The 57,671-nt window shown below is 54.8% G+C and carries 51 protein-coding genes (1 of these 51 running past the window's edge); 23 read left to right on the forward strand and 28 right to left on the reverse strand.

All coding sequences use genetic code 11. The features are described from left to right. Positions 1-204 precede the first annotated feature (204 nt). Positions 205-1,131, forward strand: a complete 927-nt coding sequence (ttcA, locus tag EA20_RS0118010; RefSeq protein ID WP_024968156.1) for a tRNA 2-thiocytidine(32) synthetase TtcA — start codon at positions 205-207, stop codon at positions 1,129-1,131. Between the two features lie 475 nt (positions 1,132-1,606). On the opposite strand, the gene zntB is transcribed toward ttcA, so the two are convergent. From zntB to EA20_RS0118025, 3 genes are all read right to left on the reverse strand, one after another. Then, the gene (gene zntB / locus EA20_RS0118015; protein ID WP_024968157.1) at positions 1,607-2,590 is read right to left on the reverse strand and encodes a zinc transporter ZntB; all 984 of its coding nucleotides are present in this window, start codon (positions 2,588-2,590) and stop codon (positions 1,607-1,609) included. Positions 2,591-2,712: 122 nt separating this feature from the next. Beyond that, positions 2,713-3,051 (reverse strand): hypothetical protein, encoded by a 339-nt coding sequence (locus tag EA20_RS0118020; RefSeq protein ID WP_024968158.1) that lies wholly within the window; start codon positions 3,049-3,051, stop codon positions 2,713-2,715. 199 nt (positions 3,052-3,250) lie between these two features. Then, positions 3,251-4,867 carry an ABC transporter substrate-binding protein gene (locus EA20_RS0118025; protein WP_024968159.1) on the reverse strand — a complete coding sequence of 539 codons (1,617 nt, stop codon included), beginning with the start codon at positions 4,865-4,867 and terminating at the stop codon, positions 3,251-3,253. Between the two features lie 189 nt (positions 4,868-5,056). On the opposite strand from EA20_RS0118025, the gene mpaA reads away from it, so the two are divergent. After that, positions 5,057-5,764: a murein tripeptide amidase MpaA gene (gene mpaA, locus EA20_RS0118030; protein ID WP_024968160.1), complete on the forward strand. Its 708-nt coding sequence runs from the start codon at positions 5,057-5,059 to the stop codon at positions 5,762-5,764. 17 nt (positions 5,765-5,781) lie between these two features. Here mpaA and ycjG read toward each other — a convergent pair whose 3' ends face one another. Continuing rightward, complete coding sequence (gene ycjG, locus EA20_RS0118035; protein ID WP_024968161.1) at positions 5,782-6,762, reverse strand: L-Ala-D/L-Glu epimerase; 981 nt, start codon at positions 6,760-6,762, stop codon at positions 5,782-5,784. A gap of 162 nt (positions 6,763-6,924) precedes the next feature. Between ycjG and tpx the strand changes: the two genes are divergently transcribed. Then, positions 6,925-7,428 carry a thiol peroxidase gene (gene tpx, locus EA20_RS0118040; protein WP_024968162.1) on the forward strand — a complete coding sequence of 168 codons (504 nt, stop codon included), beginning with the start codon at positions 6,925-6,927 and terminating at the stop codon, positions 7,426-7,428. Between the two features lie 64 nt (positions 7,429-7,492). On the opposite strand, the gene tyrR is transcribed toward tpx, so the two are convergent. The 7 genes from tyrR to pspA form a co-directional block, all read right to left on the reverse strand. Beyond that, complete coding sequence (gene tyrR / locus EA20_RS0118045; protein ID WP_024968163.1) at positions 7,493-9,061, reverse strand: transcriptional regulator TyrR; 1,569 nt, start codon at positions 9,059-9,061, stop codon at positions 7,493-7,495. A 93-nt stretch (positions 9,062-9,154) separates the two neighbouring features. Next, complete coding sequence (locus EA20_RS0118050) at positions 9,155-10,213, reverse strand: YcjF family protein (RefSeq protein ID WP_024968164.1); 1,059 nt, start codon at positions 10,211-10,213, stop codon at positions 9,155-9,157. After that, positions 10,210-11,607, reverse strand: a complete 1,398-nt coding sequence (locus tag EA20_RS0118055; protein WP_024968165.1) for a YcjX family protein — start codon at positions 11,605-11,607, stop codon at positions 10,210-10,212. The genes EA20_RS0118050 and EA20_RS0118055 overlap by 4 nt, the downstream gene beginning before the upstream one ends. A gap of 95 nt (positions 11,608-11,702) precedes the next feature. Beyond that, positions 11,703-11,927 (reverse strand): phage shock protein PspD, encoded by a 225-nt coding sequence (pspD, locus tag EA20_RS0118060; protein ID WP_024968166.1) that lies wholly within the window; start codon positions 11,925-11,927, stop codon positions 11,703-11,705. Positions 11,928-11,987: 60 nt separating this feature from the next. Continuing rightward, the gene (pspC, locus tag EA20_RS0118065; RefSeq protein WP_024968167.1) at positions 11,988-12,353 is read right to left on the reverse strand and encodes an envelope stress response membrane protein PspC; all 366 of its coding nucleotides are present in this window, start codon (positions 12,351-12,353) and stop codon (positions 11,988-11,990) included. Further along, a complete protein-coding gene (gene pspB / locus EA20_RS0118070) occupies positions 12,350-12,574 on the reverse strand; it encodes an envelope stress response membrane protein PspB (protein ID WP_024968168.1) in 225 nt (74 codons plus the stop codon). The genes pspC and pspB overlap by 4 nt, the downstream gene beginning before the upstream one ends. Before the next feature lie 65 nt (positions 12,575-12,639). Next, on the reverse strand, positions 12,640-13,308 hold the full coding sequence (gene pspA, locus EA20_RS0118075) for a phage shock protein PspA (protein WP_024968169.1): 669 nt from the start codon (positions 13,306-13,308) through the stop codon (positions 12,640-12,642). 163 nt (positions 13,309-13,471) lie between these two features. Here pspA and pspF point away from each other — a divergent pair, with 163 nt between their 5' ends. The 8 genes from pspF (at position 13,472) to EA20_RS0118120 (ending at position 22,337) form a co-directional block, all read left to right on the forward strand. After that, positions 13,472-14,464, forward strand: a complete 993-nt coding sequence (gene pspF / locus EA20_RS0118080; RefSeq protein ID WP_024968170.1) for a phage shock protein operon transcriptional activator — start codon at positions 13,472-13,474, stop codon at positions 14,462-14,464. A gap of 527 nt (positions 14,465-14,991) precedes the next feature. Continuing rightward, positions 14,992-16,614, forward strand: a complete 1,623-nt coding sequence (gene sapA / locus EA20_RS0118090) for an ABC transporter substrate-binding protein SapA (protein ID WP_024968171.1) — start codon at positions 14,992-14,994, stop codon at positions 16,612-16,614. Between the two features lie 3 nt (positions 16,615-16,617). Further along, positions 16,618-17,583, forward strand: coding sequence for a putrescine export ABC transporter permease SapB (gene sapB, locus EA20_RS0118095; protein ID WP_024968172.1), 966 nt, complete (start codon positions 16,618-16,620; stop codon positions 17,581-17,583). Continuing rightward, the gene (gene sapC, locus EA20_RS0118100) at positions 17,570-18,460 is read left to right on the forward strand and encodes a putrescine export ABC transporter permease SapC (protein WP_024968173.1); all 891 of its coding nucleotides are present in this window, start codon (positions 17,570-17,572) and stop codon (positions 18,458-18,460) included. Before sapB ends, sapC begins: the two co-directional genes overlap by 14 nt. After that, positions 18,460-19,452, forward strand: coding sequence for a putrescine export ABC transporter ATP-binding protein SapD (gene sapD, locus EA20_RS0118105; RefSeq protein WP_024968174.1), 993 nt, complete (start codon positions 18,460-18,462; stop codon positions 19,450-19,452). Before sapC ends, sapD begins: the two co-directional genes overlap by 1 nt. Continuing rightward, positions 19,452-20,258, forward strand: coding sequence for a putrescine export ABC transporter ATP-binding protein SapF (gene sapF / locus EA20_RS0118110; RefSeq protein ID WP_024968175.1), 807 nt, complete (start codon positions 19,452-19,454; stop codon positions 20,256-20,258). The genes sapD and sapF overlap by 1 nt, the downstream gene beginning before the upstream one ends. Positions 20,259-20,281: 23 nt before the next feature. Then, positions 20,282-21,025: a hypothetical protein gene (locus EA20_RS0118115; protein ID WP_024968176.1), complete on the forward strand. Its 744-nt coding sequence runs from the start codon at positions 20,282-20,284 to the stop codon at positions 21,023-21,025. A gap of 154 nt (positions 21,026-21,179) precedes the next feature. After that, positions 21,180-22,337 (forward strand): oxidoreductase, encoded by a 1,158-nt coding sequence (locus EA20_RS0118120; RefSeq protein WP_024968177.1) that lies wholly within the window; start codon positions 21,180-21,182, stop codon positions 22,335-22,337. Positions 22,338-22,402: 65 nt separating this feature from the next. On the opposite strand, the gene EA20_RS0118125 is transcribed toward EA20_RS0118120, so the two are convergent. Next, a complete protein-coding gene (locus EA20_RS0118125) occupies positions 22,403-23,302 on the reverse strand; it encodes a LysR family transcriptional regulator (RefSeq protein WP_024968178.1) in 900 nt (299 codons plus the stop codon). A gap of 89 nt (positions 23,303-23,391) precedes the next feature. Continuing rightward, on the reverse strand, positions 23,392-24,984 hold the full coding sequence (locus tag EA20_RS0118130) for a PTS transporter subunit EIIC (protein ID WP_024968179.1): 1,593 nt from the start codon (positions 24,982-24,984) through the stop codon (positions 23,392-23,394). 239 nt (positions 24,985-25,223) lie between these two features. Here EA20_RS0118130 and EA20_RS0118135 point away from each other — a divergent pair, with 239 nt between their 5' ends. The 5 genes from EA20_RS0118135 to pdeR all read left to right on the forward strand — a co-directional run bounded on the left by EA20_RS0118135 (position 25,224) and on the right by pdeR (position 34,427). Beyond that, positions 25,224-27,530 carry an FdhF/YdeP family oxidoreductase gene (locus EA20_RS0118135; RefSeq protein ID WP_024968180.1) on the forward strand — a complete coding sequence of 769 codons (2,307 nt, stop codon included), beginning with the start codon at positions 25,224-25,226 and terminating at the stop codon, positions 27,528-27,530. 115 nt (positions 27,531-27,645) lie between these two features. After that, on the forward strand, positions 27,646-29,580 hold the full coding sequence (locus EA20_RS0118140; RefSeq protein WP_024968181.1) for an exoribonuclease II: 1,935 nt from the start codon (positions 27,646-27,648) through the stop codon (positions 29,578-29,580). Positions 29,581-29,928: 348 nt separating this feature from the next. After that, the gene (locus EA20_RS0118145; RefSeq protein WP_024968182.1) at positions 29,929-31,995 is read left to right on the forward strand and encodes a carbon starvation CstA family protein; all 2,067 of its coding nucleotides are present in this window, start codon (positions 29,929-29,931) and stop codon (positions 31,993-31,995) included. After that, on the forward strand, positions 31,988-32,281 hold the full coding sequence (locus tag EA20_RS20470) for a YbdD/YjiX family protein (RefSeq protein WP_071995452.1): 294 nt from the start codon (positions 31,988-31,990) through the stop codon (positions 32,279-32,281). The genes EA20_RS0118145 and EA20_RS20470 overlap by 8 nt, the downstream gene beginning before the upstream one ends. A gap of 160 nt (positions 32,282-32,441) precedes the next feature. Then, a complete protein-coding gene (pdeR, locus tag EA20_RS0118155; protein WP_024968183.1) occupies positions 32,442-34,427 on the forward strand; it encodes a cyclic di-GMP phosphodiesterase in 1,986 nt (661 codons plus the stop codon). Here pdeR and EA20_RS0118160 read toward each other — a convergent pair whose 3' ends face one another. Then, the gene (locus tag EA20_RS0118160; protein ID WP_024968184.1) at positions 34,428-35,297 is read right to left on the reverse strand and encodes a crotonase/enoyl-CoA hydratase family protein; all 870 of its coding nucleotides are present in this window, start codon (positions 35,295-35,297) and stop codon (positions 34,428-34,430) included. Positions 35,298-35,496: 199 nt separating this feature from the next. Continuing rightward, positions 35,497-36,195 carry an L-ribulose-5-phosphate 4-epimerase gene (locus EA20_RS0118165; RefSeq protein ID WP_024968185.1) on the reverse strand — a complete coding sequence of 233 codons (699 nt, stop codon included), beginning with the start codon at positions 36,193-36,195 and terminating at the stop codon, positions 35,497-35,499. A 405-nt stretch (positions 36,196-36,600) separates the two neighbouring features. On the opposite strand from EA20_RS0118165, the gene osmB reads away from it, so the two are divergent. Further along, a complete protein-coding gene (gene osmB / locus EA20_RS0118170) occupies positions 36,601-36,819 on the forward strand; it encodes an osmotically-inducible lipoprotein OsmB (protein WP_024968186.1) in 219 nt (72 codons plus the stop codon). 64 nt (positions 36,820-36,883) lie between these two features. Here the strand turns inward: osmB and yciH are convergent, their stop codons facing one another. The 5 genes from yciH to pgpB all read right to left on the reverse strand — a co-directional run bounded on the left by yciH (position 36,884) and on the right by pgpB (position 40,561). Next, positions 36,884-37,210, reverse strand: a complete 327-nt coding sequence (gene yciH, locus EA20_RS0118175) for a stress response translation initiation inhibitor YciH (RefSeq protein ID WP_024968187.1) — start codon at positions 37,208-37,210, stop codon at positions 36,884-36,886. Continuing rightward, positions 37,210-37,926: an orotidine-5'-phosphate decarboxylase gene (gene pyrF / locus EA20_RS0118180; protein WP_024968188.1), complete on the reverse strand. Its 717-nt coding sequence runs from the start codon at positions 37,924-37,926 to the stop codon at positions 37,210-37,212. Before pyrF ends, yciH begins: the two co-directional genes overlap by 1 nt. Positions 37,927-38,172: 246 nt before the next feature. After that, the gene (lapB, locus tag EA20_RS0118185; protein WP_024968189.1) at positions 38,173-39,342 is read right to left on the reverse strand and encodes a lipopolysaccharide assembly protein LapB; all 1,170 of its coding nucleotides are present in this window, start codon (positions 39,340-39,342) and stop codon (positions 38,173-38,175) included. A 6-nt stretch (positions 39,343-39,348) separates the two neighbouring features. Continuing rightward, positions 39,349-39,657 (reverse strand): LapA family protein, encoded by a 309-nt coding sequence (locus EA20_RS0118190; RefSeq protein ID WP_024968190.1) that lies wholly within the window; start codon positions 39,655-39,657, stop codon positions 39,349-39,351. 139 nt (positions 39,658-39,796) lie between these two features. Next, complete coding sequence (pgpB, locus tag EA20_RS0118195) at positions 39,797-40,561, reverse strand: phosphatidylglycerophosphatase B (RefSeq protein WP_024968191.1); 765 nt, start codon at positions 40,559-40,561, stop codon at positions 39,797-39,799. A 230-nt stretch (positions 40,562-40,791) separates the two neighbouring features. Between pgpB and ribA the strand changes: the two genes are divergently transcribed. Beyond that, positions 40,792-41,385 carry a GTP cyclohydrolase II gene (ribA, locus tag EA20_RS0118200; protein WP_024968192.1) on the forward strand — a complete coding sequence of 198 codons (594 nt, stop codon included), beginning with the start codon at positions 40,792-40,794 and terminating at the stop codon, positions 41,383-41,385. Between the two features lie 41 nt (positions 41,386-41,426). On the opposite strand, the gene acnA is transcribed toward ribA, so the two are convergent. From acnA to topA, 4 genes are all read right to left on the reverse strand, one after another. Beyond that, positions 41,427-44,108 carry an aconitate hydratase AcnA gene (gene acnA, locus EA20_RS0118205; RefSeq protein ID WP_024968193.1) on the reverse strand — a complete coding sequence of 894 codons (2,682 nt, stop codon included), beginning with the start codon at positions 44,106-44,108 and terminating at the stop codon, positions 41,427-41,429. A gap of 659 nt (positions 44,109-44,767) precedes the next feature. Further along, the gene (locus tag EA20_RS20475; RefSeq protein ID WP_071995453.1) at positions 44,768-44,926 is read right to left on the reverse strand and encodes a YmiA family putative membrane protein; all 159 of its coding nucleotides are present in this window, start codon (positions 44,924-44,926) and stop codon (positions 44,768-44,770) included. Positions 44,927-45,431: 505 nt separating this feature from the next. Next, positions 45,432-46,406: an HTH-type transcriptional regulator CysB gene (gene cysB / locus EA20_RS0118220; RefSeq protein WP_024968194.1), complete on the reverse strand. Its 975-nt coding sequence runs from the start codon at positions 46,404-46,406 to the stop codon at positions 45,432-45,434. A 192-nt stretch (positions 46,407-46,598) separates the two neighbouring features. After that, complete coding sequence (gene topA / locus EA20_RS0118225) at positions 46,599-49,232, reverse strand: type I DNA topoisomerase (RefSeq protein WP_024968195.1); 2,634 nt, start codon at positions 49,230-49,232, stop codon at positions 46,599-46,601. Between the two features lie 438 nt (positions 49,233-49,670). On the opposite strand from topA, the gene EA20_RS0118230 reads away from it, so the two are divergent. Then, a complete protein-coding gene (locus EA20_RS0118230; protein WP_024968196.1) occupies positions 49,671-49,919 on the forward strand; it encodes a DUF2498 family protein in 249 nt (82 codons plus the stop codon). 74 nt (positions 49,920-49,993) lie between these two features. On the opposite strand, the gene sohB is transcribed toward EA20_RS0118230, so the two are convergent. After that, the gene (gene sohB, locus EA20_RS0118235; RefSeq protein ID WP_024968197.1) at positions 49,994-51,043 is read right to left on the reverse strand and encodes a protease SohB; all 1,050 of its coding nucleotides are present in this window, start codon (positions 51,041-51,043) and stop codon (positions 49,994-49,996) included. A gap of 215 nt (positions 51,044-51,258) precedes the next feature. Between sohB and EA20_RS0118240 the strand changes: the two genes are divergently transcribed. Both EA20_RS0118240 and cobO read left to right on the forward strand, forming a co-directional pair. Beyond that, positions 51,259-52,020 carry a YciK family oxidoreductase gene (locus EA20_RS0118240; protein ID WP_024968198.1) on the forward strand — a complete coding sequence of 254 codons (762 nt, stop codon included), beginning with the start codon at positions 51,259-51,261 and terminating at the stop codon, positions 52,018-52,020. Beyond that, positions 52,020-52,610: a cob(I)yrinic acid a,c-diamide adenosyltransferase gene (cobO, locus tag EA20_RS0118245; protein WP_024968199.1), complete on the forward strand. Its 591-nt coding sequence runs from the start codon at positions 52,020-52,022 to the stop codon at positions 52,608-52,610. The genes EA20_RS0118240 and cobO overlap by 1 nt, the downstream gene beginning before the upstream one ends. Before the next feature lie 66 nt (positions 52,611-52,676). On the opposite strand, the gene rluB is transcribed toward cobO, so the two are convergent. Next, positions 52,677-53,543 (reverse strand): 23S rRNA pseudouridine(2605) synthase RluB, encoded by an 867-nt coding sequence (gene rluB, locus EA20_RS0118250; RefSeq protein ID WP_024968200.1) that lies wholly within the window; start codon positions 53,541-53,543, stop codon positions 52,677-52,679. 1,088 nt (positions 53,544-54,631) lie between these two features. Here rluB and EA20_RS0118255 point away from each other — a divergent pair. Beyond that, a complete protein-coding gene (locus tag EA20_RS0118255) occupies positions 54,632-55,264 on the forward strand; it encodes a trypsin-like peptidase domain-containing protein (RefSeq protein WP_024968201.1) in 633 nt (210 codons plus the stop codon). Positions 55,265-55,359: 95 nt separating this feature from the next. Here EA20_RS0118255 and EA20_RS0118260 read toward each other — a convergent pair whose 3' ends face one another. Both EA20_RS0118260 and EA20_RS0118265 read right to left on the reverse strand, forming a co-directional pair. Continuing rightward, a complete protein-coding gene (locus tag EA20_RS0118260; RefSeq protein WP_024968202.1) occupies positions 55,360-55,980 on the reverse strand; it encodes an L-threonylcarbamoyladenylate synthase in 621 nt (206 codons plus the stop codon). 33 nt (positions 55,981-56,013) lie between these two features. Next, the gene (locus tag EA20_RS0118265) at positions 56,014-56,889 is read right to left on the reverse strand and encodes a PHP domain-containing protein (RefSeq protein ID WP_038381783.1); all 876 of its coding nucleotides are present in this window, start codon (positions 56,887-56,889) and stop codon (positions 56,014-56,016) included. 282 nt (positions 56,890-57,171) lie between these two features. On the opposite strand from EA20_RS0118265, the gene EA20_RS0118270 reads away from it, so the two are divergent. Continuing rightward, on the forward strand, positions 57,172-57,671 hold the 5' portion of the coding sequence (locus tag EA20_RS0118270) for an anthranilate synthase component 1 (protein WP_024968204.1). It continues 1,063 nt past the right edge of the window; 500 of the gene's 1,563 nt are visible here — the first part of the coding sequence; the start codon lies at positions 57,172-57,174; its stop codon lies off the right edge, out of view.

A 57,671-nucleotide genomic window follows, 5' to 3' on the forward strand; every position in this document is an offset into this window, starting at 1 on the left:
CCTCGGCCTTCCCCCGCCGTAATCCGTACCATACACGCCATACTTTTACCGGCTGGCGGAGCCCCACTGCGGTAAAGCTTTACTTATGATCAAACAGACGGGCAAAAGCACGGGCGTAGCAGGATAAACGCCAGTCTGGGCGCGGGCTTTAGCTGCGTTTACCGGCCCTTCTGTTATCCCCTGTCGACTGTGAGCCACACGATAATGCAAGATAAACAACAAGATTCAAAAGCCCGCTACAACCTCAATAAATTGCAGAAGCGACTGCGCCGCAACGTGGGCGAAGCGATCGCAGATTACAATATGATTGAGGAAGGTGACCGTATTATGGTCTGTCTATCCGGCGGTAAAGACAGTTACACCATGCTGGAGATCCTGCGTAATTTGCAGCAGAGTGCGCCGGTCAACTTCTCGCTGGTGGCGGTGAACCTGGATCAGAAGCAGCCGGGCTTTCCGGAACACATCCTGCCTGAGTATCTGCAGGCCCAGGGCGTTGAATACAAGATTGTGGAAGAAAATACCTACGCCATTGTCAAAGATAAAATTCCTGAGGGCAAAACGACCTGCTCACTCTGTTCGCGGCTGCGTCGTGGCATTCTCTACCGTACCGCTACGGAGCTGGGCTGTACCAAGATAGCCCTGGGCCACCATCGTGATGACATCCTGCAAACCCTGTTTCTTAATATGTTCTACGGCGGGAAAATGAAAGGGATGCCACCTAAGCTGATGAGTGATGATGGCAAACATATTGTGATCCGCCCTCTGGCCTACTGCCGTGAAAAAGACATCGAGCGTTTTGCCATCGCGCGGGAATATCCGATTATTCCGTGTAATCTCTGCGGTTCACAGCCCAATCTCCAGCGTCAGGTGATTGCCGATATGTTGCGCGACTGGGACAAGCGTTATCCAGGCCGCATTGAAACCATGTTCAGCGCGATGCAAAACGTGGTGCCTTCGCATCTGGCGGATATTAACCTGTTTGACTTTAAAGGGATTAAACACGGCGCGGACGTGGTGGATGGCGGCGATCTGGCCTTCGATCGCGAAACGTTGCCGCTGCAGCCCGTTGGCTGGCAGCCGGAAGAGGATGAAGACGCCCCAACCCGCCTGGACGTCTTACAGATCCGCTAAGGATATTCAGGCCGGATCAGAAATCCGGCCAACCGGCCTGCCTCATTTTTACATATGAGGCGGTGGGTCAAGGATTGGGTCGGGATCGCCCGGCGGTGGATCCGGCATGGGCTGTGGCGTAGGAATCGGGTCCGGAATCGGTGTCGGGTCGACAGGAACCGGGTCGGATGCACGTGGAGCCTCCATAACGCTTGCTAATAACATCTTCTCCTCCTCGGGATGGGAATGTTATTTAAGCGTAGGCAACTGTCAGGGCGCTGGCAAATGGACAAAAAAAACCGGCCAGAGGCCGGTTCGTATGAATCAAATGTGCTATGCAGTAATTCAAAATAAGGAAGTAAGACAATATGGAGCGCAACGCCCATCGCTTGACGTTGCATTCACCTGCGGAATGAAGTTTGCCTCAGCGCCGTCAGGCTTATATTGATATCGATCAGCTTTATACCGCTTTCTTCCCTCCGGCGCGCCACGCGCGCTACAGCCAGTTGCGTCGCCGTAACCAGCCAGCGACGCCCAGCGCCAGCAGCACGAGTAGCAGACAAAAGGTGGCAAAACCGTAACGCCATTCACCGCCGGGAATGCCGCCCAGATTAACGCCAAACAGCCCGGTCAGAAAAGTAGTTGGCAGAAACAGCATCGCCAGCAGCGACATCGTATAGGTGCGACGATTCATCGCTTCCGCCATTACCGTACTGATTTCGTCCGCCAGTACCGCCGTCCGCGCCACGCTGGCATCCAGATCATCCAGCCCTCGCCCTAAGCGGTCGGCAATATCCTGCATACGGCGGCGGTTATCATCGCTCATCCACGGCAGACGTTCGCTGGCGATGCGGGAAAACACGTCGCGCTGCGGTGCCATATAACGGCGCATCACAATCAGCTGTTTACGGATTAGCGCCAGCTCACCACGCGGCGGGATTTGTTGCTCAACGACCGCATCCTCAAGTCCGATAATTTTATCGTGCAGATCTTCAATAAACTCGCTGGTGTGCTCGTTAAGCGCTTCGCAGACTTCAACCAGCCAGCTTCCTCCATCTACTGGCCCGTTACCATTTTGCAGATCGGTCAGCACCTCATCAATGGCGAAGACTTTTCTCTGTCTGGTAGAAACGATGAGCTTGTCATTGATAAATACCCGGATAACCACCAGCTGATCGGGCCTTGATTCGCTGTTCAGGTTGACGCTGCGCAGTGTAATCATGGAACCATCGCCAAGGCGGCTGAGCCTGGGGCGCATACTATCACCCGCCAGCGCGTCACGCACGGCATCGGGGATCAGCGGTGTGGACATCAGCCAGTCGGCGCTTTCGCGATGGGTATAGTTAAGGTGTAACCAGCAGGGCCGGTCGCATTCCAGCACCTGTTTATCACTGATAGCAATCATCCCGCCCTTTCCATCGAGCTGGCAGGAGATAATGGCATCTGAAATCTGTAATGCTTTACCGGCAATAGCTTCCACGGCTGCTCCGCTTGTCATAGTCGTAAAGGGCTACAGTCTAGCCTGCTGCCGCGCTGATGCAAAACGCCTGAAGGATGAAGCAGAACGCTCAGACAGCGTCACAGGCGAGCATCCTTGCAGACTCAGCCAACTGCAACCGGCGCATTTGCACTGCATTTTTGTTGTGCCAACGCCGAAAGCTGTTCGCTGCGGGCAGCGGCACGCTTACGGGCGAGCCCTTTTGCCACACCATTGCCAATACCGAAGTCACCCATAAAACCCAGCACGGTCAGCCCATCAAATTCGCCAGTTTTGTCGATCTGCGCCGTAATGTCCCGCTGGCTGACAATTGCCTGCTGCACGCCGCGACAGTCAAGCTGGCTGGCCTGCACTTCATCAACCGGCGGAGAGGCAGGATACTGCTTTAGTGCACAGCCTGAGAGCAGCAGGCAGCTCCCGAATAAACAGAGGATTTTGACCATTGGGTTCCAGATGAAGAAGGTGATAATGGCGAATTATTGCGCATTACCTTCAGGGATGATGAAGTAAGCAGAGCACTATTGCGGGGCTTTATCGGCACATAGCGCGGCGGGCCAGCAGGCCCGCCAGGCAGTCGGTCAGTCGGTCAGTCGGTCAGTCGGTCAGTCGGTCAGTCGGTCAGTCGGTCAGTCGGTCAGTCGGTCAGTGTTTAAGAATATACAGCTCGCGGCTGTAGGCCACATCTTCCGGATTAGCGATCGGATACCCTTTCACCCAGGGCTTTATCAGGCGACCATTGGTGTACTGATATATCGGCGCGATCGGCACCTGGTCGGCGATGATCTGCTCGGCGCGATTGTAATCATCATTGCGCGCTTCCGCGCTGGTTTCCCTGGCCGCCTGTTTCAGTACCGCGTCATAATCCGCGTCAGAAAATTTGGCGATATTGCCGCTGTGCGAAGAGGTCAGCAGGCTGAGGAAAGTGGAGGGTTCGTTATAATCCCCCACCCAGGAAGCGCGAATTACATCGAAGTTGCCGCTGTTACGGCTGTCAATGTAGGTTTTCCACTCCTGATTTTGTAGCCGGACATCCACGCCAAGGTTTTTCTTCCACATGGAGGCGACAGCAATCGCGATTTTCTGGTGATTCTCAGACGTGTTGTAGAGCAGCGTCAGCTTAAGCGGATGAGTGGGACCGTAACCCGCCGCCGCCAGCAGCGCCTTCGCCTGCGCATTCATCTCCTGCTGGCTGTGCTGTTGCAGAAAGCCCGGCTTCGGACTGAAGCCCGCGGTGACATCCGGTGTGAAATGCCAGGCTGGTTTTTCACCCGTTCCCAGCACCTTTTCGGCGATAATTTTGCGGTCAATGCTCCATGAAAGCGCCTTGCGCACGCGCACATCTGCCGTTGGTCCTTTGGTGGTGTTGAAAGCGTAATAATAGGTGCCCAGCTGGTCGGGGGTATAGACCTCATCGGGGATCTGTTTTTTCAGCAGAGAATACATGTTTTTGGGAAAGGATTCGGTAATGTCGATATCGTTCGAGCGGTAACGCTTGGTCGCGCTGGACTCTTCATTGATCGGTATAAAGGTGACTTTGGTTAATACCGATTGTGCATCGTTCCAGTAGTGGTCATTTCTTACCAGCACCAGCTTTTCATTCACCACGCGATCCTGCAACTTGTAGGCGCCATTGCCCACCAGATTACCCGGCTTCGTCCAGTCCGCGCCCGCTTTTTCAATCGCCTGCTGTGGAACGGGATAGAGGCTGAAGTTTGCGGTCAGGCTGACAAACCAGGGTACCGGCTTATCGAGCGTGACCTTCAGACGATGCTGATCCAGCGCAACCACGCCCAGCTTCTCAGGTGCCATCTTCCCTTCAGAAATGGCCTTAGCGTTCTCAATACCCGCCAGTTCGGCAAACCAGGCAAAGGTAGAGGCGACGCCGGGATCGACCAGCCTGCGCCAGCTGTAAACAAAATCGTTCGCCGTGACCGGCGTACCGTCCGACCAGCGTGCCTCTTTACGCAGGGTGAAAATCCAGGTCTTATTGTCCGTTGACTGCCATTGCGTTGCCACGCCCGGCACGATATTCCCTTTCGCATCCTGATTTGTCAGTCCTTCAAACAGATCGCGTATTACCTGAATTTCCGGCAGCCCTACCGCTTTGGCCGGATCGAGCGAGGCCGGTTCATCTTTGATATGCCGCACAATTTCCTGCTGCGCGGCCAGCGAAGCGCCGGGCGGAACTTCAGCCGCGAAAAGTAACGGGCTGACCGCCAGCGCAACAGCCGCCAGCGTAAAGTGAACTTTTTTGTTCATCGGGGCACCTTTTAACAATTTCTCAGAGTAATGAAACTGGCTTTGTCAGGCACTTTAGCGCAAATCGCTAAACGGACAACGCCCTATTTTACCGGCGGGATGTCTGCCAGGCAGAAGAGTGACGCGTGCGGCACTTTTGTTCCCTGCGCTTTTGCGCTAGCTTTAGAAAAACACTCCGGAGTCAATGCCATGTCACTGATACATCCGCGCCCGCTGCGCGGCAAGCTGGATGCGGTAAGCGAAATTTACGGCACCACGGTGCTGGGCGCGCCGCTACTGTGGTTTCCAGCGCCAGCGGCGGACGCACAGAGCGGTTTGCTTCTTGCCGGCACGCATGGCGACGAAACTGCCGCCGTGGTGACGCTTTCCTGCGCCATGCGGACCTTACAGGAGAGCCACCGTCGTCATCATGTGGTGCTGGCGGTTAACCCGGACGGCTGCCAGCTGGGACTGCGGGCTAATGCACGAGGGGTTGATCTCAACAGAAATTTTCCCGCCGCAAACTGGCAAAACGGCGAGACTGTATACCGCTGGAACAGCATGGCGGATGCACGCGATGTCAGGCTTTCGACGGGCGAGCGCCCCGCGTCAGAACCGGAAACCCGGGCGCTGTGCGATCTGATCCACCGGTTGTCACCGGCCTGGGTAGTCTCCTTCCACGAGCCGCTGGCCTGTATTGAAGATCCCCACGCCAGCCCGCTGGGCGAGTGGCTGGCCGGTAAAATGGCGCTGCCGCTGGTCACTTCTGTTGGCTATGCCACGCCTGGCTCGTTCGGCAGCTGGTGCGCCGATCTCAGTTTACCGGTCATTACTGCTGAACTGCCTGCCGTTTCCGCCGATGCATCCTCTGAGATGTACCTCGGCGCGATGGTGGATTTACTTACCTGGCAGCCCTGAGGCGGCAGCGTGCCTTATCAGGCTGCACCGCCGGCAAGCATGATGCGCCCACAGCTGAACGGCAGGCCCGGTTCCACGTCTGCCGCAAGCCAGGTCGGCCCGTCGAGATCGACAAAACGGGCCGCATTAACCAGCGGCAGCGCGGCTCCAATCGCTCTTGAGGTACAGAGCATACAGCCGAGCATCACTTCCAGTCCCGCGGCTTTGGCCGCCGTCGCCAGCGCCAGCGCTTCGGTCAGTCCGCCGGTTTTATCCAGTTTGATGTTGATCATTTCATAGCGTCCTGCCAGCATCGGCAGGCTCGCGCGCGTGTGGCAGCTTTCGTCTGCGCAGACGGGCAGCGGATGGATAAAATTTTCCAGCATGGCGTCGTCACCGGCAGGCAGCGGCTGTTCGAGCATCACCACCCCCAGATCGGCCAACAGCTGGCAGCGGGCCGCCAGCCCCTCCGCATGCCAGGACTCATTGGCGTCCACAATCAGCGTTGCTTCCGGCACCGCCGCACGCACCGCGACCAGACGTTCGGTAATCAGCGAATTATCCATTTTGATTTTCAGCAGCCTGGCGCCGTTCTGCCACAGCGCCAGCGCACCGCTCGCCATCATTTCCGGCGAGTCGATGCTGACGGTCTGTGCCATTTCAATCACCGGTGGCATAGGCGTATTGGTCAGCATCCAGAGATTGTCGCCCTGCTTACGGCTCTGTAAGTCCCAGAGTGCAGAATCAATGGCGTTGCGCGCCGCACCTGCCGGTAAACGCTGCTGCAACTGCTCGCGGGTTAACCCCTGCTGGAGCTCATCAAGCAGCGTGGTGATTTGCGCCAGTACAGAAGCTTCACTTTCCCCATAGCGGGGATAAGGTGTGCACTCCCCCACGCCTTTGCATCCTTCTTCCTCCAGTTCCACCACTATCACACCCGCCTCACGGCGAGCGCCACGCGCTATCACAAAGGGGGTGTGGAGCGGCCAGGCTTCCGGATATACCTTCACTGATCTCATCGGCTGTTCCTTTCGGGTGAACGGAGAAAAACGCTTCAGACACCATAGCGATTCCCGACCCGTTTTGGCAACGTGTTAACCCTTGTTACTGATTTTTCTGTTTGTCCTGGCGTGCATGACATACACTCATTGCACTGTTAAACGCGCTAATAAGGAAAGATCATGTCTCAGACCGTTCATTTTCAGGGCAATCCGGTACCCGTTGCTGGCGAGCTTCCACAGGCTGGTCAGCAGGCCAAACCTTTTACGCTGGTGGCGAAAGACCTCACTGAAGTTTCGCTCTCTACCTACGCTGGCAAGCGTAAAATTCTGAACATTTTTCCCAGTGTTGATACCGGCGTCTGCGCCACTTCCGTGCGTAAGTTTAATCAGTTAGCGGGCGAGGCTCAAAACAGCGTCGTACTCTGCATCTCTGCCGATCTGCCCTTTGCCCAGTCGCGCTTTTGCGGCTCCGATGGCCTGAGCAATGTGATCACGCTTTCCACCCTGCGCGGCAGCGATTTCAAACAGGATTATGGCGTGGCGATCGCGGAAGGCCCGCTGAAAGGGCTGGCGGCCCGCGCCGTGGTGGTGCTGGATGAGAATGATAAGGTGCTCTACAGCCAACTGGTGAACGAAATCACCACGGAGCCGGATTATGATGCGGCCTTAGCCGTTCTGAAATAATTCATACAGACAAAAAAGCCAGGTCACAGGACCTGGCTTTTTTATGTAGTGACTACGGCGGAGGTCAGCCCTCTTCCTGGTTTTTCTTCTGGCTCAGGCCATATTCTCGAAGCTTATTGGCAATTGCCGTGTGGGAAACGCCAAGGCGTTTGGCCAGTTTGCGGGTACTGGGATAGGAGAGATAAAGCCGTGTCAGCACGGAACGCTCGAAGCGGCTGGTAATTTCATCCAGTGAGCCTTCGATAGCCTCTTCACCCAGCGGCATTTCCGGGGTGAATTCCGGCAGTATCACATCCTGCGGACGCAGTTCATGCCCTTCCAGCTGCGTCAGCGCACGGTAGAGGGCATTTTTGAGCTGACGAACATTACCCGGCCAGGTGTAACGCATCAGGAAGGCATTAAGCTGCGGTGAAAGCTTCGGCCTCGCCACGCCCAGTTCATCCGCGAAGCGCGCCACAAACATCTCGGTAAGCGGCAGGATATCCTGAGGGCGATCGCGCAGCGGCGGAAGATTCAGCGTCAGCACGTTCAGACGGTAAAAGAGATCTTCACGGAATTCACCGCGATGCACCAGCTCCGTCAGGTTTTTCTGAGTGGCGCAAATCACCCGTACATCAACATGAACTTCATGCTCTTCGCCCACCCGCCTGAAAGTGCCATCGTTGAGGAAGCGCAGCAGCTTGGTCTGCATTCTCGGCGACATTTCACCGATTTCATCAAGCAGTACCGAGCCGCCGTTAGCCTGTTCAAAAAAACCTTTTTTACCTTCCAGCGCGTTGGGATAAGCACCGGCGGCATGACCAAACAACTCACTTTCCGCCACGTCGTCCGGCAGCGAGGCGCAGTTCAGCGCCAGAAAGGGTTTGCTGCCACGCGCACTGCGCAAATGGCAGGCGCGGGCCAGCATATCTTTGCCCGTGCCGGTATCGCCAACGATTAACAATGGCGCATCAAGCATCGCCAGCTTGCGGGCCTGATCGATCACCTGACGCATTTTCGGCGTCACTGCCACAATATGCTGGAATTCGCTGTCATCATTCACCGCCAGATTCTGCAACTGCTGCCCCATCCGCGCGGTCGATTTCAGCATTACCACCGCACCAACCGGGCTTTCCGGCTGCTCAGCATCACCAGAAGCGTATATCGGCGTGGCTTCCATCAGGAAATCCCGGCCCTGGATCACCACGCGCTGCGCCTGAGGCTCTATCCGCTCACTCTCCAGCCAGCGCTGAAAATTAAAGCCCGCGATAAGGGCACCGGCGCCGTAATTCCGCATTTTTTCTTCATTTAGTGAAAAAAGCGTCTGAGCCGCCGGGTTAGCCAGCTCCACCTTACTCTTGAGATCGATTGAAAATACCGGTTCTGGCAGCGCAACCAGCAAAGCGCTCAGCGCTCTGTGCTCACGCTCGGAGGGCAAAAAGGAGACGGTTCTGACATCTGTCACGCTGGGGATACGGCGAATTTCCGCCATCAGCTGGCTGAACTGCTGAAACTCAACCGGAGAAAAATTCAGGTAGATGCGGCCAATAGGGGCAATCTCAATACCGCGAAGATCGATGCTTCGTTCCACCAATAAATCAAGCAGTTCGCGGGTAAGACCGAGTCGGTCCTGGCAGAATACTTCCAGACGCATGCGTGGCAACCTTCTTCAATAACTGGCGTGCGCTGATGATACTCTATCGTTGCGCACGCCAGAAGAGATCCGGAAGGAAAAGTTGACAGTAAGCTACTTATCCGGCGTCACCGGTCCTTTTTGCAGCGCTTCTTTTAGCTGAACTATCAGGTCGCGGCGGAAATCGCCCAGGCGCGGCTTATCCCCTTCCATCCAGGGCAGTGGACGGCAAAGTTCCATCGCTTTGATCCCCAGCCTTGCCGTCAGCAGCCCGGCACCAATTCCCTGTGCCGCGCGGGCGGAAAAGCGGGCGGCCAGATCCTGAGACATCCAGTCCATACCGACTTCCCGGACCAGTTCCGAGGCACCGGCAAAGGCGATGTTCAGCAGCACCAGACGGAACAGGCGAATCCGGCTGAAGTAGCCTAATTCGATGCCGTAGATCGCCGCGATACGGTTAACTAACCGCAGATTGCGCCAGGCGATAAACGCCATATCAACCAGCGCGAGCGGGCTGACCGCGATCATCATCGTCGATTCCGCTGCGCTGCGGCCAATTTCGCGCCTTGCCTGGCGATCTAGCACCGGCTGCACCAATTGTGCATAGAGCGCGACAACTTCGCGGTCGTTGAGCGTTTCATGCAGCGAGGCGTGCCAGCGCTGCAAGGCTGGATGGGCCTGATCCAGTCCGGCCTGGCGGGCTAGCTTTTCACCGAACTCGCGTCCCCTGCCCATACCGTGGCTGCCCAGCAGTTCCCGCGCCACGTCCCGCTCTTCGGCACGTTCACGCAGACGGTAGAGCTTGCGCCATTCACCAATTACCGATCCCACCCCGGCAAAGACAATCAGGCCGCCAGCCACGCAGCCTCCCATGGCGATCCAGTCCTGCTGCAGCCAGGCGTGATGCGCCCACTGGACGCCCTGAGCTACCACGCTCACGCCAAAGACCGCCAGGCCGGCTTTGACCATTTTGCGCCACAGGCTCGGTTTTGGCCGCAGCGCAGCGTCAACCGCCCGCTCGCCGCTCCCTTCCTCTTCGGGCTGGGCGTCAGGCTGCTGAGCGATAAATTGCGCTTCCTGGCGATCGAACGCCCTGGCGGCTTTAAGCACCGGGCCTTTTTCTGCTTCCAGGGGCTGCGCGAAATCAATCCGCGGTTTAATCGGTACGTTCATCGCAGTTTATCTCCCAGTAAAAACTCCAGCGCGGAATCGAGACGAATATGCGGCAGAGGCCGGTCTATGTCCGCATCCTGTGGCCGGAACTGTTCAAAATGAAATCCCTGTTCCTGCCAGAATGCGTGACCAGGCAGACGCGGCGGCACTTCACCGGGATAGACCGTCAGCGGCGCGTTATCCTCCAGCCGGTGGCCGCGCAGCGCCGGGATCTTCTCACCTTTATGATCGACCAATCCGCTCTCCGTTGCCTGTACCGAGGCCAGGCCGATACAGTCCATGGTTATGCCTTCAAAGGCCGCATTCTGCCACGCATCCTGAACCAGTTGCTGCAGCAGCGAGACCAGGTTGGCGTGCTGATCGGCAGTGACGTGATCTGACTTGGTGGCGGCAAACAGCAGCTTATCAATCACCGGTGAAAACAGGCGGCGAAAGAGCGTACGCTGACCGTAGGAGAAACTTTGCATCAGTTGCGTCAGCGCCAGACGCATATCATTAAACGCCTGCGGACCGCTGTTAAGGGGTTGCAGGCAGTCAACCAGAACGATCTGGCGGTCAAAGCGCAGAAAATGATCTTTGTAAAATCCTTTCACCACATGCTGGCAGTAGTAGCGATAGCGCGCCCGTAGCATAGCGATGTTGCTGCCGCTCTCCGCCTGCGCCAGCTTAGCGGCCCCAGCTTCATCAGCCTGCGGCCAGGGGAAAAACTGTAACGCCGGCGCGCCCGCCATATCGCCCGGCAGCACAAAGCGGCCCGGCTGGATAAAATGCAGCCCTTCCTGCTTACATTTCAGCAGGTATTCGGTCCAGGCGTCAGCAATCTCCGCGAGGCGATTTTCGTCTGCGGGCGCCAGAGGATCGAGATTTTCACAGAGCTTACGCCAGCGCGCGGACCAGCTGGCCCGATCGCCTTGCAGCAGGGCGGTCATCTGGCGTGACCAGCTCAGATAGTCCTGGGCCAGCATCGGCAGATCGAGCAGCCATTCGCCGGGATAATCGACGATTTCAAGGTAGAGCGTGGAGGTATCTTTAAAATGACGCAGCAGCGATTCCCGGGATCGGTAGCGCAGCGCCAGGCGCATTTCACTGACGCCTCGCGTCGGCGTCGGCCAGCTGGGTGGCGTTCCGTAAAGCTGGGCCAGCCCTTCATCGTAAGTAAAGCGCTGAATGCCCATATCACGCTGCGGTACGCGCTTCACGCCCAGCAGCCGCTCTTCCCGGACGGCGGAGAACATCGGCAGGCGCGATCCGGAATTGACATGAAGTAACTGATTAACCAGCGAAGTGATAAAAGCCGTTTTTCCGCTCCGGCTCAGTCCGGTAACGGCAAGGCGCAAGTGGCGATCCGCGCCCCGGTTGACCAGCGACAGCAATTCATTCTGGAGTCGTTTCATCTGGGTGTCGGCACCTTTTTCTTATTGTTGGTTTGTTCAATCCTGGTCTGAACAAAGAGTACGCGCTCTCCTTACTGGCGTAAATAACAGAAGTTTCAGGATTTATTCCAGCGCGCGCTGGCACCGCGCACCAGACGGCGCAGCAGTGGCTCCAGCGCCCAGGCCAGTAAAATTTTCAGCGGGCGGCGCGTCACCGATTTAACGGCCCAGCCTGCCACACCAGCGGGACCATAATTCAGCGCGCTGATAAGGATAAATTTGCCGACTTTTTTCGCTGTGGGCGAGGCGCGATGCTGTAAAACAGATTGCCAGTTACGCATAACTCTTCTCCAGCGTCAGATGAGGGCCTGATTGGGCCCACAGGATTAAAGATCGGGTTTTCAGAGCTGGCCGAAACGGCTACGGACGCTGAACGTCTCGGAGGTGACGTAACGCTCCATCTCACGCAGCTGCCGCTCGCCCCCGTTAAGCTCAGCGCTGAGATTATCTAGCAGCTCTCCCGCGGAAGGCAGTTTTTCACCCTGATTCGCCATATCGCGCGGCATTTCATCCAGCACAAAAGCGAGCCCGAAATAGGCGATCAAAGTAAACATAAACAGGCCAAAAAACATCGACAGCACGACGATAACCCGCACCAGACGTACCGGAATCTCGAAATAGTCGGCAATGCCGGCGCAAACGCCCTTAACCTTACCGCGCGAAGGAATGCGCCAGAGCTTTTTGCCTTTTACGATGACGTTGCTCATGGCTGCCTCCAGTTAGGGTGCTCGGCGTTAAGGATCTCTTCCAGCGCCTGAATGCGCTCGCGCATCCGTTTGGCATCAAGCGTCAGCTGCTGAAGGCGCTGAAGTTCACTTTGTGACAGCTCGGTGCTGCTGTTTTGCCGGCTGTAATGCAGCCACAGCCAGATAGGTGCCACGAACAGCACAAATATGGTTAAAGGTATGGCAAGAAATAACGCGCTCATTCTGTCTCCTTGAATCGTTATAACCTGAACTGCAGTAAGGGCACCTGAACGGTGCCGCACGCCTGTTATTCGCTCGGGGTGTTCATTTTGGCTTTTAACGCCGCCAGTTGCTCGTTAATTTCATCATCAACGTTCAGTTCGGCGAACTGCTGATCGAGCGTTTTTTTACGACCAAAGCTCTGACTTTCCGCCTCGGCTTCCATATGATCGATACGACGCTCAAACGATTCAAAACGGGCCATCGCTTCATCAATCTTACCGCTGTCCAGCTGGCGACGAACGTCACGAGAGGAGGAAGCAGCCTGATGACGCAGCGTCAGCGCCTGCTGACGGGCGCGCGTTTCACCCAGTTTGCTTTCAAGCTCGCCGATTTCACCCTTCATTCTGACCAGCGTTTCTTCAACCTGCTCCGCTTCGCGGGTGAGCAAGGTAATCAGATCGGTCAGTTTCTGCTTTTCAATCAGCGCGGCGCGGGCGAGATCGTCTTTATCACGGCGAAGCGCCAGCTCCGCTTTTTCCTGCCACTCGGTCTGCTGGATCTCTGCCTGCTCAATGCGGCGCAGCAGCTGTTTCTTTTCCGCCAGCGCGCGGGCCGAGGTTGAACGGACTTCCACCAGCGTATCTTCCATTTCCTGAATCATCAGGCGGACCAGTTTCTGTGGGTCTTCCGCTTTTTCCAGCAGCGAATTGATGTTGGCATTTACGATGTCAGCAAAACGAGAAAAAATACCCATAATCACAATCCTCATTAATCAGTTTAGATGGCGCGGTGCGCTGTTAATGACTATTCAATTAGCGTGCCAACTTTTATCTTATTGATTTCAGGCGACTCCTGCGCTTTACAGTCTATCTTAAGGGCGGTAATGTGGTCGAAATCACTAACATTTGGTGAAATTCATGGAACAGCGCGATACCCTGCTGGGTGAGTCGAATAACTTTCTGGAAGTGCTGGAGCAGGTTTCACGGTTAGCGCCGCTGAACAAACCGGTACTGGTCACAGGCGAACGCGGCACCGGTAAAGAGTTAATAGCCAGCCGTCTTCATTACCTCTCCGAACGCTGGCAGGGTCCCTTTGTATCGCTTAACTGCGCGGCGCTGAATGAGAACCTGCTCGACTCTGAACTTTTCGGGCATGAGGCTGGCGCCTTTACCGGCGCCCAGAAACGCCACCTGGGCCGCTTTGAGCGCGCCGATGGCGGGACGCTCTTTCTGGATGAATTAGCCACGGCGCCGATGCTGGTGCAGGAAAAACTGCTGCGGGTGATTGAGTATGGGCAGCTGGAGCGCGTGGGCGGCAGTCAGCCTTTACAGGTCAGCGTCAGGCTGGTGTGTGCCACCAATGACGATTTGCCGCTGCTCGCCAACCAGGGGAAGTTCCGGGCGGATCTGCTCGACCGGCTGGCCTTTGACGTGGTACAACTGCCGCCGCTTCGCGAACGCCGTAGCGATATCCTGGTGATGGCCGACCATTTTGCCATCCAGATGTGCCGCGAACTTGGCCGGGCTTTCTTTCCCGGATTCACACCGGCGGCCCGCCAGGTATTGCTGGACTATGGCTGGCCAGGCAATATCCGCGAGCTGAAAAACGTGGTTGAGCGCTCGGTCTATCGTCAGAGCGAGATTGATGAGCCGCTGGATAACGTGATTGTTAATCCGTTTAAGCCGCGACATCTTACAGAGCAACCGGAAGCAGAACTTGAAACGGCAGCGCTTCCCGCCCTGCCGCTGGATTTACGCCGCTGGCAGCATGAGCAGGAGAAAGCGCTGCTGGAAAAGGGGCTTTCTCAGGCGCGCTTTCATCAGCGCCGCGCCGCTGAACTGCTCGGCGTCACCTATCATCAGCTGCGTGCAATGCTGAAAAAACACGGGATCGATCCCGGCAAACTTTGAGACGCCTTTCATGAACCTGAAATTTATCCCGCCCCTTATCATTCTTGTTGCCGCCATCCTGTTTATGGGCTGGTTTCTGGCGAGCGGCGCGTTTGCACCGGGAAGCTAGCGCCGTGGCCAGTCGTGCCAATAAAAGCTGTCACGCTTGCTGGCCCGCTCTGGCTAATAGGGACAAAAAAAAGCCCGCACAGGGCGGGCTAAACATACTGGAAGCAATGTGAGCAATGTCGTGCGCTTTGCCGGCAGAGCCACCGGTAAAGCGCACCTGAATAATAATCATTCTCAATGCAGCTTGTAAAGTAGTTTGTTGAGAATCTTTCTCATTCCCACAGACTTTGCGGGCATATATACCGTGCGCATTTTTGGTGGCATAGCAGGGCTTTTATCCCGCTCCTGCGTCAGCAAAAATTCCTCAAAGCGGGTTTACGCCCTTTTCGCCTGAAAAAACGTCAGTTATCCCCGCAATCTTTGGGCGTTGTTCAAGAGTGCGGTACACTCTGATGATTGCCTGATATTTCAGATGACCTATGCGCATATTAATTTCGACTCTCCTTACTGGCCTGCTGCTGGCGACCTCCTCTGCCTGGGCCGCCGTGCCTGGTGATATCCGGCAGACCGGCTTCGTCTACTGCGTGAACGGAAATATCGCCTCTTTTAATCCCCAGCTCGCCAGCGGAGGATTAATTGTCGATACGCTTGCCGCTCAGCTTTATGACCGGCTGCTCGATGTGGATCCTTATACTTACCGCCTGATACCTCAGCTGGCGAAAAGCTGGGAGGTCCGGGATAACGGGGCCACTTACCGCTTTCATCTTCGCCACGACGTTTCGTTTCAGACGACCGCCTGGTTTACCCCTGGCCGCCAGTTAAACGCCGATGATGTGGTATTCAGCTTCAGGCGCATTTTTGACCGACGCTTCGCCTGGCACGGCGTTAACGGCGGCGATTACCCCTATTTTGACAGCCTGCAGTTTGCCGATGCGGTAAAAAGTATCAAAAAACTGGGCAACTATACGGTTGAGATTCGTCTGCACCGCCCTGATGCGTCGTTCCTGTGGCATATGGCTACCCACTATGCGCCCGTTCTGTCAGCCGAGTATGCCGACCAGCTGACCCGCGCCGATCGGCAGGAACAGATGGATCGCCAGCCGGTGGGCACTGGTCCCTTTATGCTCAGTGAGTATCGTACCGGCCAGTATATCCGCCTGGCACGTAATCCTGACTACTGGAAAGGCCTCCCCAGAATGTCGCAGGTGGTCATCGATATGGGCGCAGGCGGAACCGGACGCCTTTCCAAGCTGTTGACCGGCGAATGTGATGTGCTGGCCTATCCGGCCGCCAGCCAGATTTCGGTCCTGCGTGACGATCCCCGTCTCCGGCTGACGCTCCGCCCCGGCATGAATATCGCCTATCTGGCCTTTAACACGCGCAAAGCTCCGATGGATCGCGTGGAAGTGCGTCAGGCTTTGGCGCTGGCGATCAATAATGAGCGGCTGATGGAATCCATCTATTACGGGACGGCGGAGACCGCCGCCTCGATCCTTCCCAGGGCATCCTGGGCGTATAACAACGAGGCCCGCGTCACTGAATACAATCCACAGAAGTCCCGCGAGCAGCTGAAAGCGCTTGGCGTTGAGAATCTCCACCTTAATTTATGGGTGCCTTCTGCCTCGCAGGCATGGAATCCCAGCCCGCTGAAAACCGCCGAGTTGATTCAGGCCGATCTCGCCCAGGTTGGCGTTTCCGTCACTATTGTCCCGGTCGAAGGACGTTTTCAGGAGGCGCGTCTGATGGAGATGACGCACGATCTGACGCTGACCGGCTGGGCGACCGACAGTAACGATCCGGACAGCTTCTTCCGTCCACTGTTCAGCTGCGCAGCGATCGGCTCACAGACTAACTATGCGCACTGGTGCGACCCTGAATTTGACGAAACGCTGCATAACGCGCTGCTCTCACAGCAGCTGGCTTCCCGGATTGACTATTATGACCGGGCGCAGACGATGCTGGCCGAGGCGCTACCCGTGCTGCCGCTGGCCTCTTCCCTGCGGCTGCAGGCCTATCGCGCTGATATCAGAGGACTGGTCCTCAGCCCCTTCGGTAATGCCTCCTTTGCCGGCGTGCATCGTGTTGATGGCGAGGAGAAGTAAATCATGTTGATCTATACGCTGCGCCGTCTGGTGCTCTGGGTGGTTACCCTTATTATGCTGACGCTGGTCGGTTTCAGCCTGAGCTACTTTACGCCTCACGCGCCGCTGATGGGCGCCTCGTTCGGTGACGCTTTTCTTTTCTGGTATCAGGGGTTGTTCCAGCTCGACTTCGGCGTCTCCAGTACTAACGGCGAGCCGATCAATCAGCAGATACTTGAAGTCTTCCCTGCCACGCTTGAACTCTGCATTCTGGCCTTTACCCTGGCGATGCTGATCGGTATTCCGCTGGGTATCACTGCCGGGGTATTGCGCAACAAGTGGCAGGATAAACTGATCAGCGCGCTGGCTTTAATCGGATTTTCCCTGCCGATCTTCTGGCTGGCGCTGCTGCTGACGCTCTTTTTCTCCCTGACGCTGGGCTGGCTGCCGGTTTCCGGACGCTTTGACCTGCTTTATCCGGTAAAAGATATTACCGGCTTTGCGCTGATTGATGCCTGGCTTAGTCCTTCGCCCTGGCGACATGAAATGATTATCAGCGCCATAAAGCACATGATCCTGCCCGTGCTGGCGCTGGCCGTGGCGCCGACGACGGAAGTGGTCAGGTTGCTACGCCTCAGTACCCGCGAGGTGATGGAGCAGAACTACATCAAAGCGGCCGCCACGCGCGGCCTCTCCCGTTTTACCGTTATTCGCCGCCACGTGCTGCATAACGCGCTGCCGCCGGTCATACCAAGGCTGGGACTTCAGTTTTCAACCATGCTGACGCTGGCGATGATTACCGAAATGGTATTTAACTGGCCCGGACTGGGCCGCTGGCTGGTGGATGCCATCCGCCAGCAGGATTATGCCGCTATCTCAGCTGGCGTGATGGTGGTTGGCAGTCTGGTGATCACCGTCAATGTGCTGGCAGATATTCTGGGCGCGCTCACTACCCCTTTGAAGCATAAGGAATGGTATGCCTTACGATGATATTTACGCCGAGAAGCGCGCCCCCAGTCCACTGCGTTACACCTGGCGGCTGTTTTACCGTGATACGGTGGCGATGGTCGGCTTTTATACCTTTATCGTGCTGCTTCTGCTGTGCATCTTTGGTCAGCTTCTGGCCCCGTACGACCTGGACCAGCAGTTTCTGGGCTATCAGCTTCAGCCGCCTTCCTGGTCGAGGTATGGCGACGTCTCATTCTTTCTCGGTACCGACGATCTTGGCCGGGACGTCCTGAGCCGGTTGTTAAGCGGCGCGGCCCCGACCGTCGGATCGGCAATTCTGGTCACCGTTCTCGCCGCCGTTTGCGCTCTGGTCATCGGCCTGATCGCAGGCTTAACCAGGGGGTTGCGTTCGGCGTTGTTGAACCATCTGCTGGACACGCTGCTCTCTATTCCCTCGCTGCTGCTGGCTATCATCGTCGTGGCGTTTCTTGGGCCTCGTCTGGAGCATGCCCTGCTGGCGGTTTTCCTGGCGATTATTCCGCGACTTGTCCGGGCGATTTATACGGCGGTGCATGACGAGCTGGAAAAAGATTACGTGGTGGCCGCGAGGCTGGATGGCGCGAGCAGTATGAATATTCTGCGTTATGCCGTGCTGCCTAACATTCTGGCGCTGCTGGTGTCTGAATTTACACGGGCGCTGTCGATGGCCATTCTGGATATTGCCGCGCTGGGCTTTCTCGACCTGGGCGCCCAGCTGCCCTCGCCGGAATGGGGCGCGATGCTTGGCGACTCGCTGGAGCTGATTTATGTGGCGCCCTGGACCGTGATGCTGCCCGGCGCGGCGATTATGCTCAGCGTACTGATTGTTAACCTGCTCGGCGACGGTATCCGCCGGGCTATCGTGTCGGGAGTTGAATAATGCCGCTGCTCGATATCCGTAATCTGACCATTGAATTTATGACCGCCGACGGGCCGGTCAAGGCGGTCGATCGGGTCAGTATCACCCTGACCGAAGGGGAAATTCGCGGCCTGGTGGGCGAGTCCGGCTCGGGAAAAAGCCTGATTGCCAAGGCCATCTGCGGCGTCACTAAGGATAACTGGCGGGTTACCGCAGACCGGATGCGGTTCAATGATATCGATCTGCTGCATCTCTCGCCTGCTGAACGCCGTAAAATCGTTGGTCATAATGTCTCCATGATCTTCCAGGAGCCGCAATCCTGTCTGGACCCCTCTGAGAACGTTGGCCGTCAGCTGATGCAGGCAATCCCCCGCTGGACGTGGAAGGGCCGCTGGTATCAGCGCTTCCGCTGGCGTCACCGCCGCGCCATTGAGCTGCTGCACCGCGTGGGGATAAAAGATCATAAAGATATTATGAGCAGCTATCCCTATGAGCTGACTGACGGTGAATGTCAGAAGGTGATGATCGCCATCGCGCTGGCTAACCAGCCGCGCCTGCTGATCGCCGACGAACCGACCAATGCGATGGAGCCAACCACTCAGGCGCAGATTTTCCGCCTGCTGACCCGGCTGAATCAGAACAATAACACCACTATTCTGCTGATCAGCCACGACCTGCAGATGCTCAGCAAGTGGGCCGACCGCATTAATGTTCTCTACTGCGGACAGACCGTGGAAACGGCACGCAGTGAAGATCTGATTGCCACGCCGCATCATCCTTATACGCAGGCCCTAATCCGCGCGATGCCGGATTTTGGGCTGTCGCTGCCGCATAAGAGCCGCCTCAACACCCTGCCCGGCGCGATTCCTTCGCTGGAGCACCTGCCGATCGGTTGCCGCCTTGGCCCACGCTGCCCCTACGCGCAGAAAACCTGTATTCAGACGCCACGCCTTGCCGGACCCCGTTCGCATCTGTTTGCCTGCCATTTCCCGCTTAATATGGAGAAACAGTGATGGTTGAAACGCTGCTGGAAGTGCGCAATCTGAGTAAAACCTTCCGCTACCGCACCGGCCTGTTCCGACGGCAGCATGTTGAGGCGGTCAAGGGCGTCAGCTTTACCCTGCGGGAGCGGCAAACGCTGGCGATTATCGGCGAAAACGGATCGGGTAAATCGACCCTGGCAAAGATGCTCAGCGGTATGATTGAACCGACCGAAGGCGAAATTGTGATTGACGACCATCAGCTGAAGCATGGGGATTACGGCTACCGTAGCCAGCGTATCCGCATGATTTTTCAGGATTCGTCCACATCGCTCAATCCGCGTCAGCGCATCGGTCAGATCCTGGATTTTCCGCTCAGGCTGAATACCGATTTAACCGCCGAAGAGCGGGAAAAACGCATTATTGGTACGCTGCGCCAGGTCGGCTTGCTGCGGGATCATGCCGCTTACTATCCGCATATGCTGGCCCCCGGGCAGAAGCAGCGCGTCGGACTGGCCCGCGCGCTGATCCTTCAGCCCAAGGTCATTGTTGCCGACGAGGCGCTGGCCTCGCTGGATATGTCGATGCGCTCTCAACTGGTCAACCTGATGCTGGAACTTCAGGAGAAGCACGGGATTTCCTACATCTATGTGACGCAGCATCTGGGGATGATGAAACATATCAGCGATCAGGTGCTGGTAATGCATCACGGCGAAGTCGTGGAACGAGGCAGCACCGCAGAAGTGTTGGCCTGTCCGCTGCACGATCTGACCAAAAGACTGATTGCGAGCCATTTTGGTGAGGCGCTGACGGCTGACGCCTGGCGTAAAGATCGTTGATCAACAGACTAAGGAAAACCGGTTTGCGTTTATTTAAACTGAATGTTTACACAGGCTATTTATGGCTGCTTGTTCTCATGCCCGTGTTATTTTTCTTTACCGGCAATATTTACTTTGCCGGCACTGCGCTGATTGTAACCTGCCTGGCCCCTTTTTATTTTATTCTGGCCTGGTTTTCAGTTTCCTCATGGGGGAAATCAATCAGGGCCTCATCAGCGCGATTCTGGATGGTGGGCGTGCTGTTTTCAGTCTTTCTTTTTCTCTTTTTTATTCTTTCACGCCAATGGGCTAACGGCGCAATAAATCAGGTTTTTTCCGTCGATCCTTCACTTCTCCCCCTCACTGCGCAGCTCATTACGCCACTCTATATCCCCTTTAATTTTATTTTTAACGATATTGTCTCTAACGGCATTTTAATCGTCTCTGTCTTGCTGGCCTTAATTATTTCGCCGTTGCTGTTTGTCTGGTTAATAGTTAACGGAGGTGAAGAGTGGAAAAGAACGTTTTTACGCTTTGCTTTACTGCTGCTGGCCACCGTACTGATTAGTTACTCTGCACAAATTTTTCAGCGGGTCGGCATGCTCAAAAATGATTTGATTGTTAACGTTGCGCTCTGGGCTGACTTTAACGACCGAGATTACTGCCGTGACGCCTGGGCTGCCCAACCTCATAAAACCCTGTTTCTTTCCGCTACAAAAGTAATGGTTTTTTTTCCTGACAATCCTGATTCTCTCCGTTTGCAGATTAAGCAGTGCGATTCCAGATAAAATAATTAAGGTAGGCGAGTTATACCGTTCCGCTATTTATTAGCACCGATCATTCTTTGGTTCATCAGCCGCCCTGCGGCAGGATAGTGATGCTCTTCAGGTCCGGTCAGGAGATATCGCCTCGCCGGGCCGGCTAACCTGATAAGGAATGACCATGGAACCGCGCCGTTCTCCCGGCCACAGTCACTGGTATCATGAAACGCTTGCCACCCGCGACTTCCACACGGCGCCGCTCTGTCCTGAGGCGGCGGATGTCGAGGATCGCTTTTTGCTCGGTCTGGCTGCACAGTGCACCGGTGAACTGCAAAGCGTGCTGCGGCAGGCTGGTGCGTCGCTGCTGGCCGCCCGCCGGACCTGTGACCGGCTTTTTCCGGCGGGCCTGGCCACCAGCAGGACGCATACGCTCACGCTATACGACCGCCTCAGCTCGGCGCTTATCGTCGCGCAGGTGACGGGCATCCAGCGTCTCTGCAATCATTACGCCGCCCGCCTTAACCCGCTCTCCGGTCCCGATCCTTCAAGAGAGAGCAACCGGCGGCTGACGCTGATGACGGAGTATTCCCGCCAGCTTGCCAGCCAGCCCGCCGTGATTGACGGTGCGGCACTGCACCGACTGAACGAAGCCGGACTTACCACTGCGGATATCGTTACCCTCACTCAGATCATCGGCTTTGTCAGTTACCAGGCGCGGGTGGTGGCAGGCATTCATGCCCTTCTCGCCCTGCCGGTACGCTGGATCCCCGGCATGCCTCTGCCGCAAGATGCCGAAACGCTCAGGCAAAAGGCGCGCTGGCAGACCAGCCTGAGGCCGGTTGAAAAGCGTGACGCCTGCCCTCATCAGCTTGAGCTGCTGGCGCGCTGTCAGAGACAGCGCTTGCTGAAGGAGAACGGCGGCGTGCTGGCGCATGATGCGCCGGTGCTGGAGTGTCTGAACCTGTTGATCTGCTCGCTGGAGCCGCAGCGGCAATCGCCAGAAAGCGCACTGGCGGGCGCGGTTTGCGCCAGAATTAATGGCAGTTCAGCCTGTTTTTACCGTTACGGTGCGGGAAAGCTGCGCGATGCGCTACAGCAAAACGTTGAACAGGCGATGCTTGTGGCAGCGGTCAGAGAACAGGCGGTGATTAACCTGGCGGCACAGCTTACCCGCTCGCCTGACCGCTTTAGCGCTGCTCATATCCAGCCGCTGAAAGAGGAAGGTCAGGATCTGCACTCCCTCTTCGGGCTGATCCAGTTCACGGCGCTGACTGGCTGGCATAATCGTCTGATGCTGGCGCTTGGCTCGACGGAAACCACAGACGCCCATTCTGACTGAATAAGCGCCGCTTACTGCCCGGCAGTGCGAACGTTCAGGTTAAAACCTCAGACGGCAAAACGAGGCTAACGCTCACTTGCCCAGCGGCGCACCTCATCAAAAAAGTGCTGTGAAAGCGGAGTTGCCCGGCCCGGCTCAGCGATCACCACCGCGGCCTCGCGCGACATGGGGGCGATATCCAGCACGCGGCTTTGCAGTTCGGGCGTCATTTCCGGCAGCAGATGTCCACGTGGAGAGATCAGGCAGCCCAGCCCCACCTGCGTGCTTTGCAGCAGCTGAAAGATGGAAGTCGTCTCTATGATGACCCGCATCCGCAGCGCCGCGTCCCGAAAATGGCCATCCAGATAGCGACGGAAATAGCGGGTCTGATCAGCCAGGCACAGTGGAACCTCTGAAAGGTCGGCCAGCCGAAGCGGCGTGTCGCCGCACAGCTCCGGGAAATAACGCGGATGAAAGACCACCTCAACGCCTTCATCCTGAAGTGGCTCAGCCTGAAAATGCAGCTCGCGCAGCGTGGCGAGTTCGAAAAAGCCGATACCGACATCCACCGTGTGGCTGTTCAGCGCTTCCAGCAGCTGATCGGCGCTAAGGACGGCTACCCGGTAATCGAGCTGCGGATACCGATCGCTGATCTCTTTCAGCATCAGCGGCAGTGAAATACTGCACTGTGGCACCACCCCGATGCGCAGCGTACCGTTGACGCCGTGCTTCAGGGATTCCACTTCCAGCTTCAGCCCCTGGTAAACTGACACGATTTCCCGCGCCCACGAAAGTACCCGCTCGCCCTCCGAGGTAAAGCCATCAAAGTTATTACTGCGGTTGATCAATGAAAGCCCTAACTCACGCTCCAGATTCTTCAGGCGCATCGAGAGCGTGGGCTGGCTGACAAAACTGGCTTCAGCGGCACGGCCAAAATGGCGTTCCCGCTCAAGATTGACGAGATAGGTAAGCTGTTTTATGTCCATTACTGTACGCGTCGCTAAAAAAGTCAGGCAGTGTAGCATGTCCACTGGCCGCCCGGGTGAGCTGTCACCCGAACGGTTATCGGCAGGATTCAGGCAATGCCCAGTGCTGTTTTCACTTCATTGGCGATCTTTTCCACCTGTGGACCATATATAACCTGAACATCGTGATCGCTGACGCGGTTAACGCCGTTCGCCCCGGTTGTCATGAGCGTCTGATCGACCACCTCTTTCATCTCTTTCACCCGCACGCGAAGCCGGGTAAAGCAGCAATCGACGTCCTCTATATTGCCCTGCCCGCCCAGGCCGCTGATGATGACCTGGGTCCGCTGATCCACCGGCACGGTGGTGGCCTCTTTTTCAACCTCTTCCGACTCCCTGCCGGGCGTCTCCACGCGCATCCGGGTAATGACAAAACGGAAGCCGTAGTAATAGACAGGAATATAGATCAGGCCGAGCAGGATACTCCACCACCACTGAGTTTTACTGCCGCCAAGGATGCCGAAAACGATCAGGTCGATAGCGCCACCCTGCACGTTGCCGATCATCAGATGCATAAGCGACATCAGCATAAAAGAGAGGCCGCTCAGCAGCGCGTGGAAGAGGTAGAGCACGGGTGAGACAAAAATAAAGCAGAACTCCAGCGGCTCGGTGATCCCCGTGGTAAAGGAGGTCAGCGCGCCAGCCAGCACCAAAGCCTTAACGCGCTGTTTATGCGCGGGCCTGGCGCAATGATACATCGCCAGCGCCGCTGCGGGCAGGCCAAACATCATCACCGGGATTTTGCCCTGTGCAAGGAACTGGGTGGCATTACGTACGATCTCATCCGGCACCGATCCGGGATGCGTCAGCGCCGTATTAAAAATATTCAGCGCACCGACGATAGTCTGGTTATCCACGGTGGCGATGCCGCCTATTGGCGTAAAGCGGACGGTTTCATTCAGAATATGATGCAGTCCCGTCGGAATAAGTAGCCTTTCGCTGGTCCCGTAAAGGAATGCGCCATACTGCCCGCTTTTGCCAATCAGTTCGCCCACCCACGCAATGCCTGCGCCAATGGTAGGCCAAATCATCGCCAGCAATACACCCACCAGCGGCAGGATCAGCACGGTGATAATAGGCACCAGACGCCTGCCACCGAAAAAGCTAATCGCCGTGGGGAGCTGGGTGGTGTAGAAACGGTTATGGATCGCCACCGTTAGCAGACCGGCAATAACCCCGCCAAGCACGCTCATGTTATAGGTGAAAATCCCCAGCATCTCGATATATTCAGCCGAAGTCATCATGGCTTCCGTCTGGGCCATCCCCTGCGCCTGAAGCGCTTCCGGTGTGGTGGTCGCGGCGGTCAGCCCCTGTGCGCCCAGCGTGGCGCTGACGCCCACATGCATGGCGATAAAACCAATCACTGAGGCAAACGCCGCGGTCGGTTTTTCCGCCTTTGCCAGCCCGATGGCGCTGGCGACGGCAAAAAAGACCGGCAGGTTGGCAAAAAGTGCGCCGGCAACTTTACGAATGAAGCCGATAATCAGTTGCGGCACTTCGAGCCGGGCAAAGGCCTCGCCGGTAATGGCGGGGTTTTGCATGGCAGCCGCCACCCCCAGAAATATCCCGGCGGCGGCAATGACCGAAATCGGCATCATCAGCGCTTTGCCAAAGGCGTGGACTTTGCTGGCAAATTCTTTCATAGGCCCCTCGTTAACAGAACGAAAGCCTAATTATTGGTCAGCACTGCGGGGCAGGATGGTAAAAACCGTTTTATGGGTCAGGTTCTATGAGGGAGATCACGCTTTAGCGATAAACCGCAGCTATCGCACCATTAAACCAATCAATTAGACAATTTTTTTACCTGCTTGCAGACTAATCTCACAAAATAAGAAATGATTTCTTAACAAACCAAAAACATAAATTAAACCTGCGAAGTAATATGAAATTTAAAACTGCAATTAAGCCCTATGAGGCGGCGGCCGGCGGCTGGGGATCGCTTGAAGCGACGACCCGTTTCGTCTTCGACAGCAAACAAGTTCTGAAAAATATGCGCAACCTGATGCGCATGAATAAAGCAAAAGGGTTTGACTGCCCGGGTTGCGCCTGGGGCGATGACAACAAAAGCACCTTCAGTTTCTGTGAGAACGGCGCTAAAGCGGTCACCTGGGAAGCGACCCGCCGCTTCGTCGACGCCAGCTTTTTCGCGCAGCACACCGTTTCAGCCCTCTATCAGCAGAGCGACTATTTCCTTGAATATCAGGGGCGCCTGACCGAGCCGCTACGTTACAACCGCAGCACCGACCGCTATGAGCCAATTAGCTGGGACGACGCTTTCGCGCTGATCGCCCGCCACATTAAGGCGATGGATAATCCCGATCAGATGGAGCTTTATACCTCTGGCCGCGCCAGCAACGAAGCGTCATGGCTTTATCAGCTGTTTGGCCGTATGAACGGCAGCAACAACTTCCCTGACTGCTCCAATATGTGTCATGAAGCGAGCGGCTCTGGCCTTAAGCGCAGTATCGGCGTGGGCAAAGGCACCATTCGCCTTGATGACTTCGATCATGCCGATGCCATTTTCGTTTTCGGCCAGAACCCGGGCACGAATCACCCGCGTATGCTGCACAGCCTGCGCCATGCTGCCGATCACGGCGCAAGAATTGTCACCTTCAATACGCTGCGTGAGCGCGGCCTGGAGCGGTTTGCCGATCCGCAAAAACCGCTGGAAGTGGTCACCAGCAAGGCCGGCACCATCAGCTCAACCTATTATCAGCCGAACCTGGGCGGTGATATGGCGGCCGTGCGCGGAATGGTAAAAGCGCTGGCGGAGACACACCGTGCCCGCGTGGCCGCAGGCGAAAAAGGCCTGTTTGATGAAGTGTTTATCAATGCCAAAACGGAAGGGATGGAAGCTTACCTGGCCGCCGTCGACGCCACTGAGTGGTCGCATATTGAGAAGCAGTCAGGCCTGAGTGAACAGCAGATCCGCGAAGCGGCAGCTATTTACCAGAGCGCAGAGCGGGTTATCTGCACCTGGGCTATGGGCATCACTCAGCATAAGCATTCCGTCGATACCGTACGTGAAATCGTCAATCTTCAGCTGCTGTTTGGTCAGCTGGGCAAAAAAGGCGCTGGCCTCTGCCCTGTGCGTGGACACAGTAACGTACAGGGTAACCGTACCATGGGCATCGATGAAAAGCCTTCTCAGGCGTTTCTCGACAGCATGGCCGCCCATTTTGACTTCGAGCCGCCGCGCAACATCGGTCACAATACCGTTGAAGCACTGGAAGCGATGCTGAGAGGCGAAGTGAAGGTGCTGATCGCGCTGGGTGGCAACCTTGCCGCCGCTGCGCCGGACAGCCCGCGTACTGAAGAAGCGCTGCGCCGCTGCGGCCTGACCGTGCAGATCTCGACCAAGCTTAACCGTAGCCACCTCTGTCCTGGCGCTGAAGATGCGCTGATCCTGCCAACCATTGGCCGTACCGAGCAGGATATTCAGGCAAGCGGCCCTCAGTTTATTACTGTGGAAGACTCTTTCAGCATGGTGCACGCTTCCGAAGGCATCGGTAAACCGCTGGCTGAGACGCAGCGTTCTGAAACGTCAATTGTGGCCAGCATTGCCCATGCCGTGCTGGGAAGCGGGAAAGTTGACTGGCTGGCACTTGCCGGCGACTACAACAAAATCCGCGATCATATTGCTGCGACGATCCCAGGCTTCAGTGATTTCAACGCGAAGTGTGAAGTTAAAGGCGGATTCTATCTCGGTAACGCCGCGGCGGAATTCCGTTTCAATACGCCAAACAATAAAGCGCAGTTCAGCTCTGGCAGCCTGCCGGCGTCGCTGTTCCCTCAGCTTGATGTTGAAGTGCCTTTTACGCTGCAAACCCTGCGTTCACACGATCAGTACAACACCACCATTTACGGTCTGGACGATCGCTACCGCGGCGTTTATGGTCAGCGCGAAGTGCTCTTTATTCACCCGGATGATATGGCCGCACAGGGGCTTTCCGCCGGAGATGAAGTGGATATCGAAACGTTGTGGAACGACGGCATTACCCGTCGGGTCAGCGGCTTCAAACTGGTGCCTTATAATATTCCGAAAGGGAACCTGGCTGCCTACTATCCTGAAACCAACCCGCTGGTTCCCCTTTCCAGCTTTGGCGACGGAAGCGGCACGCCGACCTCTAAATCGGTGCCGGTAAAAATCAGCCTTTCCCCGGCGAAATCCGGCCTGCGCATCGCCTGATCCTGAGGCCGTTTCGTTGCATTCAAAGCCGGGTTTCCCGGCTTTTTACTTGCCGCGGGACGGTTAATCGCGTAAAACTGTCTGCCGCTCTTAGGCCACGAAAACTGTTGAGATTATGTTCCAGGATAACCCGCTGCTCGCGCAGCTCAAAGAGAAACTCCACTCCCAGACGCCGCGTGTTGAAGGGGTCGTCAAAGGGACCGAAAAAGGCTTCGGCTTTCTTGAGGCCGATGCTCAGAAGAGCTACTTTATTCCCCCACCTTTCATGAAGAAAGTGATGCATGGCGATCGTATAGTCGCGGTGCTGCAAACCGATAAGGATCGTGAAATTGCCGATCCTGAAAAGCTGGTTGAACCCTTCCTGACGCGTTTTGTTGGCCGGGTACAGCGCAAAGATGACCGACTCTCTATCGTACCGGATCATCCCCTGCTTAAAGATGCCATCCAGTGCCGCGCCGAGCGCAGCGTTAAGCATGATTTTCAGCATGGCGACTGGGCCGTGGCCGAAATGCGCCGCCATCCGCTGAAAGGCGATCGCACTTTTTACGCGGAACTCACCGAATTTATTACCACGGCGGACGATCATCTTGCGCCATGGTGGGTCACCCTTTCCCGTCATAATCTTGAGCGTGAAGCGCCAGAAGCCGTCACCGGCGACATGCTGGACGAACAGCTTGAGCGGGAAGATTTGACCGCGCTGGAGTTTGTCACCATTGACAGCGCCAGCACCGAAGATATGGATGATGCGCTGCACGTGGCTGAAACGCCTGAAGGCGATCTGCTGCTGACGATCGCCATTGCCGATCCGACGGCCTATGTGGCAGCCGGCAGCGAACTGGACGCCATCGCGGCCGAACGCGCCTTCACCAACTATCTGCCCGGCTTTAACATTCCGATGCTGCCGCGCCAGCTCTCGGACGATATCTGCTCACTGCGTCCCAACGAACGTCGTCCGGTGCTGGCCTGTCGTGTTCGCGTTGCCGTTGACGGCACGCTGGGCGACGATATTCAGTTCTTTGCCGCGTGGATTGAGTCAAAAGCCAAGCTGGCCTATGACAACGTTTCCGACTGGCTGGAAAAGCTGGGCGAATGGCAGCCGCCAAGTGATGCCATTGCTAACCAGATCCAGTTATTGCATCGCCTCTGCCTGGCACGTGCCGAATGGCGGCAGGCCCATGCGCTGGTGTTTAAGGACCGTCCTGACTTCCGCTTTATGCTGGGTGAGAAAGGCGAAGTGCTGGACATCGTTGCCGAGCATCGCCGCATCGCCAACCGCATTGTCGAAGAAGCGATGATTACCGCCAATATCTGTGCCGCCACCGTGCTGCGCGATAAGCTGGGCTTCGGGATCTATAACATTCATCTGGGCTTTGATGCTGCCGGTGCCGAACAGGCCGCTGCGGTGCTTGACAATCACGGCGTCAAAGTCGATCCGCTGGCGATCGCCACGCTGGATGGCTTCCGTACGCTGCGTCGCGAGCTTGACGCCCAGCCGACGCAGTTCCTCGACAGCCGCATCCGTCGTTTTCAGTCGTTTGCTGAGGTCAGCACCCTGCCAGGCCCGCATTTTGGTCTTGGACTGGAGGCTTACGCTACCTGGACATCACCTATCCGTAAGTACGGCGATATGATTAACCATCGCCTGCTCAAGGCGATGGTTAAAGGCGAAACCGCAACGCCGCCTCAGGATGAGGTTACGGTGAAAATGGGTGAGCGCCGTCGTCAGAACCGTATGGCAGAGCGAGACGTGGGGGACTGGCTCTACTCCCGCTTTCTGCAGAAGTCAGCGGGCACCGGTGAACGTTTCAGCGCGGAGATCATCGACGTCTCCCGTGGCGGTATGCGCGTGCGCCTGACGGCTAACGGCGCGGTAGCCTTTATCCCCGCCCCTTTCATTCATGCCGTGCGTGATGAACTGGTCTGCAGCCAGGAAAATGGCACCGTGCAGATCAAAGGCGAGGTGGCTTACCGCGTAACCGATGTGATTGAGGTGACTATCGCTGAAGTGCGTATGGAAAACCGCAGCGTCGTGGCCCGTCCGGCTGCCTGAGTATCCCGTAAGGGGGGATAAATACTATCCCACCTTTGAGGGTGACTGACAGCGTGCTGGTACCCGCAAGGCCTGCCAGTCAAGAGGCAAAAAGCTTTGTCCCGCGTCCTCAATGGCGCGGGACACTTTACTCCCCGTTCCTCTTCATGCCCGGCGTACGTTTGTCATTATTGATAAGATTGAATTAATTCTCTTACCCCCTGTTTTCATCGCCCTCTTTGCTTTACTTCTTCACCGCTAAAACCCCTTCACCTTCACATTTCTTCCTTCGGTAACTTTCATAAACAAACAATTACATTACTTTTAATTCGTGAGCAGATCGCTTAATAAACATGGAAGGAGTAATGGATGAGAAACGTCAAAACCGGTGTTGTCTGGTCAGCAGTGGCGCTGGCGGGCGCGGGCGCGTTCGCCATGCTGGCCTTAAGCCGCGGCGAACATGTCAACGCGATGTGGCTGGTTATCGCCTCGGTGGCCTGCTACAGCATTGCCTACCGCTTCTACAGTTTGTTTATCGCCCGGGACATCTTTGAACTGGACGATCGCCGTAAAACCCCTGCCGAGCGAAAAAATGATGGTCTGGACTACGTGCCGACCAATAAATGGGTGCTGTTCGGCCATCACTTTGCCGCAATCGCTGGCGCAGGCCCGCTGGTTGGCCCTATTCTGGCGGCGCAAATGGGCTTCCTTCCCGGCACCATCTGGATCCTGATTGGCGTTATGCTGGCGGGCGCCGTGCAGGATTTTCTGATTCTGTTTATCTCTACCCGCCGGGATGGACGTTCCCTCGGGGAAATGGCGAAGCAGGAGCTGGGCGCCTTTGCGGGCGTGGTCACCATGCTCGGCGCGCTGGGCGTAATGATCATTATCCTTTCGGCGCTGGCGCTGGTGGTGGTGAAAGCCCTGGCAGACAGCCCGTGGGGACTCTTTACCATTGCCGCTACCATTCCGATTGCCCTTTTTATGGGCGTTTATATGCGCTTTATCCGGCCAGGCAAAATTGCTGAAGTATCGCTGATCGGGTTCGTGCTGATGATGGCCGCGATCGTTTACGGTGGCGATATTGCCCAGCATCCTTACTGGGGGCCTTTTTTTACCCTTAAAGGGACTACGCTGACCTGGGTGCTGGTTATCTATGGGTTTATCGCCTCGGTGCTGCCCGTCTGGCTGCTGCTCGCACCGCGCGATTACCTTTCCACCTTCCTGAAAATCGGCGTTATTATCGGCCTGGCTGTCGGCATTGTCTTTGCCATGCCGGAAATGAAAATGCCCGCCGTGACCAAATTCATCGACGGCAGTGGCCCGGTCTTTTCCGGCAGCCTCTTTCCTTTCCTGTTTATTACTATCGCCTGTGGTGCCATCTCCGGCTTTCACGCACTGGTTTCAAGCGGCACTACGCCGAAGCTGGTGGAACGGGAAAGCCATATCCGTTTTATCGGCTACGGCGCCATGCTGATGGAGTCATTCGTCGCCATCATGGCCCTGATCTGCGCCTCGGTCATCGATCCGGGCGTCTACTTCGCCATGAACTCTCCGGCGGCGCTGATCGGCACCACCGTGGAGAGCGCCTCACAGGCGATCAATAGCTGGGGCTTTGTCGTTACGCCTGAAATGCTCGCTGCCGTGGCCCGGGATGTGGGTGAAGGTTCTATCCTCTCACGTGCGGGGGGTGCCCCAACCTTCGCTGTCGGGATGGCACATATTATTACTGAGGTATTTAACAGCCGCGCAATGATGGCCTTCTGGTATCACTTCGCGATCCTGTTTGAGGCGCTGTTTATTCTTACCGCCGTGGATGCGGGCACCCGCGCCTGCCGTTTTATGGTGCAGGATCTCGCCGGTACGGTTGTGCCATCACTGGCGAATAACCGCTCATGGCTGGGGAATATGGCAGGCACAACCGTGGCCGTTGCCGGCTGGGGCTTTTTCGTCTATCAGGGCGTCATCGATCCGCTGGGCGGGATTAACACCCTCTGGCCGCTGTTTGGTATCGGCAATCAGATGCTCGCGTCAATGGCGCTGATCCTGGGTACCGTTGTGCTGTTCAAAATGAAAAAGCAGCGCTATGCCTGGGTGACGATTTTACCGACGGTCTGGCTTTTCATCACATCGATGACCGCTGGCTGGCAGAAAATCTTCCATGAGAAAGCGAACATTGGCTTCCTCGCACAGGCCAACCGGTTTTCCAAAGGCATCGAAGACGGCATTATCATCGCGCCCGCTAAAACCGTGGCGGATATGCAGACTATTGTTTTCAGTAATCAGATTAACGCCGCGCTCTGTGCGTTTTTTATGCTTGTCGCGGTCACTATGCTGATTTCCGCCTTCTTTGTGATCCGCCGTGCGCTTGCCAGCCCGACGCCGACCGTACACGAAACCGATCCCGTCCTGAGAAAAGAGGTTCGCCATGTCTGACGCCATTTTCGCCCGACAATTAGTGAGTCCACTAACGATTCATCGCTGTGTGCCCGCGAAGGATACGGTTGCCGCTCCAGCCCGTCTAACGTTAAGGCTACTAATGTCACGACTGGCGCAAAGCTTCCGTCTGATGGTGGGCGTGCAGGATTACGGTACCTATCTTCGCCATATGCATCAACAACACCCTGGCACTAAGCCCATGACTGAAAAAGAGTTTCATCGTTACTGCCTGGATGCCCGCTTCCCGAGCCAGGCGGGCAAATTGGGTAAATGCCCCTGTTAATCCGCGCCCCCGATCGTCCGATCGGGGCGTTTTAACGCCGCAGAAAACCGCTGGTCAGAAAAATATATTCATCAGATAACTTGTGATTCATCTCCTTGCCGAATATCGTTGGTAAAATAAGAAGATACAGCCCGCTTAAGATTTTCCGAGGATACGACTGATGACCGATGAACAAGGGCAATCGCGACTATATACCTGGTTTGGTACGTCCAGCCCTCATTGGCGCTTAACCTCCGACAGTGATGCACTGCATTTCGCTGAAGATGAAACATCCAGTACACATATTGCCGTGCCGCTTACCCCCGCGCAGGCAAATTTGCTGCGTAGCATGACGGTAATCACGTCCAGCATTAATTTGACCCTCTCTTTTTATGGTGAAGAGCTGGCCATGCATCTGGTCGGCAGGAAAGTTAACCAGTCTGAATGGGCCGGCAGTGCTTCAGCCTGGGGAGACACCGCCGCCGTTGCCCGCGATCTGGTGCTGGGCCTCTCTTTTGCTGAGCAGGTCGTCTCCGAGGCCAACTCCGTTATCGTGATTCTCGATCAGCGCGGCAATATTCAGCGTTTCAATCGTATGTGCGAGGAGTACACCGGCCTGAACGAGCAGGAGGTCATTGGCCGCAACGTTTTCCAGCTTTTTATGACCCGCAAGGAGGCGACGGCGTCGCGCCGGAATATCAGCGGCTTTTTCCGTGACGGCAGTTCTTACGAAGTTGAGCGCTGGATAAAAACCCAAAAGGGACAGCGCCTCTTCCTGTTCCGCAATAAATTTGTGCACAGTGGCAGCGGCAGAAATGAGATCTATCTCATCTGTTCGGGCACCGACATTACTGAAGAACGCCGCGCGCAGGAGCGGCTGAGGCTGCTCGCCAATACCGACAGTATCACCGGCCTGCCCAACCGCCACGCCATTAATCAGGAAATCGCAACGGCGCTGGAGCGCGGCCAGGAGCATCAGACCGGCATCGTCTATCTCGACCTGGATAATTTCAAAAAAGTTAACGACGCCTATGGTCATATGTTTGGCGACCAGCTGCTTCAGGCCGTTTCGCTGGCGATTTTAAGCTGTCTGGAGAAAGAGCAGATCCTTGCCCGCCTGGGTGGCGATGAGTTTATCGTGCTGGCAACCGACACCAGCCAGGCTGCGCTGGAAGCGATGGCCACCCGCATCCTGACCCGCCTGAAAGATCCTTTCCGCATCGGACTGATTGAGGTCTATTCCGGCTGTTCGATCGGTATTGCCGTCAGCCCACAGCATGGTGAAGATCGTGAAAGTCTGATCCGCAACGCGGATACCGCCATGTATACCGCCAAAGAGAGTGGGCGCGGAAAATTCTGCGTATTCAGCGCCGAGATGAATAAGCGCGTGTTTGAATACCTCTGGCTGGACACCAATCTTCGTAAAGCGCTGGACCAGCAGCAGCTGATTATCCATTATCAGCCCAAACTGGACGCCACAGGCAAAGTGTCCAGCGTGGAAGCGCTGGTTCGCTGGCTTTCACCGGAGCGAGGTCTGGTTCCGCCCGGCAGTTTTATCTCCTATGCCGAAGAGTCAGGTCTGATTGTCCCTCTTGGACGATGGGTGATGCTGACGGCGCTTGAGCAGATTATGCGTTGGCGGGAAAAAGGGATTTTCCTCCGCGTGGCAGTCAACGTTTCGCCAAGGCAGCTTGTCGATCAGAGTATCTACGCCGATCTGAAGCAGGCGCTGGATGCGACCGGACTGACGGAAAGCCCGATCGATATTGAGCTGACCGAAAGTTGTCTGATTGAGAACGAAGAGAAAGCCTTATCGCTGATGGCGCAGTTCAAGGCGCTGGGCGCGGAAGTGCATCTGGATGATTTTGGCACCGGCTACTCTTCCCTTTCGCAGCTTGCCCGGATGCCGGTCGATACAATTAAGCTTGATCAGAGTTTTGTCCGTGACGTTAACGATCAGCCTGTTTCCCAGTCGCTGGTGAAAGCGATAGTTGCCGTCGCCAGAGCGCTGGATTTAAGCGTGATCGCTGAAGGCATTGAAACGGTGGAGGAGGAAGCGTTTGTGATGGCGAACGGCGTGGATATCCGTCAGGGTTATCTTTACGCGAAGCCAATGCCCGCCGACGAGCTCGAGCACTGGCTTACGCGGCGTCCTGCCAGTCAGTAATTATCCAACTTTACGCAGTATCTGGGCACTATGCCGGTTTTGCAGCTGAACCAGGCGTTCCATATAGGCGATATCCTTCGGCTCAATGGTAAAGGCGAAATCGACCCAGTCCTCGGTAATGTCCATCAGTTCCGCCCGCGTCAGTTGCAGCACGCGCTGACGCGCTTTCAGCATCGCCCTGACGCCGTTCAGCTTAGGCCGCATCACATCAATAAAGGTGCGTGTGGCCTGATAGCCTTCACCAGGCTGGAATAGCTTATCGACCAGCCCCCGGGTCTCAAACCACTCTGCCGTATGCGATTCGCCTTCGCAGATCAGCTCCTCCGCCAGCTTCATGCCGGCACGCCGGGCGACCAGAGAGTAGCCCCCCATACCCGGGAAAAGGTTGAAAGCAATTTCCGGAAAGCCCATTCTTGCGGTGTTCTGCGCCAGAATAAAGTGATGCGCCAGCGCGGCCTCAAAACCGCCCCCCAGCGCACTTCCCTCAATCATGGCGATACTGACTGCCCCCGTATCAAACCCTCTGGCTGCGGCATGAATGCAGTCCACGCATGCCCGGGCATAGGCCCTCAGCGCCTCACGTCGTCCATTCTTGATAGATTCCACGAAGAAGCGCAAATCGCCGCCTGCGTTGAACATCGAAGGGACCAGCGACCCCGTTACCCAAAAATCGATAGCGATACCGGCGCGCTGCGCGGCGTAGCTCAGGTTCATGATCTCCTCAATGAGTTCATGATTGAAACTGGGCCGCGGTTGCGCCCTCAGCATCATCCACATGGTCCTTCGCCCTTCTTCATAATAGGCTGAAAGCTGAGTGGTTTGTCCAGCTTCGGTGAACAGCCTGCAGGTAGTCTGATTAATTACTGTCATAGTCTTATCCTCTGTTTGTGGGTGCGCATCAGCGCGACCCCAGCGTAATGCAGAGCGTCAAATCTCTAAACGAGCTTTTGATTTTTAAGACAAAACAGAGAGGACTATTCCCAGCCCTGCGGCTGGGAAAAAATAACATTGAAAGGATAATCCGGGACAAAAGAAGGTTAAAAATGAAGTCGCTGGGCTGCGTTAATGGCTATTTTTGTCCATACCAGGCATTACTGCCGTGTTTACGTAGATAGTGACAGTCGAGCAGAGGTTGCTGGATTGCAGGGAGTGAAGGCGTTAACAACTGGCTGTAGATGCCCATGTAAGCCACCTCTTCCAGCACGACGGCCGAATGCACTGCTGCTTCTGGTGTTTTCCCCCAGCAAAATGGGCCATGCGAATTAATTAATACGGCAGGGATCGCCACCGGATCCAGGCCTTGCTCACGGAAGGTTTCAATGATGACCTGTCCAGTTTCCCATTCATAGCGACTCTCGATCTCTTCAGGGCGCATTTGCCGTGTACAGGGTATCGCACCGTAAAAATCATCAGCATGAGTGGTACCCCAGGCGGGGAGCGATTTTCCCGCCTGGGCCCAGATGGTGGCATGGCGGGAATGAGTATGCACAATACTGCCAATCTCAGGCCAGGCAAGATAAAGCGCCCGATGAGTTTCCGTATCAGATGAGGGGCGTTTGCTACCTTCAACAACCTTACCCGTTGCGATATCAACCACCACCATATCGTCACGCTGCATCGCGGGATAGCTGACACCGGAGGGTTTGATAACCATCAGGCCGGCGCTACGATCGACAGCACTGACATTGCCCCAGGTAAAAACGACCAGGCCATGCTGAGGAAGCGCAAGATTGGCTTCCAGCACCTGCTGTTTGAGTTGTTCTAACATCACATATCTCCGTGCGTTCTTTTTGCTATTTTCAGCGCTATGGCGGATTTGGAGTATGGAGCTTTTCGCTGGATGCGCGGCAGGAAATGGCTACAGCATTGAAGTTGAGCGGGTGATGGCGATTTTATCGTCCTGAGGGACGAGGCTTCCTTTACGCGTAATCAATAAAATAACCGGGACTTCTCTCCTTACTGTTCAGATCGCAGGCTCGCCCGGAGACAAGAGTGAGTATAGAAAAGGCCTACAGAACAGAGTATCTTACGGCTGAGCTGTCGCTATCGGCCGGGTCCCATGGCTCACTGGTGAAATAACCCGCTAAATATCCGCGGATTCCAGTTGAGAAATGCGGTAAGCAGCTATACTGAAATGGAAGATTTAACGCAGTAAAATTAAGGAGAAATAATTATGTCTTTGACTGCAAAACGCATCACAGCAGGCCTGTTGGCCACCACTCTGGTTCTTTCACTTAGCGCCTGTTCAAACTGGTCTAAACGCGATCGCAATACGGCAATAGGTGCCGGCGCAGGCGCAATCGGTGGTTCAGTGTTAACGAACGGTAGCGGGCTCGGCACCGTTGGCGGCGCCGCGGTAGGCGGCATTATCGGCCATCAGATCGACCGGTAAACGCGTTGTTCTGAATACTATTACGCCCGAATTCAAGGCCGCGATACGTCGCGGCTTTGTCATTTCAGCCACCGGCCAGTTTAACTTTAAGCCCTTTTGCTTCCAGAAGCGTTTTGATCAGGTCACGCTTATCGCCCTGAATTTCAATCACTCCCGCTTTCACCGCACCGCCGCAGCCACACTTCTTTTTAAGCTCTGCAGCCAGTTTTTCCAGTTCGGCATCGCTCAGATCGAGACCGGTGATCAGGCAGACCCCCTTCCCTTTTCTGCCGCTGGTCTGGCGCTGAATGCGAACAATGCCATCCCCTTTCGGACGCTGCACCACCGCTTCTGGCTGGTCGATACGTCCTGAATCTGTTGAATAGACTAACCTGCTATTGTTATCAGCCATTACGCCTCCTGTAACGATGTCAGAATGGACGCCAGTGTCGCTGCCGGGTCAGCAGATTGCGTCACTGGCCGGCCTATTACCATATAGTCCACGCCAGCCAGTCGTGCCTGTTGCGGCGTCATAATGCGGCGCTGATCGCCCGCATCGCTGCCTGCAGGACGGATCCCTGGCGTGACTAACTTGAATTCCTGGCCCAGTGCCTGTTTTAACCGTACTGCCTCATGCGCCGAACAGACCACACCATCCAGACCACATTGATGCGTGAGACGCGCCAGACGCTCAGCATGATCGGCCGGAGAAACATTGATACCCAGCCCTTTCAGATCCTCTGCATCCATGCTGGTTAATACCGTGACGGCAATTAACAGCGGCGCATCTTTACCGAACGGCAGTAGTGCTTCCCGCGCCGCCGTCATCATGCGCGCTCCCCCGCTGGCGTGAACGTTAACCATCCAGACGCCCAGATCGGCTGCCGCCGCAACGGCATGAGCGGTGGTATTAGGGATGTCGTGAAATTTCAAATCGAGAAAAACGTCAAAACCCCGGTTTTGCAGATCGCGCACCAGCTGTGGACCAAATAAGGTGAACATCTCTTTGCCCACTTTCAGGCGGCAGCTGGCAGGATCAATACCGTCAACAAAGGTCATGGCGCTGTGAAGGTCAGCGTAATCTAACGCCAGCAGAATCGGTGAATCTGTTACCTGAGGTGAATGCATGATAAGCCCCTGAAAGTGATGCACCGGCCGGCGCAGGTGATAAACGGCAAGCATTCTACCTGTGAGAGGCAAAAAATCACAGGTACCCCTCTGACTTTTCTCCGTTATTCACTGTCAGACTGAACCAAACACCGATGTCTCAGGTATTGTGATGTTCTGAAATTAATTAGTATGTTGTAACTAAAAAAAGATCGCTTGAGAAGGGCAACATTATTTTGTGCACCCAGTCTCTGTAGCGGAATATCGTTACTGGCCATCAAGGCCGCGGATCGGTTTTACCGATGACCAGGCACGGCAGGATGGACAGTGCCAGTAAAGAGCATGTGCGGTGAAGCCGCATTTGTGACAGCGGTAGCGTGGTTTAGTGCGGATCTGCTCGCCTACCATGTCGCGCAGAACCATCAGGCTCTCTTTCGCTCTGCCATCTTCAGCTTCATGCAGGTGAAAATCCATCAGGCGATGAAACACCCGCATCGTAGGATGGCGTTGCAGCTGCCGGTTGATGTAGAGTTGCGCGACTTCCCCGCCCTCTTCATGCTCAATGACCTCAGAAAGATAAAGCTCTGCCACCGCGCCCGTATTCTCTTCCACGCAGCGTTTAAGATAGTCAGCCCAAGCCTCGGGCTGATTAAGCTCCCGGTAGCAGGTTTCCAGCATTTCCAGCGTTTCGCTGACCAGCTCTTTATCCTGCTCCAGCACGCGTTTTAACTGCTCAACGGCCTTCGCATATTCACGGTTCGCCATAAAAATGCGCCCCATCATGATCGATACCCTGGCACTTTGCCGATCGGCCGATTCGGCTTTTTTAAGCAGCCCCATCGCCCGATCCAGATCATCGCTGCCCATTGCCTGTAGCGCCAGCTCACAATAGAAGTGCGCGATTTCCATCCGCTGCTTATCTTTACCAAGCTTGACCAGCCGTTCCGCCACTTCTATTGCCTTTGGCCAGTCGCTGGTCGCCTGATGGATAATCAGTAGCTGCTGAAGCGCGCCGACGCGGAAATCGGTTTCATCCACCAGTTGGGCAAACATCTCTTCGGCACGATCGTAAAAGCCAGCCGCCATATAGTCGCGGCCGAGCTGCTGTACGGCCAGGAGACGCTGATCGTAGGTGAGAGAGGCACTTTCCATCAGCGCCTGGTGAATGCGGATAGCGCGGTCCACTTCGCCTCTGGAGCGGAAAAGGTTACCCAGTGTCAGGTGAGCCTCGACGGTACCACTGTCCTCTTTCAGCATATCGAGAAAAAGATCGACCGCTTTATCCTGCTGATTGGAAAGCAGGAAGTTGACGCCAGCGACATAATCCCGTGAAAGGCGACTGGCTTCCTGTTGCTTGTTCTGTTGCGCACTTCTGCGTCCCATATACCAGCCGTAGGCGGCGGCGACGGGGAGTAACAGAAACAGCAATTCCAGCATGAGTAATTATTCCTTAATAGCAGGCACAGGTGACGTTGTCACTGGTTGCTCTGCCTGCCCCAGCTGCTGCTGGAGACGTTTCAGTTTACGTTGAGAGTGCGCCAGCGAAACCCGCAGGCGAAGCCAGAACAGTCCGCAAATAGCCCACCCCAGGACAAAACCAGCGGCAAACAGCGATGCCAGCAGCGTTGAAATCCGAAATTGCCCCTGCGCGAGGAGATAGTTGAAAGTGACTATCTGATCGTTATGTGCCCCAAGCGTCACAGAGATAATAAAGATCGCTAAGACAAGTAAGAAAATCAGCAAATATTTCACAGTCCGTCCCATAGTCTGATGATTACCAGATGAATTATGCCAAAAAAAATGCCCGGTTGCTTGCCAAACATCAGCGCGAGGCTGGACGCGGGAAACAGACTTTCGCTGCATCACTGTTATGGGGGCAAAAGCCCGAAACTCAATTCTCGCGTTCGCGAGCTTCTATCTCCTGATGCTCGACCGGCGGCACGGTCAGCGGGCCAGCAAAGCGCTGTACCAGCCAGGTGGCGAGCGTCACCAGCAGCCAGCTTATCAGGGTTGAAGTGACCAAATCCCGCGGCCAGTGCATTCCCAGCACCAGACGACTCACCATCACGCCGGTCGCCCAGACGATCAGGAAAACGACCGTGACCATGCGCCGGCGGGGCCAGAGCAAGCCAATGCCCAGCAGCGCCCAGCTTGCGGCAAACATAGTATGGCCGGAAGGAAACGCGAAGCCCGTTTCGAAGGCCCAGTGATCTTTTAACCATTGGGGAAGCAGCGCTTCATTTTTTATCCTCTTCACCACCTGTTGACTACGAAGCTCGCGATCCTGGCCGTAAAAAAGCTGCGGATTCAGCCCCTGAGTCTTCTCAAGCCAGAGTACATAGGGGCGCGGCTCCTGCACCTGCTCTTTGATATAACTTTTACTGTATTGGCCGGTCAGCAGTGCGGCGGTAACGATCAGCAACAGGATGAGGGCGGGTTTTATGCGGAAACGCAGGCACCAGAGAAACCAGCCGCAGAAAAGCACACTGGTCACTATTCCCCAGGGCCGGGTGACGGTTTCAGTTACCCAGAACAGCGCTTTATAGCCTGCTCCCATTTCCACAGGATGCCACTGCCAGCCAGAGAGCCATACGCCAACCGGCATAATCAGTAGTAACAGCGTGCCCAGCGTGGTGCGTTTCATAATATCTAACATAGTTGACCTTAACACCGGTTCTGGCCTGCTGACCTGATCCAAAGAATTGTTGACCAAAAATAATAACATACTGGCGCAGAAGGTGATAATTGTGCGCTATTAGAGCAATCACACTATCTCGCTTACCGTCGCAGGATTGATTGTGGCAAAATAGGCGGCATGACATGTCAGTAAGCTGACAGCGCGCTACCATGATGATAGCGCAACATCTTAAGATTCTGGAGAATCACATGCAGCTTAAGAAGGTGGCAGAAGCCAAACTGCCGACGCCATGGGGCGATTTCCTTATGGTCGGTTTTGAAGAACTGGCAACCGGACAGGATCACGTTGCGCTGGTTTATGGCGACATCACCAACAGCGAAGCCGTGCTGGCGCGCGTGCATTCAGAGTGCCTGACCGGTGATGCGCTGTTCAGCCTGCGATGTGACTGTGGTTTTCAGCTTGAGGCCGCGCTGAATCATATCGCCGAAGAAGGCCGGGGGGTGCTGCTCTATCATCGTCAGGAAGGACGTAATATCGGCCTGCTGAATAAAATCCGCGCCTATGCACTACAGGATAAGGGTTATGATACGGTTGAAGCCAATCATCAGCTGGGTTTTGCTGCCGATGAGCGGGACTTCACGCTTTGTGCCGATATGTTTAAGCTGTTGGGTGTGAACGAAGTCCGTCTGCTGACTAACAATCCCCGTAAGGTTGAGATCCTGAGCGAAGCCGGCATCAATATTGTCGAGCGCGTTCCGCTGATTGTGGGCCGTAATCCGGCAAACGCCCATTACCTTGATACCAAGGCGGCTAAAATGGGCCATTTGCTGACTAAAGATTAAGAAACAGCAATAAAAAAGGGACGGAATTCCGTCCCTTTTTTTCAGGTAAGCATATTTCGTATTACGTAATGCAATATGCCATCGTTCTGATAATAGGTCAGCTCATTACCGGTATCGATGCGACACCGCGTCTCCAGCGTCACCTTCTCACCATTCGCACGCGTCAGCGTAACGCTGATCGTCCCGCCAGGCTTAAGACTGTCGAGGTTTTCCACATCGATCTGTTCATCCCCCGTTAACTGAAGCGTTTTTCTGCTTACGCCATCAGGGAATTCAAGAGGCAGGATGCCCATTCCGATCAGGTTTGAGCGGTGAATACGTTCAAAGGATTCGGCAATAACGACCCGGATACCCAGCAGGCGCGGGCCTTTAGCCGCCCAGTCGCGACTGGAGCCTGAGCCATATTCTTTCCCGGCAATTACCGCCAGCGGGGTTCCCTGCTGCTGATATTTCATCGCGGCATCGTAAATCGCCATCTGCTCATTACCCGGCACAAAACGGGTAATCCCCCCTTCCACGCCCGGCACCATCTCATTACGAATACGGATATTGGCGAAAGTGCCGCGCATCATCACCTCATGGTTACCCCTGCGTGAGCCATAAGAGTTGAAATCGCCACGCTCTACACCATGCTCCTGAAGATAGCGGCCTGCGGGACTTTCCGCCTTGATGCTGCCGGCTGGGGAGATATGGTCGGTGGTCACCGAATCGCCGAGTATCGCCAGTATTCTTGCGCCCCGGATATCCGTCACCGGCGCAGGCTCTTTACCCATATCATCAAAGAATGGGGAAAGCCGGATATAGGTTGACCCCTCGTCCCAGTCATACGTCGCCGCTTCACTGACTTTGATCTCCTGCCACTCAGGCGTTCCTTCAAAAACTTCTGCATATTCTTTATGGAACATGTCCGTGGAGACCAGCTGCACCGCCTCATCAATCTCTTCAGGTGAAGGCCAGATATCTTTGAGATAGACAGGCTTGCCCGTTTTATCTTCGCCAAGCGGATCCGTCGCCAGGTTAATATTCATGTTACCCGCCAGCGCATAAGCCACCACCAGCGGCGGAGAGGCCAGCCAGTTAGTTTTCACATAAGGATGGATACGCCCTTCAAAGTTACGGTTACCGGAAAGCACAGCGCCCACGGTGAGGTCGCCTTCTTTGATCGCGCTTTCAACCGCATCGGGAAGCGGTCCGGAGTTACCGATACAGGTCGTGCAGCCGTAACCAACCAGATTAAAGCCTAGTTTATCGAGGTAAGGGGTAAGTCTCGCGGCGGCAAGATAATCTGATACCACTTTTGACCCTGGCGCCAGCGACGCCTTCACCCAGGGTTTACGCTGCAGACCCAGCGTTACCGCTTTTTTCGCCAGCAGACCGGCAGCCATCAGGATGCTGGCGTTCGACGTATTGGTACAGGAAGTGATGGCTGAAATCACCACGGCACCATCCTCAAGATCGTGCTTCTGCCCCGTCTCACTATCCGTATAACTGACTGGTTTATGCTGTTTCTGCGCCTGATTGACTTCAAGCTCATTGCTGGCCTGAAACGCCTGCGGCACTTCCGCCAGCGAAACGCGATCCTGAGGGCGTTTTGGCCCGGCGAGGCTTGCTTCTACAGTTCCCATATCCAGCGCTAGAGAACTGGTGAATACCGGTTCATCACCGGCATCGCGCCACAGTCCCTGCGCTTTGGTGTAGGCTTCTACCAGCGCAACCTGCTCACTGCTGCGGCCAGTCAGTTTCAGGTAACCCAGCGTGACATCATCGACCGGGAAGAATCCGCAGGTGGCACCATATTCAGGAGCCATATTGGCGATAGTTGCGCGATCTGCCAGCGGCAGGTCGTCCAGTCCGTCGCCGTAAAATTCAACAAATTTCCCCACCACGCCATGCTTACGCAGCATTTGTGTGACGGTCAGGACGAGGTCAGTTGCGGTGATGCCCGGCTTAAGCTTGCCGCTTAATTTGAAGCCAACAACGTCCGGGATCAACATGGATACCGGCTGACCCAGCATTGCGGCCTCTGCCTCAATACCGCCAACGCCCCATCCCAGCACGCCGAGCGCGTTAATCATTGTGGTATGGGAATCGGTGCCGACCAGGGTATCGGGATAAGCGACTTCTTCACCATTGCGCGTTTCATGCCAGACAGATTTCCCCAGATATTCGAGGTTTACCTGGTGACAAATCCCCGTGCCCGGCGGGACCACGCTGAATTTATTGAACGCTTTCTGGCCCCAGCGCAGGAAAACATAGCGTTCATGGTTGCGTTCCATTTCAAGACGAACGTTCTCTTCAAACGCATCGTCATTGCCAAATTTATCCACCGTAACGGAGTGATCTATCACCAGATCGACAGGCGACAGCGGATTCACTTTCGCCACGTCGCCGCCGAGGCGGTTTACCGCCTCACGCATCGCGGCCAGGTCGACGACGGCGGGAACGCCAGTAAAGTCCTGCATCAGTACGCGGGCAGGCCGGTAGGCGATTTCACGATCGGCATGGGCGTTTTTCAACCATCCGGCCAGCGCCGAGATATCTTCTGCCGTGACGGAGTCCTCATCCTGCCAGCGCAGCAGGTTTTCAAGCAGCACTTTCAGGGATTTGGGTAAGCGTGAAATATCACCGAGTTGCTCAGCGGCATGGGGAAGACTGTAGTAATGGTAACGTTGGCCTTTGACCTCCAGCGTATCCTTACTTATTTGGTGTAGGGTAGACGACATCACTCCTCCTTTATGCGACTCTTTAAACAGATAACCTGAGTCATTACAGGGTCTGTTTTAAAGATAGTACAAACTTAAAGTAACGTTTTGATAACAACGTGTAATGCGCACTTTTAGGAAAGGCTGCAACGCAAAAAAGCCCTGAGTTGTTAACCACAGGGCTTTTTTGCGAAATTCTTTAAGAGGAGTGATTCAGGGCTATCTGATTACCAGAAACATCCAGAGCAGACTCGCCCAGAATAATGCAGAGAAGGTCCAGGTACTAAACCAGGTCATTTGCGTTAAATTCATATTTTCCTTCTCCTTTATTAAATTAATAAACCGTTCTTAATTGTAAATCTTTTAGAAACAACAACATAAAAACATAAAGCTTCTGAGCCATTTCGCGCTGGGCGACAGGCTACCCTGCCCTGACAGGCGGCAAATATTTAACGCACTATTTAATAGTTATATCCCCGGTAATAGGCACGGGTTATTGGTTATAGCGTTAAATTACTTATTTGTTTTATCCATCATGGATTCGATAAAGTTACGCTGAAGTTGATTCAGGTTCCATGAATCCGGCACAGAGACCTCAGACGTTTCTTTGTCCTTGCAGTACGTCTCTTTCATCTTACGGGTTTGCTCTGATGTACGACTTAATGACTGAAGCTGCATAGTTAACCCCACATACGCCAAATCATGAATGCTGCAACAATCCAGAACACCGCTGAGCCGGCGAACACGGCTAACCATGCTTTGCGTTTCAGATTGCTGTTACGCTGGACTTTAAGGGCTTTATGCCCGAAGTCATGTTGTGCTGTTAATCTGGTAGCCATAGTTTTTGATAATCACTCTCATTAGAAACGATTGTCTGAACCAATCAGAAATTAGGATGAATCCTAAACATTTTGCGAAGTGAAATCCAGTCATTTTTATTCAACAGAACGATTAATGGTATTTATCAAAGAAGATAAACTTTACCGCCTGTCATTAATAAAACTGATATCACAGTAGAAAAGATAAACGAAAATTCTTCCCCTTAACGCACCTGTTCAGATCCAATAATTTCTGTTGACCGTATTGAGACTCCTTTGAATCCGCACTCCTCAGCGCCTCGTTAACTAGAGTATGAGAATCATCCTGGTAACCCGCAAAGCGCACCGATGAAAAATGTGTACCGTTTCTCATTTAATGAATAACAATGGAAAAACATGTGATAGATGTTTCATTTACGTAAAAATAATCAAAAGGCTTTATCGTTAAAACAACAAAAAGATCCATCTGATGATTAGAGAGCCGCGAAAGCGGCTCTTGACGGGGGAGAAAGAAGCGCGGTGGGTTTTAGCGGGCAGGTAATTTGATGTCTTTAAACATCGCTTCAATATCGTCATTTGATTTTAAACTTACTGCAGTATCAACGACATCGCGCGTTAAATGGGGCGCAAAGCGCTGGATAAAGTCATACATATAGCTGCGCAAGAAGGTGCTGCGGCGAAAACCGATTTTCGTTGTACTGTTGCTGAATACTTCCGTGGCTTCAATTCTTACCAGATCAGGGTCGGCAACGGGATCCACCGCCATACTGGCAATGACACCGACGCCCAGTCCCAACCTTACATAGGTTTTAATCACATCCGCATCGGTCGCAGTAAAGACTATCCGTGGCGTCAGCCCCGCACGGTTGAATGCCGTGTCCAGTTCTGAACGGCCCGTAAATCCGAAGGTGTAGGTGACTAATGGGAATTCTGCAAGTTCTTCAATGGTCACTTTTTCTTTTCCGGCCAGCGGATGGTCGGCCGTAACAACGATAGCGCGGTTCCAGTGATAGCAAGGCAGCATCACTAAATCATCATAGAGATGCAGGGCTTCCGTCGCGATAGCAAAATCTGCATTTCCTTTTGAAACCGCTTCGGCAATCTGCGTTGGCGACCCCTGATGCATATGCAGCGAGACGCGGGGATAGCGTTCAATAAACCCCTTAATCACACTGGGCAGCGCGTAACGCGCCTGGGTATGCGTGGTGGCGACATAGAGCGATCCTTTGTCGGGCCAGGTATGTTCACCCGCCACCGATTTGATAGCCTCTACTTTAGAAAGCACCTCACGGGCGATGCGGATAATCTCCTGCCCCGCTGGCGTCACCTGCGTCAGATGTTTACCGCTTCGGGCAAAAATCTGAATCCCTAACTCGTCTTCCAGCATGCGCACCTGTTTACTGATGCCGGGCTGAGAGGTGTAAAGACCTTCAGCCGTTGAGGAGACATTAAGGTTGTGATTGACCACTTCGACAATATAGCGCAGCTGCTGCAGTTTCATTTTTTCATTCCGTCCAGGGGTTGGAGCGATACGCCGGTTATCTCTTCAGGCCAGAGGCGCTGAAGTTACCGGTCTAATGCAATTAGATAATAAGAAAGGAGATATCTATAACCACTATATCAAAGTTGAAGAAGATGTATAGCGTCAACGGGAGGTAGAAAAAGTGAGGGCCGGCAAAGGCCGGCCCTGTGTTTACTTTTTAGCAGAAGCCTTTTCCGCTTTGGCGTTGCTTTTTTCAGTCACAACCCATTTGCCATCAACGTAGAACGCGCTCCAGCCCGTCGCCTTGCCCTCTTTTTCGGTGCTGACATACTGCTGTTTGGTTTTACGGCTAAAGCGAACCACCGACTTATTGCCTTCGGCATCCGCTACAGGCGCATCGGCCAGATAACGGAGCTTTTCAGGCAGACGATCGCGAAAACGCTGAAGCTCTTCCACCAGTGGCGCGCGTGTTTCCCTTGATTTAGGGAAGGTGTTTGCCGCCAGGAAGACGCCCGCCGCACCGTCACGCAGAACAAAATACGCATCCGATTTTTCACACTGCAGTTCCGGCAATGGCACCGGATCTTCTTTCGGTGGTGCCACATCGCCGTTACGCAGGATCTTACGGGTGTTTTTGCATTCGTCGTTGGTACAGGCCATGTACTTGCCAAAACGCCCCATTTTCAGGTGCATTTCAGAACCACATTTTTCGCACTCGACAACCGGGCCATCGTATCCTTTGATGCGGAACTCACCCTGTTCGATTTCGTAACCATCACAGCCTGGGTTGTTACCGCAGACGTGAAGCTTACGCTGATTATCGATCAGATAGCTGTCCATTGCCGTGCCGCACTTCTGGCAGCGGCGACGGGCACGAAGCGCATTGGTTTCCGCATCTTCACCCTCAAGAATATTCAGGACTTCATTCTCAGGGATCAGGTTAATGGTCTGCTTGCAGCGCTCTTTAGGCGGCAGCGCATAGCCGGAACAGCCGAGGAAAACGCCGGTACTGGCGGTGCGGATGCCCATTTTACGGCCACAGGTCGGGCAGTCGATTGAGGTGAGGACCATCTGGTTCGGCTGCATGCCGCCCTCTTCCGGATCCTTATCCGCCTGTTCAAGCTGCTGGCTGAAATCGGCAAAGAACTGATCCAGCACGCCTTTCCACTGCGCCTCGTTATTGGCCACCTTATCGAGACTGTTTTCCATATGCGCGGTGAAATCGTAGTTCATCAGCTCACGGAAGTTAGCTTCCAGCCTGTCGGTGACGATTTCGCCCATCTTCTCCGCATAAAAGCGACGGCTTTCCACTTTGACGTAGCCGCGATCCTGAATGGTGGAGATAATGGACGCATAGGTAGAAGGACGACCAATTCCGCGTTTTTCCAGCTCGCGAACCAGCGAGGCTTCGCTGAAACGTGCTGGCGGCTTGGTAAAGTGCTGGCTTGGCTTCAGCTGCTGCAGCGTCAGCGTTTCGCCCACTTCAACCGGCGGCAGCGTACGATCTTCGTCGCCCTTGCGCAGCGCCGGCATCACTTTTGTCCAGCCGTCAAAACGCAGGGTGCGGCCTTTCGCTTTCAGTTTGAAATCGCCCGCCGTTACGGTCAGCGTGGTCGAGTCGTATTGTGCCGGCATCATCTGACAGGCCACAAACTGGCGCCAGATAAGCTGGTAGAGCTTCTGTGCATCCGCTTCCATATCTTTCAGATGGTCGGCCAGCACGCCCACGTCTGAAGGACGGATCGCTTCGTGCGCTTCCTGCGAGTTATCTTTGCTGGTATAGACGTTAGCGGCTTTCGGCAGGTACTTAGCGCCGAATTCATCTTCGATATAGCCGCGCACCATGCTGACCGCATCCTGGCTCAGGTTGGTGGAGTCGGTACGCATATAAGTGATGTGGCCAGCCTCGTAGAGACGCTGCGCCATCATCATCGTTTTCTTCACGCCGTAGCCAAGACGGGTGCTTGCCGCCTGCTGTAGCGTGGAGGTAATAAAAGGTGCACCCGGCTTGCTGCTGGTTGGCTTGTCTTCACGATCGGCTACCAGATAGCGCGCTTTCTCCAGCAGGCTGACCGCCGCCTGCGTCTGCTCGCCGTTGACCGGACGGAAAGGCTTATCGTGCTGATGCGTTACTTCCATCGGCAGAGCGGTGCCTTTCGGGGTGTTCAGATCGGCGTGAAGCTCCCAGTACTCTTCCGGAACAAAGGCTTTAATTTCACGCTCGCGTTCCACCACCAGACGAACGGCAACGGACTGAACGCGACCGGCGGAAAGACCCCTGGCGATTTTCTTCCACAACAGAGGAGAAACCATATAGCCCACAACACGGTCCATAAAGCGCCGTGCCTGCTGAGCATTTACCCTATCGATATTCAGTTCGCCCGGCTTTTCAAAAGCCTGGCGAATCGCATTCTTAGTAATTTCGTTAAAGACAACGCGGCTGAAGCGCGAGTCATCGCCGCCGATCACTTCCCGCAGGTGCCAGGCAATGGCTTCCCCTTCGCGGTCAAGGTCGGTTGCGAGATAGATGTGGTCAGCTTTCTCAGCCAGCGCTTTCAGTTCTGAAACGACCTTTTCTTTACCCGGCAGGATTTGATAATTCGCTTCCCAGCCGTGATAAGGATCGACGCCCATGCGGTTAACCAGCGCCGTCTTCTCATCCTTTTTAACTTTTTTGGTTGTTTTACTGGTTGTAGAGTCAGCGCTCTTTTTAACCGTTGATCCACTGGTCGGCAAATCGCGGATATGACCAACGCTGGATTTCACCACGTAGTCATTACCGAGATATTTATTGATCGTTTTGGCTTTTGCCGGGGACTCAACTATTACGAGAGCTTTGCCCATATTTACCTTTACCTGTTTAAAACATCCGAGAGTAAATTGTGCCGTTCGTTCTCAAACGCAAGCGCCATAAAATGCTATTACGGCCGGAATTGAAAACGATCGCCGATAAACTAATCGCCAACAGTGATCGATAACGCTATAACCAACTCCCTGTTTTACGGCACATTTTACTACCTGTTAAGCGAATCACTAACAAAGCGTAAAGTCTGTTTTACGCCCGGAACCCGAAACGCCCACACTCTACCTGATAAAATTCGATACGCAACTTAATTAGCATCTGCCTGACGTTTACGCCAGAAAGTGAACAAAAAAACAGACCGTTAATGGACAGAAAACAGACGTCCGGGGAGAATGTCCGTTTTTTTGTACGCCTTGCGATTCTTACCGCGCCGGACGTAAGATAACGTCGCTGAATAAGACTATAAAGGAGAGAAATCTGTGAATCAGACTCAGGGCATCGATCGGACCTCCCTGCTCAACGAGGCGAACGGTATGATCGCGGAGCACGAACTCGCTTTTCCAGGGTTGGTTGCAACGGATGTGGAGCAGAACGGCGACGTGCTGGTTTTTCGCGGCGATTACTTTCTGGATGAGCAGGGATTACCCACGGCGAAAAGTACTCAGGTCTTTAACGTGTTTAAATTTCTGGCGACAAGCCTCTCGGCTCGTTACCATCTTGAGGAGTGATTAAGAGCGGGTGCAGACGGGAACAGCTGCCTTATGAAAGGCAGCGGCCAATATTGCCGCTGCCAGCCTCTCTGTTACAGCAGGGGTTTTTCGCCGCGCTGCCAGAGACGCAGTAGCAGGCGTTCCACGCTGCCCGCCGCGCTTTGCGTAAAGCGATCCATCATTTTTTTCCGGGTAACAAAGCGCACCGCGATGACGTTATGGCCCGCCAGCTGGTCAATAATCAGATCGTCGCTGGTGCCAATGGCATCAACCAGTCCATTTTCAAGCGCCTGAGTGCCAAACCAGTGTTCCCCGGTCGCCACGCTGTCGATGTCCAGCGAAGGGCGCATCTGATGAACAAACGTTTTAAAAAGCTGATGCGTTTCGTTGAGATCCTCACGAAATTTCTCGCGCCCCTGCTCGGTATTTTCCCCAAACAGCGTCAGCGTTCGCTTATATTCTCCCGCCGTATGCAGTTCCACATCAATCTCGTTACGCTTGAGCAGACGGTTGAAGTTAGGGATCTGTGCCACCACGCCAATTGAACCGATAATGGAGAACGGCGCCGCGACGATACGATCTGCCACGCAGGCCATCATATAGCCGCCGCTCGCGGCAACTTTATCGACCGCAACGGTCAGACGAATCCCTTTATCACGCAGCCGCTGAAGCTGTGAGGAGGCGAGACCGTAACCATGGACCACGCCGCCGGGACTTTCCAGCCGCAGCAGTACTTCATCTTCCGGTTTAGCCACGGCGATGACCGCAGAGATCTCCTCACGTAGCGCCGAAACTTCATGGGCATCCATACTGCCTTTAAAATCCATTACGAACAGCCGGGGCTTACCGTTTTCCGTTTTGATGCCCTGCTTCATCCGCTGCTTAGCCGCTTTGGCCTCAAGCTTCTCTTTCTTTTTTTGCTCTTTATGCCACTGCTTTTGGTCATGATGCTTCATGGTGGCCAGCATCATGTTTTCTTTCATCTCTTTATAACGTTCGCCCAAATCGGTCAGCGTGAGCTGGCCGTTCTGAGTACGTTTACGCATCGCGAGATGGGTTATCAGCAGCACGACGGCCGCGATAGCCACCACAACGGTGACCGTTTTAGCCAGAAAAAGTCCATAATAAGAGAGTAATTCCACTCATTCCGCCTTATTTAACATCGTATTAGAACAGCTGCTAGTGTAGCCGAGTCGTCGCCCCGCGTCGCCCGGTTCCCGCCCGGAATCCACGCTTTTAGCGCCCTCTTTCGTTGAAGTGCGCCGCGTTTTAAGGCATAAAGCAGTTAATTCATCGCGGGCAGGCCACAGCGGGCACCGCCCTGTGCGCTTTACCGCGACCGCCAGAGGAGTTCATCATGGATTATCAACCTGAAAGCAATTTGCTGACCGATCGCATTATTCTTGTTACCGGTGCCAGTGATGGCATTGGCCGTGAAGCCGCCCTGACCTATGCCCGCTATGGTGCCAGAGTCCTGCTGTTGGGCAGAAACCCGCAAAAGCTGCGTGCCGTCGTGGATGAGATCGCCGCATTGGGAAAAGCGACAGCGAGCTATTTCCTGCTTGATCTGGAGCAGGCAACGCCGGCGCGCTGCCAGCAGCTTGCCGGAGAGATAGCCCATGAGGTCCCCCGTCTGGACGGCGTTCTGCATAATGCCGGGCTGCTGGGTGAAATTGTTTCGATGGCGGAGCAGGATCCGCAGGTCTGGCAGCAGGTAATGCGGGTAAATATCGATGCCACTTTTTTCCTGACTCAGGCGCTGCTTCCGCTGCTACTGAAATCCCCTTCAGGTTCGCTGGTGTTCACCACCTCAAGCGTGGGACGTCAGGGACGCGCCAACTGGGGCGCCTATGCCGTTTCTAAATTTGCCACTGAAGGCATGATGCAGGTACTGGCGGACGAGTACCGCGATCATAACCTGCGCGTTAACTGCATTAATCCGGGTGGCACCAGAACAAAAATGCGCGCCAGTGCCTTCCCGCAGGAAGATGCAAATAAGCTGAAAACGCCTGCCGATATCATGCCGCTCTATCTCTATCTGATGGGTGACGAAAGCCGGCATGAAACGGGGATCAGCTTTGACGCTCAGCCGGGACGCAAGCCCGGAGCGGCAGAATAATGGCCACCGATCGTCACCAGCAGCGCCAGCAAAGGCTGAAGGAAAAAGTGGATGCCCGCGTGGCGGCTGCGACGGAAAATCGCGGCATTCTTATGGTCTTTACCGGCAACGGAAAAGGGAAAACCACGGCGGCTTTCGGCACCGTCACCCGCGCGGTGGGTCATCAGCGGCGTGCGGGCGTCATTCAGTTTATCAAAGGTGAATGGCCAAACGGCGAACGTAATCTGCTTGAACCTTTGGGCGTTGAATTTCAGGTAATGGCGACCGGCTTCACCTGGGATACGCAGAACAAGGAAACCGATACCGCCGCCTGCCTGCAAACCTGGGAGCATGCCAGGCGTATGCTGAGCGATGCGACGCTCGACCTGGTGATTCTGGATGAGCTGACCTATATGGTCAGTTTCGATTACCTGGCTGTTGAAGAGGTGGTCGCCGCGCTGGCCGCCCGCCCCTCTCACCAGAGCGTTATCGTGACGGGCAGAGGATGTCACCGGGATATTCTGGAGATGGCAGATACGGTTACTGAGATGCGCCCGGTTAAGCACGCCTTTGATGCCGGCATTCAGGCGCAGCAGGGTATTGACTGGTAATAGGGGCGGGAACTCTCTGTAGATCAAAAAAGGGCGACCTGAGTCGCCCTTTGCTGTTCTGTGGTACTAGCGCTTGCTGGCAGGACGGCGGCCAGGACTGACCTGAGAATGACGCTTCACCGCCCGACGGATCTGATTCGCTTTGGTGCGACGACGATCTTTCTCAACCGCGACTTTGCTTTCGGTTTCCGGTGGCAGACCCACCAGCTCACGCAGGTAGTTGGTCGGCGGCAGATCCAGCTCGGTCCAGCCGCCGCGCGGCAGGCCTTTAGGCAGGCTGATGTCACCGTAGCGGGTTCTGATCAGTCGGCTAACCTGCACACCGACTGATTCCCACAAGCGACGAACCTCACGATTGCGCCCTTCGGTCAGCGTTACGGTGTACCACTGGTTAATGCCTTCGCCACCGGTAAATTTCAACGTTTTGAAGGCGGCCGGGCCATCTTCCAGCTGCACGCCACGGCTCAGCTGCTTGAGCTTGTCTTCGTCAACCTGACCAAACACGCGCACGGCATATTCCCGTTCCACTTCACGGCTTGGGTGCATCAGGCGGTTTGCCAGTTCACCATCGGTCGTGAAGAGCAGTAACCCGCAAGTGTTCACATCCAGACGGCCTACGGCAATCCAGCGTGCGCCACGGAGTTTTGGCAGACGATCAAAGACGGTTGGCCGCCCTTCCGGATCGTTACGGGTACAGAGTTCACCTTCCGGCTTGTAATACGCCAGCACGCGGCAAACTTCGGCGGTGGATTCAGCGACGGAAACAAGGTGACCATCAATACGGATCTTCAGGGCTTTGCTCGGCAGGACGCGGTCGCCCAGGGTGGCAAGTTTACCGTCCACGCTGACGCGTCCGGCAGAAATCATAGTTTCAATCTCGCGGCGGGAACCGTGGCCTGCGCGCGCTAAGACTTTTTGTAACTTTTCGCTCATGGAGCATCCTCTGTGTCGCCTTCCCAGGCGTCATTAATGAATGAGTCCCCCGGTGAGTAAACAGAAGTGGATGCGATCGCCACAGCGGCGGGCCGCTGACGCTCTGTCCATTTCAGGGGAAGCGCATTCTACACTATCTTCATCATCAATGATAACGCAATGCAACATCGGGTCGTTAATGACGCCGGATGCCGATGGCGGCCTGACTTGATGGAAATCGATCGTGGCATTCGGCCACCGTACCTGAAAGTAATTAAGGAGGAATCGGCGTGTGATTAAGATGCATTGCTTATCATTCAACCGCAGGAATCAATCAGCGGACGTTATATGCCCGACATGCTGCCACACGCATTATTGTTACGGGGCGTCGGTTTATAAATAACGCTCACCGGCGAATGGACTGTACTTTAGTATAAGTTTTGACTTCTCCGGATTAAAACGCGCCCTTAACCATCAACAGATATAGAGGCCCTCTGTTAATAAAATAGCGGCCTTCGGTGAATGCACTGTACTTTAGTATAAGTTCTGATTTCTCCGGAGTAACATGCGCCTTCATATATCAACAAAATTCAGGTCATCTGTTAATAAAAAGAGTGTCTGCGAGTCAATTAACTGTACTTTAGTATAAGTTCTGACAACTGCTCCATTAGAAGCATCAGGAACCAACAACTCTATGTTATCCGGTTGTTAATTCCACTATTGAATTTTTTCACGATATTTTACTCTGCCGTAATGGCAATGAACACTCCCATTAACAAGCTGGATAACAAATATCCAGCACAGCAGGTCTGCGGGTTGAGTTAATTCCTTATCATCTCAGCTTTTAGCTTATTTATTGCCTAATTGGTTTGCCACACTGATTTGATTGTGTAGAATTCACACAGGCAGAATAAGCCAGCATAAGATTTTATAATAAATATTAAGATTTACCTTAAGTCACTATTTTAATAACTATCAGCTTTACCTCTATATAAAAACCGGGGAGCTCAGCTCCTTATTACTCAGCTGACTAATCCTCAGCTTCGGCATTACACGTCATCAATCTTCACCAGGGATTTCCTGACGTGTCCGAGAAAGTGTGAACGATCATGAAAAAAATAATGGCGATCCCCACGTCTGCTTTGCTGACGCTGGCTCTCGCTGGCTGCTCTGTCGGCCAGTATGACTACAGCAGTGAGGCGCTGAAGCGCGTTGATATGAACTTCACCGGCATTCCTACCATTCTGGGCGTGGGCGCGCTGGGCTCCAGCATTCCCATCACGCCTGAATACAGCCTGACTGCGGCCCATGTGGCAAAACTCTCGGTGCAGCGCGTTAAGGCTTATCATCCCTATTGCGATCTCGCGATTATTTACCATAAAAACGACATCAAATCGCTGCCGAAATTCCGCAACAGCACCGTTGGTGAATCGGTAAAAATGTACGGCTACAGCTTTATTTCCGCCATGCCGGTGGAGTCCTCAGGCGTTAATTTAGCGCAAACGGGCATCCGTAATGAATGGAATAAACGCCCCTGCGTGGCGATGGTATCCAATGCTGGCGTGGTAAAAGGCATGTCGGGCGGCGCGGTATATAATAGTGATGAAACGATTGGCGGTGTGATTGTCGGCTTCACCAGCGAAATCAAGCGCCATAAAAACAGTCCAGTCCCGCTTAAGGATGTTTCGCTATATATCCCTTATAAAAACTTCGAATCCTGGTTAGTGTCGTCGACAAGCTGATTATTATTACCTGGTTTCGGTTGCAGAATAATGAATGGCTCTAAAGGCAAATTAAATGACCTGCCAGCATTGCTGCCGGCAGGTTTGGGTGATACTCAGAGGAAAGGAGTAATATCGCCTACTCCCTCTCTGATCACTTCTGGCGTATTTTCCGTCAGATCAATAACCGTGGTGGGCTGCTGGCCGAGATAGCCGCCGTGAATAATCAAGTCCACCAGCTTGCCAATTTCGTCCTGAATCGCTTCGGGATCGGACTCGGTGATGTCACTGCCCGGCAGAATAAGCGAAGTAGACATCATGGGTTCATTCAGCGACTCCAGCAGCGCCAGCGCAATCGGGTTGGAGGGCACGCGTAGCCCAATGGTTTTCCGCTTGTCGTTCATCAGACGGCGCGGAACTTCCTTCGTTGCCTTCAAAATGAAAGTGTAGTTGCCGGGCGTGTTGTTTTTTATCAGCCTGAACGCGGTATTATCCACGTGCGCATAGGTTGAAAGCTCCGATAAGTCGCGGCAGACCAGGGTGAAATTATGATTTCCATCCAGTTTACGAATGCGGCAGATACGCTCCATCGCATTTTTGTCTTCCAGCTTACAGCCAAGCGCGTAACCAGAATCGGTCGGATAAACAATCACGCTGCCTTTATTAAGCAGTTCGACGGCCTGCTTTATCAGGCGCGACTGGGGGTTTTCCGGATGAATATAGAAAAATTGACTCATAACAAACCTCTTCGTTGCCGCCGCAGCGGCCATTCAAACCTGTTCGATTTCCGGAAAACGTTGCCAGACAGCCTCAACATTCGCCGGAAGCCATAATTTTTTACCCAGTTCGATCCACGGACAGGGCTGATGAAAATCGGACCCCTGTGAGGCGGCCAGTTGGTAATCCTGTGCGTAGCGGGCAAGCTGCGTGCGCTCATTGGGCGCCTGCTGACACTGGGCGACTTCCATCGCATCACCTCCCACTTCGCTGAAGTGCGCAATAAGGCGCTTGAGCCATTTCGCCGAAAGGCCGTATCGTCCCGGATGTGCCAGCACGCTGCGGCCACCAGAATGATGAATGGCATCAATAGCTTGTTTAATTGTACACCACTGTGGCGGCACATAGCCGGTTTTGCCACGGGCGAGATAATTTTTAAAGACCTGCGCCATATTGTCGGCCTTGCCCTGGCTGATTAAAAAACGGGCGAAGTGACCACGGGTGATCGCGCCGCCACCGGCCAGCGCCAGCGCACCGCTTAATGCATCAGGAATATGCGCTTTCTCCAGCCGTTCCGCTATCAGCCTGGCACGCGCCATGCGCCTGTCGTTCTGTTGCTGCAAAAAGGCCGTCAGCACCGGATTATCACAATCGACACCAAGACCGACGATATGGATCTCATGATTCTCCCACAGCGTTGAAATCTCAACCCCGGCAATAAGCCGCAGCGGTAGCTGAAATTTCTCAATGGCTGCCTGAGCGGGCCTGACGCCATCCGTCGTATCATGATCGGTGATGGCCAGCACGCCAACACGCTGCTCCACGGCACGCAATACCAGTGCTTCGGGGGTCAATAATCCATCGGATGCCTGGGTGTGGCTGTGCAGATCGTATATTGGCCAGGCGTTCAAAGGGCTAGGTTCAGTCAAAACAGCTCCAGAGGGACGGTAAATGTCGCAGCATGATAACCAGAATCTCCGACGCAGGGAAAAAGAGTATTGACTTTCCCCACCTGAACTAGTTAACTAGTACGCAAGTTCACTTCAAAAAGGTTTCTCTCATGATGCTGATGACAACGATACTTACCGGTAGCTGGCGCGCTTCCCCCTGACAGGGTGAAGGAATCTTGCGCGTCGTTCGCGACACTGAGCAGAGACCTTAGCCCGCCTGATGCGGGCTTTTTTTTACGCTAAATTCAGAGAACTGACCTCATGCCAAATGCCAAACCTACAGTGAAGTTGATTACCGGCAGCGCCCCCTACCGCGAGGACCCGGCCTCCGTATTTCATCAACTGTGTGGCGCTCGTCCGGCAACGCTGCTGCTCGAATCCGCTGATATTGACAGTAAGCGCAACCTGAAAAGTCTGCTGATCGTTGACAGCGCGCTCCGTATTAAGGCGTTTGGCAATGTTGTCAGCGTACAGGCGCTTTCTGAGAACGGGCGGGCCATGCTGACGCTGCTGGATGCGGCACTGCCGGCCAGCGTTAACAATGTTGTACGCCCTGACGGACGTGAACTGACCTTTCCTCAGGACGATACCGTTCAGGATGAAGATTCGCGGCTGAAGGCCGTGTCGGTTTTCGATGCGCTGCGTCTTATCCCACAGCTGGTAAACAGCCCGGAAGAGGAGCGCGAGGCGGTGCTGCTTGGTGGCCTTTTCGCCTATGATCTGGTCGCCGGTTTCGAAGATCTCCCCGAGCTGAATAACGA

Origin of the sequence: Pantoea sp. IMH (assembly GCF_000599885.1) — a bacterium.
Lineage (GTDB): Bacteria > Pseudomonadota > Gammaproteobacteria > Enterobacterales > Enterobacteriaceae > Erwinia.

Bases quoted from the DNA above. Each gene is read 5' to 3' on its own strand.
- ttcA (WP_024968156.1), top strand. From the start codon at position 205: ATGCAAGATAAACAACAAGATTCAAAAGCCCGCTACAACCTCAATAAA.
- EA20_RS0118020 (WP_024968158.1), bottom strand. From the start codon at position 3,051: ATGGTCAAAATCCTCTGTTTATTCGGGAGCTGCCTGCTGCTCTCAGGC.
- EA20_RS0118025 (WP_024968159.1), bottom strand. From the start codon at position 4,867: ATGAACAAAAAAGTTCACTTTACGCTGGCGGCTGTTGCGCTGGCGGTC.
- mpaA (WP_024968160.1), top strand. From the start codon at position 5,057: ATGTCACTGATACATCCGCGCCCGCTGCGCGGCAAGCTGGATGCGGTA.
- ycjG (WP_024968161.1), bottom strand. From the start codon at position 6,762: ATGAGATCAGTGAAGGTATATCCGGAAGCCTGGCCGCTCCACACCCCC.
- tpx (WP_024968162.1), top strand. From the start codon at position 6,925: ATGTCTCAGACCGTTCATTTTCAGGGCAATCCGGTACCCGTTGCTGGC.
- tyrR (WP_024968163.1), bottom strand. From the start codon at position 9,061: ATGCGTCTGGAAGTATTCTGCCAGGACCGACTCGGTCTTACCCGCGAA.
- EA20_RS0118050 (WP_024968164.1), bottom strand. From the start codon at position 10,213: ATGAACGTACCGATTAAACCGCGGATTGATTTCGCGCAGCCCCTGGAA.
- EA20_RS0118055 (WP_024968165.1), bottom strand. From the start codon at position 11,607: ATGAAACGACTCCAGAATGAATTGCTGTCGCTGGTCAACCGGGGCGCG.
- pspD (WP_024968166.1), bottom strand. From the start codon at position 11,927: ATGCGTAACTGGCAATCTGTTTTACAGCATCGCGCCTCGCCCACAGCG.
- pspC (WP_024968167.1), bottom strand. From the start codon at position 12,353: ATGAGCAACGTCATCGTAAAAGGCAAAAAGCTCTGGCGCATTCCTTCG.
- pspB (WP_024968168.1), bottom strand. From the start codon at position 12,574: ATGAGCGCGTTATTTCTTGCCATACCTTTAACCATATTTGTGCTGTTC.
- pspA (WP_024968169.1), bottom strand. From the start codon at position 13,308: ATGGGTATTTTTTCTCGTTTTGCTGACATCGTAAATGCCAACATCAAT.
- pspF (WP_024968170.1), top strand. From the start codon at position 13,472: ATGGAACAGCGCGATACCCTGCTGGGTGAGTCGAATAACTTTCTGGAA.
- sapA (WP_024968171.1), top strand. From the start codon at position 14,992: ATGCGCATATTAATTTCGACTCTCCTTACTGGCCTGCTGCTGGCGACC.
- sapB (WP_024968172.1), top strand. From the start codon at position 16,618: ATGTTGATCTATACGCTGCGCCGTCTGGTGCTCTGGGTGGTTACCCTT.
- sapC (WP_024968173.1), top strand. From the start codon at position 17,570: ATGCCTTACGATGATATTTACGCCGAGAAGCGCGCCCCCAGTCCACTG.
- sapD (WP_024968174.1), top strand. From the start codon at position 18,460: ATGCCGCTGCTCGATATCCGTAATCTGACCATTGAATTTATGACCGCC.
- sapF (WP_024968175.1), top strand. From the start codon at position 19,452: ATGGTTGAAACGCTGCTGGAAGTGCGCAATCTGAGTAAAACCTTCCGC.
- EA20_RS0118120 (WP_024968177.1), top strand. From the start codon at position 21,180: ATGGAACCGCGCCGTTCTCCCGGCCACAGTCACTGGTATCATGAAACG.
- EA20_RS0118125 (WP_024968178.1), bottom strand. From the start codon at position 23,302: ATGGACATAAAACAGCTTACCTATCTCGTCAATCTTGAGCGGGAACGC.
- EA20_RS0118130 (WP_024968179.1), bottom strand. From the start codon at position 24,984: ATGAAAGAATTTGCCAGCAAAGTCCACGCCTTTGGCAAAGCGCTGATG.
- EA20_RS0118135 (WP_024968180.1), top strand. From the start codon at position 25,224: ATGAAATTTAAAACTGCAATTAAGCCCTATGAGGCGGCGGCCGGCGGC.
- EA20_RS0118140 (WP_024968181.1), top strand. From the start codon at position 27,646: ATGTTCCAGGATAACCCGCTGCTCGCGCAGCTCAAAGAGAAACTCCAC.
- EA20_RS0118145 (WP_024968182.1), top strand. From the start codon at position 29,929: ATGAGAAACGTCAAAACCGGTGTTGTCTGGTCAGCAGTGGCGCTGGCG.
- EA20_RS20470 (WP_071995452.1), top strand. From the start codon at position 31,988: ATGTCTGACGCCATTTTCGCCCGACAATTAGTGAGTCCACTAACGATT.
- pdeR (WP_024968183.1), top strand. From the start codon at position 32,442: ATGACCGATGAACAAGGGCAATCGCGACTATATACCTGGTTTGGTACG.
- EA20_RS0118160 (WP_024968184.1), bottom strand. From the start codon at position 35,297: ATGACAGTAATTAATCAGACTACCTGCAGGCTGTTCACCGAAGCTGGA.
- EA20_RS0118165 (WP_024968185.1), bottom strand. From the start codon at position 36,195: ATGTTAGAACAACTCAAACAGCAGGTGCTGGAAGCCAATCTTGCGCTT.
- osmB (WP_024968186.1), top strand. From the start codon at position 36,601: ATGTCTTTGACTGCAAAACGCATCACAGCAGGCCTGTTGGCCACCACT.
- yciH (WP_024968187.1), bottom strand. From the start codon at position 37,210: ATGGCTGATAACAATAGCAGGTTAGTCTATTCAACAGATTCAGGACGT.
- pyrF (WP_024968188.1), bottom strand. From the start codon at position 37,926: ATGCATTCACCTCAGGTAACAGATTCACCGATTCTGCTGGCGTTAGAT.
- lapB (WP_024968189.1), bottom strand. From the start codon at position 39,342: ATGCTGGAATTGCTGTTTCTGTTACTCCCCGTCGCCGCCGCCTACGGC.
- pgpB (WP_024968191.1), bottom strand. From the start codon at position 40,561: ATGTTAGATATTATGAAACGCACCACGCTGGGCACGCTGTTACTACTG.
- ribA (WP_024968192.1), top strand. From the start codon at position 40,792: ATGCAGCTTAAGAAGGTGGCAGAAGCCAAACTGCCGACGCCATGGGGC.
- acnA (WP_024968193.1), bottom strand. From the start codon at position 44,108: ATGTCGTCTACCCTACACCAAATAAGTAAGGATACGCTGGAGGTCAAA.
- EA20_RS20475 (WP_071995453.1), bottom strand. From the start codon at position 44,926: ATGGCTACCAGATTAACAGCACAACATGACTTCGGGCATAAAGCCCTT.
- cysB (WP_024968194.1), bottom strand. From the start codon at position 46,406: ATGAAACTGCAGCAGCTGCGCTATATTGTCGAAGTGGTCAATCACAAC.
- topA (WP_024968195.1), bottom strand. From the start codon at position 49,232: ATGGGCAAAGCTCTCGTAATAGTTGAGTCCCCGGCAAAAGCCAAAACG.
- EA20_RS0118240 (WP_024968198.1), top strand. From the start codon at position 51,259: ATGGATTATCAACCTGAAAGCAATTTGCTGACCGATCGCATTATTCTT.
- cobO (WP_024968199.1), top strand. From the start codon at position 52,020: ATGGCCACCGATCGTCACCAGCAGCGCCAGCAAAGGCTGAAGGAAAAA.
- rluB (WP_024968200.1), bottom strand. From the start codon at position 53,543: ATGAGCGAAAAGTTACAAAAAGTCTTAGCGCGCGCAGGCCACGGTTCC.
- EA20_RS0118255 (WP_024968201.1), top strand. From the start codon at position 54,632: ATGAAAAAAATAATGGCGATCCCCACGTCTGCTTTGCTGACGCTGGCT.
- EA20_RS0118260 (WP_024968202.1), bottom strand. From the start codon at position 55,980: ATGAGTCAATTTTTCTATATTCATCCGGAAAACCCCCAGTCGCGCCTG.